This is a genomic window from Vibrio sp. 1F253 (genome assembly GCF_041439295.1).
GTDB classification, from domain to species: Bacteria; Pseudomonadota; Gammaproteobacteria; order Enterobacterales; family Vibrionaceae; genus Vibrio; species Vibrio tasmaniensis_A.
This window is the reverse complement of record NZ_JBGONU010000002.1, coordinates 86,643-144,313: the sequence shown is the minus strand read 5'-3', so window position 1 is coordinate 144,313 and position 57,671 is coordinate 86,643. Positions and strand designations below refer to the sequence as shown.

The 57,671-nt window shown below is 44.3% G+C and carries 53 protein-coding genes and 1 other annotated feature (1 of these 54 only partly in view); of the genes, 26 read left to right on the top strand and 27 right to left on the bottom strand.

What is annotated here, in order from left to right:
* The 3 genes from rluB to ACED28_RS01865 all read right to left on the bottom strand — a co-directional run.
* On the bottom strand, window positions 1–279 hold the beginning of the coding sequence (rluB, locus tag ACED28_RS01875; protein ID WP_371709157.1) for a 23S rRNA pseudouridine(2605) synthase RluB. Its footprint begins 750 nt before the window's first position; 279 of the gene's 1,029 nt are visible here — the first part of the coding sequence; it begins with the start codon at window positions 277–279; its stop codon lies off the left edge, out of view.
* A gap of 159 nt (window positions 280–438) precedes the next feature.
* Window positions 439–1,059 carry an L-threonylcarbamoyladenylate synthase gene (locus ACED28_RS01870; RefSeq protein ID WP_009848751.1) on the bottom strand — a complete coding sequence of 207 codons (621 nt, stop codon included), beginning with the start codon at window positions 1,057–1,059 and terminating at the stop codon, window positions 439–441.
* A gap of 62 nt (window positions 1,060–1,121) precedes the next feature.
* A complete protein-coding gene (locus tag ACED28_RS01865) occupies window positions 1,122–1,976 on the bottom strand; it encodes a PHP domain-containing protein (RefSeq protein WP_009848752.1) in 855 nt (284 codons plus the stop codon).
* Window positions 1,977–2,096: 120 nt separating this feature from the next.
* On the opposite strand from ACED28_RS01865, the gene ACED28_RS01860 reads away from it, so the two are divergent.
* The 7 genes from ACED28_RS01860 to trpA all read left to right on the top strand — a co-directional run bounded on the left by ACED28_RS01860 (window position 2,097) and on the right by trpA (window position 9,244).
* Complete coding sequence (locus ACED28_RS01860) at window positions 2,097–2,222, top strand: trp operon leader peptide (RefSeq protein ID WP_009848753.1); 126 nt, start codon at window positions 2,097–2,099, stop codon at window positions 2,220–2,222.
* Window positions 2,169–2,283, top strand: a sequence feature (Trp leader region). Its footprint overlaps the gene before it by 54 nt.
* Before the next feature lie 125 nt (window positions 2,284–2,408).
* On the top strand, window positions 2,409–3,998 hold the full coding sequence (locus ACED28_RS01855; protein WP_371709156.1) for an anthranilate synthase component 1: 1,590 nt from the start codon (window positions 2,409–2,411) through the stop codon (window positions 3,996–3,998).
* A 2-nt stretch (window positions 3,999–4,000) separates the two neighbouring features.
* Entirely contained in the window at window positions 4,001–4,627 is a 627-nt protein-coding gene (locus ACED28_RS01850) for an aminodeoxychorismate/anthranilate synthase component II (protein WP_004729794.1), read from the top strand.
* Window positions 4,628–4,636: 9 nt separating this feature from the next.
* A complete protein-coding gene (gene trpD / locus ACED28_RS01845) occupies window positions 4,637–5,632 on the top strand; it encodes an anthranilate phosphoribosyltransferase (RefSeq protein ID WP_371709155.1) in 996 nt (331 codons plus the stop codon).
* 25 nt (window positions 5,633–5,657) lie between these two features.
* Complete coding sequence (gene trpCF / locus ACED28_RS01840) at window positions 5,658–7,109, top strand: bifunctional indole-3-glycerol-phosphate synthase TrpC/phosphoribosylanthranilate isomerase TrpF (protein WP_371709154.1); 1,452 nt, start codon at window positions 5,658–5,660, stop codon at window positions 7,107–7,109.
* 138 nt (window positions 7,110–7,247) lie between these two features.
* On the top strand, window positions 7,248–8,438 hold the full coding sequence (trpB, locus tag ACED28_RS01835) for a tryptophan synthase subunit beta (protein WP_048607243.1): 1,191 nt from the start codon (window positions 7,248–7,250) through the stop codon (window positions 8,436–8,438).
* Window positions 8,438–9,244 (top strand): tryptophan synthase subunit alpha, encoded by an 807-nt coding sequence (gene trpA, locus ACED28_RS01830; protein ID WP_017080965.1) that lies wholly within the window; start codon window positions 8,438–8,440, stop codon window positions 9,242–9,244. Before trpB ends, trpA begins: the two co-directional genes overlap by 1 nt.
* A 101-nt stretch (window positions 9,245–9,345) precedes the next feature.
* On the opposite strand, the gene ACED28_RS01825 is transcribed toward trpA, so the two are convergent.
* A complete protein-coding gene (locus ACED28_RS01825) occupies window positions 9,346–10,143 on the bottom strand; it encodes a slipin family protein (protein WP_102295746.1) in 798 nt (265 codons plus the stop codon).
* Window positions 10,144–10,211: 68 nt separating this feature from the next.
* A complete protein-coding gene (locus ACED28_RS01820; protein WP_371709153.1) occupies window positions 10,212–11,618 on the bottom strand; it encodes a nodulation protein NfeD in 1,407 nt (468 codons plus the stop codon).
* Window positions 11,619–12,028: 410 nt separating this feature from the next.
* Between ACED28_RS01820 and ACED28_RS01815 the strand changes: the two genes are divergently transcribed.
* A complete protein-coding gene (locus tag ACED28_RS01815) occupies window positions 12,029–13,348 on the top strand; it encodes a dicarboxylate/amino acid:cation symporter (protein ID WP_371709152.1) in 1,320 nt (439 codons plus the stop codon).
* Window positions 13,349–13,439: 91 nt separating this feature from the next.
* On the opposite strand, the gene ACED28_RS01810 is transcribed toward ACED28_RS01815, so the two are convergent.
* The 4 genes from ACED28_RS01810 to ACED28_RS01795 form a co-directional block, all read right to left on the bottom strand.
* The gene (locus ACED28_RS01810) at window positions 13,440–14,384 is read right to left on the bottom strand and encodes a class I SAM-dependent methyltransferase (protein WP_032499055.1); all 945 of its coding nucleotides are present in this window, start codon (window positions 14,382–14,384) and stop codon (window positions 13,440–13,442) included.
* An 8-nt stretch (window positions 14,385–14,392) separates the two neighbouring features.
* Window positions 14,393–15,091, bottom strand: coding sequence for a TIGR01621 family pseudouridine synthase (locus ACED28_RS01805; RefSeq protein WP_371709151.1), 699 nt, complete (start codon window positions 15,089–15,091; stop codon window positions 14,393–14,395).
* A 226-nt stretch (window positions 15,092–15,317) separates the two neighbouring features.
* Window positions 15,318–16,934, bottom strand: coding sequence for a methyl-accepting chemotaxis protein (locus tag ACED28_RS01800; protein WP_009848765.1), 1,617 nt, complete (start codon window positions 16,932–16,934; stop codon window positions 15,318–15,320).
* 188 nt (window positions 16,935–17,122) lie between these two features.
* The gene (locus ACED28_RS01795; protein ID WP_012604350.1) at window positions 17,123–18,556 is read right to left on the bottom strand and encodes a sodium-dependent transporter; all 1,434 of its coding nucleotides are present in this window, start codon (window positions 18,554–18,556) and stop codon (window positions 17,123–17,125) included.
* A gap of 367 nt (window positions 18,557–18,923) precedes the next feature.
* Between ACED28_RS01795 and cls the strand changes: the two genes are divergently transcribed.
* Both cls and ACED28_RS01785 read left to right on the top strand, forming a co-directional pair.
* The gene (gene cls, locus ACED28_RS01790; protein ID WP_371709150.1) at window positions 18,924–20,378 is read left to right on the top strand and encodes a cardiolipin synthase; all 1,455 of its coding nucleotides are present in this window, start codon (window positions 18,924–18,926) and stop codon (window positions 20,376–20,378) included.
* Window positions 20,379–20,561: 183 nt separating this feature from the next.
* On the top strand, window positions 20,562–21,746 hold the full coding sequence (locus tag ACED28_RS01785; RefSeq protein ID WP_371709149.1) for a cystathionine beta-lyase: 1,185 nt from the start codon (window positions 20,562–20,564) through the stop codon (window positions 21,744–21,746).
* Window positions 21,747–21,831: 85 nt separating this feature from the next.
* Here ACED28_RS01785 and ACED28_RS01780 read toward each other — a convergent pair whose 3' ends face one another.
* The 9 genes from ACED28_RS01780 to pspA all read right to left on the bottom strand — a co-directional run bounded on the left by ACED28_RS01780 (window position 21,832) and on the right by pspA (window position 30,763).
* A complete protein-coding gene (locus tag ACED28_RS01780; protein ID WP_371709148.1) occupies window positions 21,832–22,305 on the bottom strand; it encodes a hypothetical protein in 474 nt (157 codons plus the stop codon).
* Window positions 22,296–23,318, bottom strand: coding sequence for a transcriptional regulator (locus ACED28_RS01775; protein WP_371709147.1), 1,023 nt, complete (start codon window positions 23,316–23,318; stop codon window positions 22,296–22,298). The genes ACED28_RS01780 and ACED28_RS01775 overlap by 10 nt, the downstream gene beginning before the upstream one ends.
* A 109-nt stretch (window positions 23,319–23,427) precedes the next feature.
* Entirely contained in the window at window positions 23,428–23,994 is a 567-nt protein-coding gene (locus ACED28_RS01770; RefSeq protein ID WP_371709146.1) for a DNA-3-methyladenine glycosylase I, read from the bottom strand.
* Window positions 23,995–24,072: 78 nt separating this feature from the next.
* Window positions 24,073–27,183, bottom strand: a complete 3,111-nt coding sequence (locus tag ACED28_RS01765) for an efflux RND transporter permease subunit (protein WP_371709145.1) — start codon at window positions 27,181–27,183, stop codon at window positions 24,073–24,075.
* Window positions 27,176–28,261, bottom strand: a complete 1,086-nt coding sequence (locus tag ACED28_RS01760; protein WP_009848772.1) for an efflux RND transporter periplasmic adaptor subunit — start codon at window positions 28,259–28,261, stop codon at window positions 27,176–27,178. The genes ACED28_RS01765 and ACED28_RS01760 overlap by 8 nt, the downstream gene beginning before the upstream one ends.
* A gap of 1 nt (window position 28,262) precedes the next feature.
* Window positions 28,263–29,306, bottom strand: coding sequence for an efflux RND transporter periplasmic adaptor subunit (locus tag ACED28_RS01755; RefSeq protein WP_371709144.1), 1,044 nt, complete (start codon window positions 29,304–29,306; stop codon window positions 28,263–28,265).
* A 157-nt stretch (window positions 29,307–29,463) separates the two neighbouring features.
* Entirely contained in the window at window positions 29,464–29,850 is a 387-nt protein-coding gene (gene pspC / locus ACED28_RS01750; RefSeq protein ID WP_032499058.1) for an envelope stress response membrane protein PspC, read from the bottom strand.
* Window positions 29,843–30,076 (bottom strand): envelope stress response membrane protein PspB, encoded by a 234-nt coding sequence (pspB, locus tag ACED28_RS01745; protein WP_009848775.1) that lies wholly within the window; start codon window positions 30,074–30,076, stop codon window positions 29,843–29,845. The genes pspC and pspB overlap by 8 nt, the downstream gene beginning before the upstream one ends.
* A 15-nt stretch (window positions 30,077–30,091) precedes the next feature.
* Window positions 30,092–30,763: a phage shock protein PspA gene (gene pspA / locus ACED28_RS01740; RefSeq protein WP_371709143.1), complete on the bottom strand. Its 672-nt coding sequence runs from the start codon at window positions 30,761–30,763 to the stop codon at window positions 30,092–30,094.
* A 316-nt stretch (window positions 30,764–31,079) separates the two neighbouring features.
* Here pspA and pspF point away from each other — a divergent pair, with 316 nt between their 5' ends.
* The 7 genes from pspF to ACED28_RS01705 all read left to right on the top strand — a co-directional run bounded on the left by pspF (window position 31,080) and on the right by ACED28_RS01705 (window position 38,259).
* Window positions 31,080–32,102 carry a phage shock protein operon transcriptional activator gene (gene pspF, locus ACED28_RS01735; RefSeq protein ID WP_371709142.1) on the top strand — a complete coding sequence of 341 codons (1,023 nt, stop codon included), beginning with the start codon at window positions 31,080–31,082 and terminating at the stop codon, window positions 32,100–32,102.
* 102 nt (window positions 32,103–32,204) lie between these two features.
* Window positions 32,205–33,827: an ABC transporter substrate-binding protein SapA gene (gene sapA / locus ACED28_RS01730; RefSeq protein ID WP_371700905.1), complete on the top strand. Its 1,623-nt coding sequence runs from the start codon at window positions 32,205–32,207 to the stop codon at window positions 33,825–33,827.
* Window positions 33,827–34,789: an ABC transporter permease subunit gene (locus tag ACED28_RS01725; protein ID WP_009848779.1), complete on the top strand. Its 963-nt coding sequence runs from the start codon at window positions 33,827–33,829 to the stop codon at window positions 34,787–34,789. The genes sapA and ACED28_RS01725 overlap by 1 nt, the downstream gene beginning before the upstream one ends.
* Window positions 34,776–35,663: a putrescine export ABC transporter permease SapC gene (gene sapC / locus ACED28_RS01720; protein WP_009848780.1), complete on the top strand. Its 888-nt coding sequence runs from the start codon at window positions 34,776–34,778 to the stop codon at window positions 35,661–35,663. Before ACED28_RS01725 ends, sapC begins: the two co-directional genes overlap by 14 nt.
* Complete coding sequence (locus ACED28_RS01715; RefSeq protein ID WP_371709141.1) at window positions 35,663–36,664, top strand: oligopeptide/dipeptide ABC transporter ATP-binding protein; 1,002 nt, start codon at window positions 35,663–35,665, stop codon at window positions 36,662–36,664. The genes sapC and ACED28_RS01715 overlap by 1 nt, the downstream gene beginning before the upstream one ends.
* The gene (locus ACED28_RS01710; RefSeq protein ID WP_009848782.1) at window positions 36,661–37,443 is read left to right on the top strand and encodes an ATP-binding cassette domain-containing protein; all 783 of its coding nucleotides are present in this window, start codon (window positions 36,661–36,663) and stop codon (window positions 37,441–37,443) included. Before ACED28_RS01715 ends, ACED28_RS01710 begins: the two co-directional genes overlap by 4 nt.
* Window positions 37,444–37,479: 36 nt before the next feature.
* A complete protein-coding gene (locus ACED28_RS01705; RefSeq protein ID WP_017098171.1) occupies window positions 37,480–38,259 on the top strand; it encodes a DUF2927 domain-containing protein in 780 nt (259 codons plus the stop codon).
* Between the two features lie 93 nt (window positions 38,260–38,352).
* Here the strand turns inward: ACED28_RS01705 and ACED28_RS01700 are convergent, their stop codons facing one another.
* On the bottom strand, window positions 38,353–38,742 hold the full coding sequence (locus ACED28_RS01700; protein ID WP_004734596.1) for a DUF2750 domain-containing protein: 390 nt from the start codon (window positions 38,740–38,742) through the stop codon (window positions 38,353–38,355).
* A 149-nt stretch (window positions 38,743–38,891) separates the two neighbouring features.
* Window positions 38,892–39,797 carry a manganese-dependent inorganic pyrophosphatase gene (locus tag ACED28_RS01695; RefSeq protein ID WP_009848785.1) on the bottom strand — a complete coding sequence of 302 codons (906 nt, stop codon included), beginning with the start codon at window positions 39,795–39,797 and terminating at the stop codon, window positions 38,892–38,894.
* Window positions 39,798–39,998: 201 nt separating this feature from the next.
* Between ACED28_RS01695 and ACED28_RS01690 the strand changes: the two genes are divergently transcribed.
* Window positions 39,999–41,213: a putative manganese transporter gene (locus ACED28_RS01690; RefSeq protein ID WP_012604363.1), complete on the top strand. Its 1,215-nt coding sequence runs from the start codon at window positions 39,999–40,001 to the stop codon at window positions 41,211–41,213.
* Between the two features lie 340 nt (window positions 41,214–41,553).
* Here the strand turns inward: ACED28_RS01690 and torA are convergent, their stop codons facing one another.
* The 3 genes from torA to torE are packed head-to-tail and all read right to left on the bottom strand — an operon-like array spanning window position 41,554 to window position 45,455.
* Window positions 41,554–44,016, bottom strand: coding sequence for a trimethylamine-N-oxide reductase TorA (gene torA, locus ACED28_RS01685; RefSeq protein ID WP_017100089.1), 2,463 nt, complete (start codon window positions 44,014–44,016; stop codon window positions 41,554–41,556).
* Window positions 44,017–44,040: 24 nt separating this feature from the next.
* Window positions 44,041–45,222: a pentaheme c-type cytochrome TorC gene (torC, locus tag ACED28_RS01680; RefSeq protein WP_009848788.1), complete on the bottom strand. Its 1,182-nt coding sequence runs from the start codon at window positions 45,220–45,222 to the stop codon at window positions 44,041–44,043.
* A gap of 50 nt (window positions 45,223–45,272) precedes the next feature.
* Window positions 45,273–45,455 (bottom strand): trimethylamine N-oxide reductase system protein TorE, encoded by a 183-nt coding sequence (torE, locus tag ACED28_RS01675; RefSeq protein WP_008222628.1) that lies wholly within the window; start codon window positions 45,453–45,455, stop codon window positions 45,273–45,275.
* A 436-nt stretch (window positions 45,456–45,891) separates the two neighbouring features.
* On the opposite strand from torE, the gene ACED28_RS01670 reads away from it, so the two are divergent.
* Window positions 45,892–46,686, top strand: coding sequence for an ABC transporter permease (locus ACED28_RS01670; protein WP_012604364.1), 795 nt, complete (start codon window positions 45,892–45,894; stop codon window positions 46,684–46,686).
* A gap of 403 nt (window positions 46,687–47,089) precedes the next feature.
* Here the strand turns inward: ACED28_RS01670 and focA are convergent, their stop codons facing one another.
* Window positions 47,090–47,932, bottom strand: coding sequence for a formate transporter FocA (gene focA / locus ACED28_RS01665; protein WP_009848790.1), 843 nt, complete (start codon window positions 47,930–47,932; stop codon window positions 47,090–47,092).
* Window positions 47,933–48,294: 362 nt separating this feature from the next.
* Entirely contained in the window at window positions 48,295–49,599 is a 1,305-nt protein-coding gene (locus ACED28_RS01660) for an ATPase (RefSeq protein ID WP_371709140.1), read from the bottom strand.
* Window positions 49,600–49,858: 259 nt separating this feature from the next.
* Here ACED28_RS01660 and ACED28_RS01655 point away from each other — a divergent pair, with 259 nt between their 5' ends.
* The 3 genes from ACED28_RS01655 (at window position 49,859) to ACED28_RS01645 (ending at window position 51,716) form a co-directional block, all read left to right on the top strand.
* Window positions 49,859–50,089, top strand: a complete 231-nt coding sequence (locus ACED28_RS01655) for a TIGR02647 family protein (protein WP_009848792.1) — start codon at window positions 49,859–49,861, stop codon at window positions 50,087–50,089.
* A 114-nt stretch (window positions 50,090–50,203) separates the two neighbouring features.
* Entirely contained in the window at window positions 50,204–51,058 is an 855-nt protein-coding gene (locus tag ACED28_RS01650) for an NAD(P)H-binding protein (RefSeq protein ID WP_371709139.1), read from the top strand.
* Window positions 51,051–51,716, top strand: coding sequence for a YdcF family protein (locus ACED28_RS01645; protein WP_371709138.1), 666 nt, complete (start codon window positions 51,051–51,053; stop codon window positions 51,714–51,716). Before ACED28_RS01650 ends, ACED28_RS01645 begins: the two co-directional genes overlap by 8 nt.
* A gap of 143 nt (window positions 51,717–51,859) precedes the next feature.
* On the opposite strand, the gene ACED28_RS01640 is transcribed toward ACED28_RS01645, so the two are convergent.
* The gene (locus tag ACED28_RS01640; RefSeq protein WP_371709137.1) at window positions 51,860–52,438 is read right to left on the bottom strand and encodes a thymidine kinase; all 579 of its coding nucleotides are present in this window, start codon (window positions 52,436–52,438) and stop codon (window positions 51,860–51,862) included.
* Between the two features lie 97 nt (window positions 52,439–52,535).
* Entirely contained in the window at window positions 52,536–53,921 is a 1,386-nt protein-coding gene (cysS, locus tag ACED28_RS01635) for a cysteine--tRNA ligase (protein ID WP_371709136.1), read from the bottom strand.
* A 353-nt stretch (window positions 53,922–54,274) separates the two neighbouring features.
* Between cysS and ACED28_RS01630 the strand changes: the two genes are divergently transcribed.
* The 4 genes from ACED28_RS01630 (at window position 54,275) to ACED28_RS01615 (ending at window position 57,560) form a co-directional block, all read left to right on the top strand.
* Window positions 54,275–54,769, top strand: coding sequence for a peptidylprolyl isomerase (locus tag ACED28_RS01630; protein WP_004734582.1), 495 nt, complete (start codon window positions 54,275–54,277; stop codon window positions 54,767–54,769).
* An 84-nt stretch (window positions 54,770–54,853) separates the two neighbouring features.
* A complete protein-coding gene (lpxH, locus tag ACED28_RS01625) occupies window positions 54,854–55,588 on the top strand; it encodes a UDP-2,3-diacylglucosamine diphosphatase (RefSeq protein WP_017098163.1) in 735 nt (244 codons plus the stop codon).
* A gap of 123 nt (window positions 55,589–55,711) precedes the next feature.
* Window positions 55,712–56,929, top strand: a complete 1,218-nt coding sequence (locus tag ACED28_RS01620) for an EAL and HDOD domain-containing protein (RefSeq protein WP_017098162.1) — start codon at window positions 55,712–55,714, stop codon at window positions 56,927–56,929.
* Window positions 56,930–57,047: 118 nt separating this feature from the next.
* Entirely contained in the window at window positions 57,048–57,560 is a 513-nt protein-coding gene (locus ACED28_RS01615) for a YchJ family protein (protein WP_371709135.1), read from the top strand.
* The last annotated feature ends 111 nt before the right edge of the window (window positions 57,561–57,671 follow it).

Genomic DNA, 57,671 nt, shown 5'->3' with positions numbered 1-57,671 from the left:
ACGATCGAAAACAGTACGGCGACCTTCAGGATCGTGACGAGTACAAAGCTCACCTTCAGGTTTGTAGTAAGCAAGTACACGACAAACCACTTCTTCAGAGGCTTTGCCTGTAATAGTGTGGCCATCGATACGGATCACTGAGTTCTCGTCTTCAAGACGCTCACCCAATTTCGCAACTTGACCGTTAACACTTACACGACCAGATTTGATTAAACCTTCTAGTTCACGACGAGAACCGTGACCAGCTCGCGCTAAAACCTTCTGTAATTTTTCGCTCATTTACTCTTTTCTACCTAATTGTCGTCTTCACAGACGTCGAATGAATTTTTCGCGACCAAATCGCGGTCGCGTATTATCGCAAATAACCTGCCAAAAAGCACTTGTTATTTACTCTGGCAGGTTTGCTGTTTCGTTACAGACTGTTAATCAGTAACGCTATTATTCAAACGGCGCTGGATCACCGGCACCACGACGTAAAACAACAGCGTCATCGTCACTGAAGTCAATAACCGTAGTCGGTTGCTCACCTAAGTAGCCGCCATTCAAAATGACATCAACCGCATGCTCTAGGCTGTCACGAATTTCTTCAGGATCCGATTCAGTGGTCTCGTTACCCGGAAGAATCAGAGACGTCGACATCAATGGCTCGCCCATTGCTTCTAGAAGGTCTAGGGCAATTTTGTTGTCCGGTACACGAATACCGATCGTTTTACGCTTAGCGTTCATCAAACGCTTTGGCACTTCTTTTGTTGCTTTGAAAATAAACGTGTAAGCACCTGGCGTGTGCGCCTTAAGCAGACGGAAAGCCACGTTATCTACTCGTGCATACAGTGACAACTCAGAAAGATCACGGCATAACAAAGTGAAATTGTGCTTATCATCGATTCTACGAATTTTACAGATGCGTTCGAGTGCTTGTTTATTTTCAAGCTGACAACCCAGTGCATAACCTGAATCTGTTGGATAAACCACAACGCCGCCATTGCGAATAATCGCAACCGCTTGAGTAATTAAGCGCGCTTGTGGGTTATCTGGGTGTACATAAAAAAACTGGCTCATTGTTGATCCTCGTTATCGAATCTCTCGACTCTATCATCAGAAGGAGCTGGTTCACCTAAAGACTATTCAGATGGTGAAACCGTTTGAAACTCCCAATCTTTCCATACTTCTTCGACCCCAGAAGGTAGCCAGAGATTACGTCCAAGTTCCATCCATGGGGATGGGTAATGGAAGTCGCTGCCTTGGGAGGCTAATAGTTTGTATTGTATAGCATAATCCGCAAGTGTGCGTCTTTCTTGTTGCGCTTGCTGAGGTTGAGCCACTTCCATAGCGTCACCATTTGCTTCAACAAATGCAGCTAATAGACGTTTAACCCACTTGGCGGTAAGGCCATATCGCGCAGGGTGAGCTAATACCGCTTGACCACCAGCCGCATGAATAGCCGTGACAGCATCACTCATTGAGCACCATGTTGGCGGCACATAACCTGGGTTATTGCGCGTAAGAAACTTTTTAAACACCTGCTGCATGGTTTTCGCGTAGCCATTGTCGACTAACCATTTCGCAAAGTGTGCTCGAGTAATTGGTGCATCACCTGCAATCAACTTAACCTCTTCTAACACACCTTCACGAGTCGCTTTTTCAAGACGTTGCGCAATCATCTCTGCACGTCCGACACGGTGTTGCTTCTGTTGTTCAATTAACGCTTTCAATTCTGGTGATTCAGGATCGACGTTTAACCCAACAATATGGATATCTTTGTTTTGCCAAACGGTTGAGATCTCGATGCCGTTAATCAACTGAATAGGAAGATTGTTATCAGCAATATAGCTGCGTGCTTCTGCAAGCCCATCAGTCGTATCATGATCTGTAATCGCTAACGCTTCGATGTTAAAGCCTAGCGCTCGGTCAATCAGTTCAGGTGGAGTAAGTCGGCCATCTGAGGCTGTTGTATGACTATGTAGATCAATTCTCATATATTCTTTTTCATTGTTTTCAATTTTTATCGTTATATTTGTGTCAACGCACTTGACCTGCAAGCGCAAAACTAGTTAACTAGTACACAAATACGAAGTATCACATTTGATAGGTTCACTATGTTACAAGAATTTAACCAAAACCATAAAGATAAAGTTTTAGAACTTTCTTCAGTAGAAGCAAGTTCAGAGCTTAATTGGTGGCGCACTTGGACAAGTTCTTGGTGGGCCAACGTGTACTTCTAATTAAACAGTTTGTTTATAAAAAAGTTATCACCAAGCCCGCTTTCATAGCGGGCTTTTTAATTTGTCGAACATCTCACATTCAACTGACTAACAAATCAACGAATTGACCATATTCTAGATTGGGTGAAAGGTATCTTTATGCGACTATGTACGGCAGGAAATTTAAAGAATCATAAAGGAGGTCTTGTGAACAAGGCCATTGAAATCAAAAAGCTGGGAACCATTGAGGTCATCAATTCTTCCGTTCCTTACTCGCAAGATCCAACCAGTGTTTTTCATACTCTGTGTGAAAACAAAACAGACAGTCTGTTGTTGGAATCTGCTGAGATTGAATCTAAACAGAACCTGACAAGCCTACTCCTTATCGACTCTGCTGTTCGCATCGTATGTCGCGGACATGAAGTAACCTTTCAAGCGTTGACTCAAAATGGTCAAGCGCTAATCGAACACCTAGCTCAAAACGTTAAAACAGAGATAAAATCTGACCTTACGGATAACGTATTGACGCTGACTTTTGTCGAACCAAGCAACGAATTAGACGAAGATTCACGTTTAAGAGAAGCGTCTTCATTCGATGCACTGCGTTTGGTTCAGCACAGCTTTGAGCAAGACGTGGATAACAAACACGCGCTATTCATGGCGGGTCTATTCGCTTACGACATCGTGGCAAACTTTGAGCCACTCGGTGATGCTGAAGCAACCAACAATTGTCCTGACTTTGTCTTCTACGTAGCTGAAACACTATTACGTTTCGACCACCAAGAAAACGAAGGCCTGCTTCACGCGAGCTTGTTTGCTCAAGATGAAAGCATCAAAGCGCAATTAACAGACCGCCTAGTCGACATTCAGACTCAATGTCAGTCATTGAAAGCCATCACAGAAGTTACGCCGCTCGACAATGTTGACGCTGTACCAAGCGTTTCAGATGAAGACTTCTGCCAAACGGTTCGTGATTTAAAAGAATACGTCGTTAAAGGCGATGTATTCCAAGTGGTACCTTCACGTCGCTTTACGCTACCTTGCCCTGCTCCACTGGCGGCTTACAAAGAACTCAAGCAAAGTAATCCAAGCCCTTACATGTTCTACATGCAAGACGAGCTGTTTACTCTGTTTGGTGCTTCTCCAGAAAGTGCACTGAAGTACGAAACTGAAACCAACCAAATCGAAATTTACCCAATTGCTGGTACTCGTCGTCGTGGTAAGCGCCCGAATGGTCAAATTGATTTCGACCTAGATAGCCGCATTGAACTTGAACTGCGTACCGACAAGAAAGAAAACGCTGAACACATGATGCTGGTCGACCTAGCACGTAACGATGTAGCACGTATCGCAGAAGCTGGCACTCGCCACGTAGCAGACTTGCTGAAAGTTGATCGCTACAGCCATGTAATGCACTTGGTTTCTCGTGTTGTTGGTCAGCTCCGTGAAGACTTAGATGCCCTACACGCTTACCAAGCTTGTATGAACATGGGTACGCTAACGGGTGCACCCAAAATCCGCGCAATGCAGCTTATCCGTGACGTAGAAAAAACGCGTCGTGGTAGCTACGGTGGTGCAGTCGGTTACCTAACCGGTGAAGGCACTTTAGATACTTGTATCGTAATTCGTTCTGCTTACGTTGAAGATGGCGTAGCACAAGTACAAGCGGGCGCGGGCGTGGTGTTCGACTCTGACCCACAAGCAGAAGCAGATGAAACGCGCGGCAAAGCTCAAGCGGTCATCTCTGCGATTCAAGCAGCTCATACTAAAAACCTAACAACTAAGAAGGAGTCGTAATCATGGCTGATATTGTATTCATCGATAACTTCGACTCATTCACATACAACCTTGTAGACCAGTTTCGTTCATTAGGTCACAGCGTAAAGATTTACCGTAACAACATTCCTGCAAAAGTAGTTGAAGCGGCGATCAACGAACTAGACAACCCTGTTGCACTGCTTTCACCAGGCCCTGGCGCTCCAGCGGATGCGGGCTGCATGCCTGAGCTAATTCAGCTGCTAAAAGGCAAAGTGCCAATGATTGGTATTTGCTTAGGCCACCAAGCGATTGTTGAAGCCTACGGCGGCACCGTTGCAGGCGCTGGCGAAATCATTCATGGTAAGGTGTCGATGATGGAACACCAAAACCATGCGACTTACCAAGGCTTACCTTCGCCGCTGGCTATCGCTCGCTACCACTCTTTAGTGGCAACGCATGTATCCGATAGCCTAACAGTGACCGCTGAAGTCGATGATTTGGTAATGTCTGTAGTTCAAGAACAAGACAAGGTTTGTGGATTCCAATTCCACCCTGAATCGATTATGACGACCTACGGTGCAACGCTTCTAGCGAACGCGATCGAATGGGCTCTTGAGAAACCTCTTCATCTAGAGAAAAGCTCTACTCTTGATAAAAAGACTAACTAGGAAACGATCATGGAACAGATTAATAAACTTTACGAACAACAGTCTCTTACTCAAGAAGAAAGCCAACAGTTGTTTGATGTCATCATCAAGGGCGAACTAGACCCAATCCTGATGACTTCTGCACTGACAGCACTAAAAATCAAAGGCGAGACACCAGAAGAAATCGCTGGTGCGGCGAAAGCACTGCTTGCCAATGCAAACCCGTTTCCACGCCCTGATTATGATTTCGCAGACATCGTAGGTACCGGTGGCGACGGTCATAACACCATTAATATCTCAACGACGTCTGCGTTTGTTGCAGCAGCTTGTGGCTTAAAAGTCGCAAAGCACGGTAACCGCAGTGTATCGAGCAAGTCAGGTTCTTCGGACCTACTCGACTCGTTCGGTATCAACTTAGCGATGACAGCAGAAGATACACGTACAGCTGTCGATGAGCTTGGCGTAGCATTCCTATTTGCCCCGCAATATCACGGCGGTGTACGTCACGCGATGCCAGTTCGTCAAACAATGAAAACACGTACTATCTTCAACATCCTTGGCCCACTGATTAACCCTGCTCGCCCTAACATCGAGCTAATGGGTGTTTACAGCAAAGAGCTTGTACGCCCTATCGCAGAAACCATGCTGCAAATGGGCATGAAGCGTGCGGCGGTTGTTCACGGTAGCGGCCTTGATGAAGTAGCGATTCACGGTGAAACCATGGTTGCGGAAATCAAAGATGGCGCAATTCACGAATACACAGTGACACCGGCAGACTTTGGTTTGAACACTCACCCGCTTGAAGCTATCAAGGGCGGCGAGCCAGAAGAAAACAAAGCCATCACAACAGATATCCTGACGGGTAAAGGCACTGAAGCCCAAGTTGGCGCAGTAGCCGTGAACGTTGCTCTGCTGATGCGTCTATTTGGTCACGAAGACCTAAAAGCCAACGCACAACAGGCCATTGACGCGATGAATTCTGGCAAAGCCTACGAGCTTGTACAAAAGCTTGCAGCTCACGCCTAACGAACGACGAATTGAGACAAAGAACATGACACAGACTACCGATAAACTATCGACCCACGTTTCAGTCAAAGAAGCTGAAATGGCGGAAGTATTAGCAAAAATCGTTCGTGATAAATACCAATGGGTTGAAGCGCGTAAGCAAACTCAACCATTGGAAGAGTTTAAAACAGCGTTAACCGCAACAGATCGCAGCTTTTATGATGCACTGAGCGGCGAGCAAACGGTTTTCATCACTGAATGTAAGAAGGCATCTCCGTCAAAAGGGTTGATCCGTGACGAGTTTGATTTGGACTACATTGCATCGGTGTACAACAACCACGCAAATGCAATTTCAGTTCTGACCGACGAGAAATACTTCCAAGGTGACTTTGAGTTTTTACCAAAGGTTCGCAGCATTGCTAAGCAACCGATTCTGTGTAAAGACTTCATGGTTGATACTTACCAAGTTTACCTAGCTCGTCACTACTCTGCTGATGCTATCTTGTTGATGCTATCGGTATTAGATGACGAAGAGTACCAAGCACTGGCGGAAGTCGCTCACTCACTCAACATGGGTGTACTTACCGAAGTCAGCAACGAAGAAGAGCTTCACCGCGCAGTCGCTTTAAAAGCAAAAGTGATCGGCATTAATAACCGTAACCTGCGTGACCTTTCGACTGATTTGAACCGTACCAAAGAGTTGGCTCCGCTGATTCGCGAACTGGCTCCAAACGCAGTCGTAATTTCAGAGTCTGGCATCTACACACATCAACAAGTTCGAGACCTTTCAACGTTTGCAGATGGTTTCTTAATCGGCAGCTCTCTGATGGCTGAAAAGAACCTTGAGCTTGCGGTGCGTAAAGTAACGCTGGGTGAAAACAAGGTGTGCGGTTTAACTCACTCTGATGATGCAGCGAAAGCGTATCAAGCTGGTGCGGTATTCGGTGGTCTGATTTTCGTTGAAGCGTCTAAGCGTCATGTGGATATCGAAGCGGCTCGTTTGACTATGAGCGGCGCACCTTTGAACTACGTGGGTGTGTTCCAAAACCATAGCGTTACTGACGTTGCAAAAACGGTTGCTGAGCTAGGTTTGTTTGCGGTGCAACTGCACGGTGATGAGTCTCAAGCATTTGTCGATGAGTTAAAACAATCACTACCTGAAAACGTTGAGATTTGGAAAGCCTACGGTGTGGCTTCTGGTGCTGGAAACGGCGTTGAGAGCTCGCTGCCAGAATTACTAGAAAGCAACGTGACTCGTCACCTGCTAGATACTAAAGTGGGTTCTCAAACGGGTGGTACAGGTCAAGCGTTCGACTGGAGCCTAATCAACAACCAAAGCGCAATCATGTTAGCGGGAGGCCTAAATCCAGAAAATGCTAACCAAGCCGCTAAGTTGGGTTGTTTAGGATTAGACCTAAACTCTGGCGTTGAATCAGCTCCGGGTAAAAAAGACGCAGACAAACTGCAACGCGCTTTTGCAGCGATTCGTAATTACTAGTCCAAACTCGGCGCTAGAAATCAGAAAGCAGAAAGCAGAAACTAAAAACATATTTGTGGGCTTTGCCTTTTGCGAAGCTCAAGCAAGATTAAATGACTTGGTGTGAATACACATCAGTAGAATTGAAGGAATAACACAATGGCTAAACTCGATGCCTACTTTGGTGAATACGGTGGTCAATACGTACCGCAGATCCTAGTGCCAGCACTAGACCAACTTGAACAAGCATTTATCGATGCACAAGCCGATCCTGAGTTCCGCAGCGAATTCATGACGCTTCTTCAAGAGTACGCTGGTCGTCCAACGGCGCTAACACTAGCACGCAACCTAACAAAAGGTACAAAAACAAAACTGTACCTAAAGCGTGAAGATCTACTTCACGGCGGTGCTCACAAGACAAACCAAGTACTTGGTCAAGCATTGCTAGCAAAACGTATGGGCAAGCAGGAAATCATCGCTGAAACTGGCGCAGGCCAACACGGTGTGGCAACAGCTCTAGCTTGTGCTCTATTAGGTCTTAAGTGTCGTGTTTACATGGGTGCAAAAGACGTTGAACGTCAAAGCCCGAACGTGTTCCGTATGAAGCTAATGGGCGCAGAGGTTATCCCTGTTCATTCTGGCTCTTCAACGCTAAAAGATGCGTGTAACGAAGCTCTACGCGACTGGTCTGCAACTTACGAAGACGCGCACTACCTATTGGGTACTGCAGCGGGCCCTCACCCATTCCCAACGATTGTTCGTGACTTCCAACGCATGATTGGTGAAGAAACGAAGAACCAAATTCTAGCTCGTGAAGGTCGTCTTCCTGATGCAGTTATCGCTTGTGTCGGCGGTGGTTCAAACGCTATCGGTATGTTCGCGGATTTCATTGAAGAAGAAACTGTGCGCCTAATAGGTGTAGAGCCAGCGGGTAAAGGTATTGATACCGACCAACACGGCGCGCCACTTAAACACGGTAAAACCGGTATCTTCTTTGGTATGAAAGCACCATTGATGCAAGATGAGAACGGCCAAGTAGAAGAGTCTTACTCTGTTTCTGCGGGTCTAGATTTCCCATCAGTGGGTCCTCAACACGCGCACCTAAATGCGATTGGCCGTGCTGAATACGACAACGTGACCGATGACGAAGCACTAGAAGCTTTCCAAGCTATCGCACGTAACGAAGGTATTATCGCAGCGCTAGAGTCGTCTCATGCTTTGGCTCATGCAATCAAAATGGCTCACGACGATCCAGAGAAAGAACAGCTATTAGTCGTTAACTTATCTGGCCGTGGTGACAAAGACATTTTCTCTGTACACGACATTCTTAAAGAGAAAGGAGCATTATAATGGATCGCTATCAATCACTCTTCACTCGCTTAGCTGAAAAGAATCAGGGCGCATTCGTACCATTCGTAACGGTTGGCGATCCTAACCCTGAGCAATCGCTTAAGATCATGGAAACTTTGGTTGAAGCGGGTGCAGACGCACTTGAGCTTGGTATACCATTCTCAGATCCGCTTGCAGATGGCCCAACAATCCAAGGTGCAAACATTCGTGCTTTAGATTCTAAAGTAACGCCAGATGTGTGTTTTGATCTTATTGGTCAAATTCGCGCTAAATACCCAGAGCTGCCAATCGGCCTACTGATGTACGCGAACTTGGTTTACGCACGTGGTATCGAGAACTTCTACGAACGCTGCGCAAAAGCAGGTATCGATTCAGTATTGATTGCTGATGTACCAACCAATGAAAGCGGCGAATTTGTTGCTGCTGCGAAGAAGTTTGGAGTTCACCCAATCTTTATTGCTCCGCCAACAGCAAGCGATGAAACACTTCAATCAGTTTCTGAGCTAGGTGGCGGTTACACATACCTACTTTCTCGCTCAGGCGTAACGGGTGCAGAAACCAAAGCAAACATGCCTGTGACGGCCCTACTTGATCGTTTGAACAAGTTCGATGCGCCACCAGCTCTTCTTGGTTTCGGTATCTCTGCTCCTGAACAAGTGAAAGAAGCGATTGTAGCAGGCGCTGCAGGTGCTATCTCTGGCTCAGCGGTTGTGAAAATCATTGAAAACAACGTTGAACAACCAGAAGCAATGCTTAAAGCACTTGCGGAGTTTGTTACGCCAATGAAAGCGGCTACGCAGAAGTAACGGCTAGTAATATCATTGGTCATTAAATAGAACCAGCGATTCAAATACTAAAAAGGCTCCACAACTGTGGAGCCTTTTTTATTACTCGTCATTCACGCTAACTACTCTTCAGCTTTCATCGCTTTCTTGATTGCAGCCTCATTGAGTGTTGCTTTGATCGGGTCCGTTATCTTCTCCACTAAGTCGATGGGCATTGGGAAGATGATGGTGGAGGTTCTTTCGTTGGCCACCTCGGTTAACGTTTGCATATATCGCAATTGAATGGCGTTAGGCGCTTGATTCAGCACTTCGGCTGCTTCACGTAACTTTGAAGATGCTTCAAGCTCACCTGTTGCATGTATTACCTTAGCTCGACGAGAACGCTCGGCTTCCGCTTGTTTAGCAAGGGCTCGCACCATACTGTCATCCAGATCAACATGCTTGATCTCGACATTGGCAATCTTGATCCCCCAGTTATCGGTGTGTTGATCCAGTATCGCTTGTAAGTCTCTATTGAGCTCTTCTCGCTCAGACAACAGCTCGTCCAACTCATGTTGCCCAAGCACCGAACGCAGCGTTGTTTGTGAAAGTTGGCTGGTCGCTTCAAGGTAATTCTCAACGTTGTTGATCGCCATCTTCGGATCCAGCACTCGGAAATACACCACGGCATTGACCTTAACCGACACGTTATCGCGTGTGATCAAATCTTGTGTTGGTACATCCAAAACGATAGTTCGTAGATCCACTCGCACAATTTGTTGGATAAAAGGAATGATGATAATCAAGCCCGGCCCTTTCACACCGTAAAAGCGCCCGAGGAAGAACACCACTGCACGCTCGTACTCGCGCAGCACTCTGAACATGCTGGCTATCAACAAGATAACGAGCACAATGACAATACCTATAGTGTGTATAAACATAACCGCCCCTAATGGTAACGATGGTTAAGCAATAAATAATTCAATCAAGTTTGTTCTAGCATGTCGCGCTAGCTAGATTTCGATGATGTATCATCGGGCAGCGCTTCAACATCCAAAGATAGCCCCGTCAGCTTGGTCACTCTGATGATCTGCCCCACTTGCAATTCACTCGCACATTTGGCCTGCCAGATCTCACCTTCGACTAGCACACGCCCCGCACCGGGGAAACCGCTTACAACTTTGCCAGTGTCGCCTACTACCGCTTCCATCCCCGTAGTCACTGGTTTGTTTCTCACTCGGACTAGCATTGATAGTGTTACGACGATAAAGGCAACAGAGAACAAACTAATACCGATAATTAACGGCAATGCGATTTGATAACCCGGCACTTCGGTATCCATCAGCATGATCGAGCCCAATGTAAATGCGGCAACGCCACCCAAACCGAAGATACCAAAGCTCGGGCTAAAGGCCTCTGCGACCATTAAGGCAATTCCCAATAGGATTAAAGCAAGGCCCGCGTAACTCACCGGCAGCATTTGTAAGGAGTACATCGCCAATAACAGACAGATACCGCCCAAAACACCCGGTAGCCCGACTCCAGGGTTATAGAATTCGAGTAACAAACCGTAGATACCAATCAGCATCAAAATATATGCAACGTTCGGGTTCGTGATCACCGAAAGCAAACTAAAGCGCCAGTCTTGTTCTCGCTCGACAAAAGCAACATCACTAAGTTGGACTTCCTGACTGACACCGTTGATGGTGATGATGCGGCCGTTGCTCAGTTCAACCAATTGTTGAAGGTCGCTGGCAATAAAATCAATCACGTTAAGAGTCAGTGCATTCTCAGAATCCAAACTTGCGGCCTCTCGCACCGCTTTTTCTGCCCATTCTTCGTTACGTTTGTGCAGCTTAGCCAAACTGACGATGTAAGCCGCTGCATCATTGATGACTTTCTTTTCCATCGCAGTGGTGGCTTTTACTTGGTGTGAGTTCTCTTGTTTGGTTGCGTCTTGCTCACTCGCAGAAGTGTTCTCGTCTTTATTGGTATCGTCTTGAGGAGATAACGGATTAGTCGGCGCTTTGCCACCGCCAAGAGACACTGGGGTTGCAGCACCTAGATTAGTTCCGGGCGCCATGGAAGCAACGTGGCTGGCAAGTAAAATATAGGTACCGGCGCTCGCTGCTCGTGAACCCGCAGGCCCAACCCAAGTAGCGACTGGAATCGGTGACGTGGTGATGGATCGAATAATGTCACGCATCGACGAATCTAACCCGCCAGGCGTGTTCATTTTCAAAATAATGAGCTTTGCTTGCTCATCGTGAGCTTGTTCTATTTCTCTCGTGAGGTAATCACTGGTCGCCGGACCTATCCCCCCGCTCACCTCAATCACCCAGACATCATCGGCCTGAGCGAACGCAGAGCTGAACAACAGAAGAAACGCAAACAAGTACTTTAATATAAAAGTCATAGCCCCTCTCCTTACAACTGAGATGCTAGATAGACGTTTTATTTAAAGCGCAGAGGTAACATCTTGGTAATAAATAGATACCTTAAGCATAGTTCAGGCTAAATTTCACACAACAAGTACCTGTGTATTTGCCCCAATATAAACGTTCAAAAAATACTCGCGAATGAATTAAAAATGTTAATGGAACGTTTTCAACACCAACGCTTGTAAATCATTCACAAAACCTCCAGCGAAAAAGCTTTTATAAATTCAACAAATAACATCGCTATAAAAAACCAAGGCAAACGATTGCATTGTTGTGCAAAATCAACAAATGACATTAGACCACCTGTTTTTCTGAGACTTTCACCTCTGCTCATATTGATAAATGTAAAGGATACGTGTAAAACTCGTCGCGAAATATTAATCCAATGGTACATCGTACATTGGTGAGTAGTTCTGGGATTTTTATATTTAGTAGCACAGAGGTTATGGAAGTGTTAAAAGAAAAGAGTTTACTAAGCAACATCGGCGTTCAAGTCGTTATTGCAATGATCATCGGTACTGTAGTCGGTGCGATGATGGGTGACAGCGCAACTATGTTCGCTCCACTGGGTGCTATCTTCATCAATTTGATCAAGATGCTGGTTATTCCTCTAGTCGCGGTTGCCCTAATTTCAGGTGCTGCAGGTCTAGGTAATAGCTCATCGGCTGGTAAAGTCGGTGTAACAACACTGGGTTACTTTGCACTAACGTCTGCACTTGCTGTAGCACTAGCGCTTGTAATGGGTGAAGTGTTCGAACCCGGTCGTGGTATCGATGTTTCTGGCGTTGAAGGCATGTTCTCTTCAGAATACGCTGCGAAAGGCGAACTTCCAACGTTCTGGGCAACCATCACTGGCATGATCCCTACCAACGTTTTCCAATCACTGAATGAAGCAAACATTCTGCAAATTCTCGTTTTCTGCTTATTCTTTGGTATTGCGATTTCTAAACAAGCAAAAGAGAAACGTGACCCTATCATCAACGGTGTAAATGCTATCGTTGACGCTATGGTATGGATGATCAACAAAGTTATGATCATTGCACCACTTGGCGTATTCGGCCTAATGGCAGAAGCAGTAGGTACGTTTGGCTTTGGCGCGCTTATGGTCGTGTTCAAGCTGTTCATTGTTTACATCGCTGCGATTCTTATCTTCGGCTTTGTTGCTTACCCACTGATGATTCAAATCTTCACTAAGACTTCAGCTAAGAAGTTCCTAGTGGCAATGAAGAAGCCTCAAGCGGTTGCACTATCAACAGCCTCTTCAATGGCGACACTACCAGTAACAATGGAAACGGTAGAGAAAGAACTTGGCGTTCGCAACTCTACGGCTTCATTCGTTCTGCCACTTGGTGCGACGATCAACATGTCTGGTAACGCAATTTACTATGGCCTAGTTGCTATCTTCTTCGCACAGCTGTTCAACATCGACCTGTCTATGGGTGCTTACGTTGCTATCATCGTAACCTCTACGCTAGGCGCAGTTGGTCAAGCAGGTGTTCCAGGTCCTTCTTTCCTAGTGGTTGCGGTTCTTCTAGCAGCTGGTATCCCTATCGAAGGTCTACCTCTATTATTCGCTCTAGACCGTATCTTCGACATGATTCGTACTGCTCTTAACATCACAGGTGATGCAGCATGTGCGGTAATCGTTGATTCTCTAATCAAAGACGAAGTGAAAGAAGCTGAGCTAGAGAAACAACAAGCTTAAACTTCTTCGTAACCTAAAGACCAAAAAGCCACTCATTGAGTGGCTTTTTTACTTTCAAACGTTGATATTTGTTAACTCTAAATTAAGCGTCTTAAGAAACGTTAATTTTAAATCTCAGGACTTTCAAACTTGAATCGGGGTCAACATCGACAAACTCAGGTGGGTTATCTAGACGCTCGATAAACTCAACACTTGGCGCTTCTTCTACCATCGTCTCAATCAAGAAGTTTGGTGACACTGCTGGTGAGTTAACACAAGCAATCACTTCACCACCTTCGGTTAGAAGCTCAGGCAAACGACGTAAGATCTTTTTGTAGTCTTTAGTAAGTGCAAAGCTGCCTTTTTGGAACGAAGGCGGATCGATAATAACCAGCTCATATGGGCCACCCTTCTTGATTTTTCCCCACGACTTAAAGATGTCGTAGCCAAGGAAGTTCACCGAGCGCATGTCATGCTCATTCAAGCGGTGGTTATCACGGCCTTTGTTTAGCGATCCGCGTGACATGTCTACGTTCATGCATTGTCGAGCGCCACCCGCAATCGCCGCCACAGAGAAACCACAAGTGTATGCGAACAGGTTAAGAACGTTCTTATCCTTAGCATTATCTTGTACCCACTGACGGCCATTACGCATGTCTAGGAACAGACCGAAGTTCTGATTGCGGCCAATGTCTAGTTGGTACTTAAGCCCATGTTCAACCACGACTGGTGAGTCGTTCAATTGACCCCACAACACTTCAGAGGGCGCGCCATCAGCATAACGGTGTTGCAGCACAATGCTTGTGCCCTGTTTTACTTGCCAGATATCTTTGTTAGTGAGGTCGACCAATCCAGTCTTTAGAGATGATAAGAACGCTTGGTCCACTTCTTTAAACACGTTAACCAATAACTGTCCATCAACCCAATCACAAGTGAGTTGATCTAGGCCGGGCCAAAACTTGCCACGCCCGTGAAAAATACGACGTAGTTCATTCGGCACTTCATTCAATTGCTGTTCAATATGACTAAAAAACAGAGGTAAAGCTGATGCTTCCATTATTTCACTCACTTAGTGTTTAGCTTTGGCCACGTTAATGACCAAGGTTCAAGCCAACTGTCTAAACCATTAGACACGATCTCTTGATGCCATTTCTCACCCAAAGAGTCGAGGTTTCTTGGATCGCAGACACATTCGTAGGCTTGTGATTGATAGGTAAATCGAATCGCGAAGGCATGCAGATAGCCTCTGTCAGCCTCCTTCGATGGATTGTAAATAGGATCACCAACAATAGCCGAGCCAATGGACTTCATCGCGACACGGATCTGATGAGTTCGCCCCGTATAGGGTTTACATAAAAGTAGACGCTCACCGGGTTCAGCCGTTGCAGATAAAAATTGGGTAATCGCTGGGTTTTCTTTGGTTGTCAGCAGCTTCCAGCTTGAGCGTCGTGAACGCTCCATATCTCCTGAGATCAGCCCCTGCTTTTTCTTCGGCTTCTTGGAGCCTATCGCAAGGTAGTACTTCTCTACTTCACGCTTTGCAAACAACTGTGAAAGCTCACTCGCTGCCGGGGCATTTTTTGCCAGCAGTAGAATTCCTGACGTCATTTTATCGAGACGATGGACTAAATATAGCTTCGGCTCATTGATTGCCTTAGCAACTTCTTGCAATAACATCGTGTCACCATCGTCTTTATGGACGCTGACGCCTGGATGTTTGTTTATAAGTAAAAAATCAGAGTGATTCAGAAGAATGTCGAACATGTAAAGGCTAGCTCCATTGTAGAACGTGGAGTATACCGTGTCTGAATCCAGATTCCAGCTACGAAAAAGCCCAACGAGTTCAATAAACATTGAATCGTTGGGCTTATGTTTCAATAGGCAACTTTCACTGGGAAGTCTTTAATCAATTCGCTCTAAGCTTATGTTCTAGACTTATGATCCTGCTCTAAGCTCTAAGCTCTAAGCTCTAAGCTCTAAGCTCTAAGCTCTAAGCAAGTTTGAACTTACCTACTAAGCCTTCAAGTTCGGCAACTTTAGCATTCAAACCTGATGTGTTCTCAGAGCTGCGAGTCGCTAACTGTAATGACTGTTCAGAGATATCACTGATTGCCGTAATATCCGCTGCGATTTCTTTTGTCACCGCTGTCTGTTCTTCTGCCGCAGTCGCAATTGAGTTAACCATGCTTTGTACGTTGCCCGCACCGCTAACAATTGCTTCTAGAGCCGATACCGCCCCTGTACTTTGCTCTACACCAATTTCAACTAAACGACAGTTGTCTTGAGTGTAAGTAACCGCTTCTTGAGTACCAGATTGAATAGATTGGATGATACCAGACACTTCTTGTGTTGCTTTAGTCGTTCTCTCCGCTAGCGCTCGTACTTCATCAGCTACCACGGCAAAACCACGACCGAACTCACCAGCACGCGCAGCTTCAATAGCCGCGTTCAGAGCCAAGAGGTTGGTTTGTTCTGCGATATCTTCGATTACCTTGATAACACTGCCAATCTGCTCACCATGTGAACCCAGCGTGTTCATTTGTAACGACATGTCGCTCATTTGAGTAGACACTTGTTGGATGCTCGCAACCATCTCCACGATCACTTTACGACCGTCTTCTGCAGACGTTTCTGAGCGGCGCGCTTCTTCATAAGTAGAAGTACCTTGTTGCGCTACTTCAGAAATGGTTAAGCTTAGTTCTTCTGCCGCAGTCGCAATCAATGTCGCTTTATCTGCTTGAGCAGAGGCGCCAGATACGATGTCGTGGCTGATTGATGATAGCTCACCAGTAACGGATTGAACTTGGGTAGTCACTGATGAGATAGAACCGAGGAGATCGACCAATGACTTTTGCATCTGGTTGATCGATTGAGCAAGGTCAGCCAACTCATCACCAGAATCATCAACAATGTCACCTGCCGTTAGATCACCATTTGCTACGCGTCGTGCAACTTGCTCTACACGAGTTAAGCGATTAGTAATAGAGCTAGACAATACAAACGCAATTACACAGCCAAACACAATCGCAACCGCAGTCAACACCATAATCGTGCGTTCGATTGTAATAAACGAATCCGTTAGTGTTAGCAGAGCTCGCTCCGTATCAGCAATCTCACTTTCAGATGCTTGATCAAGCAAGTTTTCAATCGGGATAAGATTACTCTCATACAAAGAGCGAAGCTGCTGGATATTTGATAACAATGCAGTTTCATCATTAAGCATAGGTACGAGCTTCGATTCAAACTCTTGAGTAAAGCGCCCCATTAGCTCTTCAATTCGCTGAACACGACGATGGTCCTCTGAGCCTTTACTCTCTAAACGCTTTGCTTCTTCAATTGCTTGAGAAAATTGAGTCTTATTAGCTCGATAATCATTGAGCGCATTACCGCCCTGAACAACCGCGCCCAAAGCATCACGGTAAACATCACCAGCTTCATCGATCAATATAAGGTAGGTAACAGTTCCTGGAACATCATCCAGTCTAATTTCATCAGAGCTCTCGTGAGCCCCAATCACTTCTATCGATACAATCCCTACTAACGTGACAAGCACCGCCAATATAGATCCAAAACCCAAATATAGTTTTTTTCTCACTGACAATTTCACAGAACACCTACCTAAAATAAATACAGGCCGATATAGCCTAACCGAAAGATATATCGGCCACCACACGGATAACTTTAGGGGACGATGTTTTTATTTCTCGAAAAACAATAAGTACGTCGCATAAAAAACGGGAGCCAATGGCTCCCGCTTATCAATTAATTTTAGTTTGCGATTAGAGTTTCTAAGAATTATAGCTTCTTAGAAATAAGCGCAGAGCCGGCAATGATACCAATACCTAGTAGCATGATTGCACCTTTACCGCTGTCGAAGCCAGAAGAGATACCCATGAACGCTACGATAGCGATAGCTACTGGGATGATGTACTTAACAAGTGTGTACCATAGACCGAATAGTGGGAAAGATACTTCACCGTCGTTAGTGATTTCTTTCTCTAGGTCAGCACGGTTTAGTCTCCAACCAGCGAAGATACATACCAACATACCGCCAACTGCTAGGAAGATTTTATCCGTTAGTAAGTCGAAGATATCAAATGCACCAGTACCAAACAGTGTTGGACCGAAACCGCCAAGTGATAGAGAAGCGAAGATACATAGAATCGCCATTACGACACTTGCAGACAGTACTGCAGTCACACGCTTCATGCCTTTTTCATCGATTAGGTACGAAACCACAACTTCAAGTAGAGATACTGAAGAAGTTAGTGCCGCAACACTTAGACCAACGAAGAACATTAGAGCAAATAGAAGACCAACTACGCCGCCCATTTCAGCGAATAGCTGAGGAACAACAACGAATACTAGACCAGGACCCGCTGCAGGCTCCATGCCGAATGCGAACATTGCAGGGAACATAGCTACACCAGCTAGGATAGCAACGCCTGTATCCATCGCCGTAACCATAGCTGTAGTTTGAACTAGGTTCTCTTTCTTCTTAAGGTAAGAACCGTAAGTCAACATACAACCCATACCAAGAGATAGTGAGAAGAATGCTTGACCTAGTGCAGCTAGGATTACACCGCTGTCTACTTTAGAGAAGTCAGGGCTGAATAGGAATTCAAGACCAGCCATCGCGCCCGGAAGCATTAGGCCTTTGATTGATACCACGATTAGGATGATGAAAAGAAGTGGCATCAGAATCTTACCCGCTTTCTCAATACCGCCAGAAATACCCTTCATAACGATGACAACGTTAAGTAGTAAGTATAGGCCCATCCACATTAGTGGCTGAACTGGGTTTGAGATAAAGCCACCAAAGCTGTCGCCAATTGCTTCAGGTGCGTCTAGTAGACCACCAGCAATTTTACCGATGTATGCGATAGACCAGCCACCTACTACAGGGTAGAAACCCATGATAAGTAAACCACTGACTACGCCAATAACACCAGCGAACGTCCAGCGACGGTCAGTTGATTTAAATGCACCTACTGCTGATTTTTGCGTATGACGGCCTATCGCAAATTCAGTCAGCATCACACTGAAACCGATGAAGATTACAAAAAACAGATAAATTGCAACGAATGCACCGCCGCCACTTTCACCTGCTGTGTATGGGAATTTCCAGATGTTACCTAAGCCAACAGCAGAACCTGCTGCAGCCATTACGAATCCTAATTTCGAACCCCAGGTATCGCGGGGTGTAGTGGTTGTATTACTAGTAGCCACGTTTACTCCAAACTTTTGTGTTATGTGATGTTGTATTTTGCTTTGTGTGGCGTCATTAAAAGATAAGGTGTATAGAATAATTTACACCATTAAAAGATTTGATTGACGCTCGTTATCTAGCAAGTAAACCAGTTTAAGAATACAATTGGAAGCCCGGACCGTATATATTTCGTTATCAATGTAAATCTTTATGGTTAAATGCCGATTTTTCATACAAAACAATTGCATTCGTCTTAAGTTAACTAAAACTTAACAACTTTAACCTGTTTACAGCTTTTGCTCTATTTTGTAAATAGTTGATTCCTTAAATTCCTATATCCGTAAAATAGCATTACTATCTAAGTGTCTCTTTTTTCGAGTATTCAATGTGGAAAAGCTCTACCATTTTTTAACTTTAGCTTCTGTCGCTTTATACTGGGTCCTTGTCGCCGGTGTGACTTTTCGTGTCGTACTAAAACGACGCTCTGTCAGCGTTTCTCTCGCATGGTTGATGGTTATCTACATTATCCCTATTGTTGGCGTCGCTTGTTACTTCCTTTTCGGAGAGCTAAATCTCGGTAGAAAGAGGGCTGAGCGGGCACATCGCATGTTTACGCCTTTTGGTGATTGGTTCCGCCAATTAAATGATTGCCAAGTCCACCTTCCAGGTAAAGTCGGCTCTCCTATCCACAAAATTGATGAGCTTTGTAACAATCGGATGGGCATTCCAGCTCTCAGCGGAAACACACTTTCACTGCAAGCTTCTCCTAATGAAATCCTACACGCAATTATCGAAGATATAGAAAACGCCCAGACTAGTATCAAAATGGTTTTCTATATTTGGCACCCCGGCGGCTTAACTGATTCCGTTGCTTCCGCACTTATTCGAGCTGCAAAACGTGGTGTCGATGTTAAAGTTTTACTCGATTCTGCAGGTAGCCCGCGTTTTTTCAAAAGTCACTGGCGTTCAATGATGAAAGACGCTGGCATTCACGTTGTCCAAGCATTAGAGGTTAGTCCTTGGCGTATTTTCTTACGCCGTTTAGATCTAAGGCAGCACCGGAAGATCATCGTGATTGATGAGTCCATCGCCTATACCGGGTCAATGAATATGGTAGATCCAGCCCATTTCAAACAGAGCTCAGGTGTCGGCCAATGGATTGATGTCATGGTTCGCGTCACTGGGCCAACCGTTAACGTGTTGTCAGCAATTCATGGTTGGGATTGGGAAGTGGAAACAGGTGAACGCATTCTTCCTGATTTACCAGAGTGTCCGGTTGAAGAAATAATGACGCATCATCCAGTTCAAGTAGTGCCATCTGGGCCGGGCATGCCGGAGTATTTGATTCTGCAAGTTCTTACTATTGCGATTAATCAAGCAAACCATTCAGTTCGTATTACAACACCCTACTTTGTACCGAGTGCCGACTTATTAGAAACACTCAAAATGACGGCACAACGTGGTGTCAGCGTAGAATTAATCATTCCACATAACAACGATTCATTAATGGTTAAATGGGCTTCTCGCGCCTTCTATACCGAACTGCTTGAAGCCGGAGTGAAGATATATGAGTTTTACGGCGGGCTTCTTCACACCAAATCGGTAGTGATTGATGAAGAGTTTTGCTTAATCGGAACGGTCAATATCGACATGCGCAGCCTATGGCTTAACTTCGAAGTAACGCTAGCCGTTGATGATGTGCACTTCACTCAGCAATTATCTGAGCTTCAGCAATCTTACATCGAATTATCACACCCCGTTGAATTGGAGCAGTGGGAGCAGAGAAACCTACGCAACCGCTTCTTCGAAAGGTTGTTTTACTTATTCAACCCGCTGCTTTAATTCCATCAATGCGTCCACCGTGGCTCATCACTCGCCGACTATCGGATTTTAAACCTTTCACGATAAACGATGTGGAAGGTTAAAAAGCGAAAGAAAAGCGCAAAAACTCCCGCTCTCCTCTTGCTTTGAAGGCTATTGGCATGTTTTAAATAGGACATAACCGATTGATAAGGAATTCACAGCATGTCCGAGAACAAAACCACTAAACTGATCACTGCAGGTCGTGATAAGAAGTGGACTAATGGTGTCGTTAACCCACCAGTACAACGCGCTTCAACTGTCGTGTTCAACACAGTAGAAGAGAAACGCAAAGCGACCATTAACCGCGCTAACAAGACACTTTTCTACGGACGCCGTGGCACCACGACTCATTTCGCATTTCAAGATGCAATGGTTGAAGTTGAAGGTGGTGCAGGCTGCGCACTCTACCCTTGTGGTACGGCAGCCATCTCTAATGCCATCCTCTCTTTTGTTGAAACAGGTGACCATATTCTGATGGTCGATACCTGTTACGAACCCACTCGTGATTTCTGTGACACCATAATGAAAAAGATGGGTGTAGAGACCACTTACTACGAGCCAACGATCGGTCAAGGTATCCAAGACCTTATTAAGCCAAATACTAAGGTTCTATTTACTGAGTCTCCGGGTTCAGTCACCATGGAAGTTCAAGACATTCCAACACTCGCACGTATTGCCCATGAACATGACATCATTGTAATGCTCGATAACACGTGGGCGGCTGGTGTTAACTTCTCACCGTTCGATTTTGGCGTCGACATCTCAATTCAAGCGGCGACTAAATACATTGTTGGTCACTCTGATGTGATGCTAGGAACGGCGGTAGCCAACGAAAAATGTTGGGATCAACTGAGAGAGCAGAGTTACTTGATGGGACAGTGCGTATCTCCAGATGACGCTTATCTTGGTCTTCGCGGTATTCGCACTCTTGACGTTCGACTTCGCCAACATGCTGAAAGCAGCCTAAAAGTAGCAAAGTGGTTAGAAACACGCCCTGAGGTTGACCATGTTCGTCACCCTGCCCTTGAGTCTTGTCCCGGTCATGAATTCTTCAAACGAGACTTCACTGGCGGTAATGGTTTGTTCTCTTTCGTTCTTAAGAACTCAAACACAAAAGCAACGACTGCTCTGCTTGATGGTATGACGCACTTTAGTATGGGTTACTCATGGGGTGGATTTGAAAGTTTGATTCTAGCGAACGAACCGAGCAGCTTTAATAGCTTGAGAACGGTAGCGAACCCTAACTTCGAAGGAACCTTGATACGCGTTCATATCGGCTTAGAAGACGTCGATGACCTGATTGCGGATCTAGATGCTGGACTAGATCGTTACAACGCTCTGGTTTAAGTAAAACAATAAACAAGTTTCCACAAAAGGCAGGGACAACCTGCCTTTTTTAGTTCGGTAAGCTCTTGGTGTAGAAGTTATATGACTACTTCTGAACCTTAAAACATACCCAATTAAAAATTTCGAAACGATTTTTATTAAATAAATAGAGTGAGTCATCGGTGACAACAACTGAGTAATCAATATTCAGCCCCTTATACGAGCTATACTCTCGATTAATCACAGGGTCATCAGTTTCAGTTGTCGGCGAATAATCAATGATAGAGATAGACAACTCGCCATCTTCTAACGAATAACGACCTGAGGAGTGGTGCTCCAATTTACTCACCTGACCATCCTTCTCTTCAATCTTTACCGCCTCTGCAATCATAAACGTATTGTCTGATTGGAAGGTAAAAGTCATACGTTCATACAACGATTGATAAGGTTGAAATGCCTGCGTCATAAAGCCCGCTTTGATGGTTTTACAGTGCCAACGAGTGCCCGCGAGTACGTTTCTATCAATCATGAAACTTGCAGCTGTGAGTGCTAATACTAATAGCAAACCAATTATTCGCAAAAGTAACTCCTTTGAGCCATGTAATTCACAAACGAATCAAAAGATGACTCAACTTCAAAAATAGATGACAAGTAATTAAGAGCTTCGCCATCCTTTCTCTCAATTAGCATATACAAAGCATCATTTTCAGGTTGGTTGACAGATGGATAAATGCGAACAAAAACATCAACATTACAGTGGCTAGGTATAACTTGTATCAGTCTCTCAGTGATCGCAGGCAACGAGTAGGCTTCATTGCGAACAATATGGAAAAAGTAGTGATTAGTTTCATCTACGAAGCTGTCGTGATACTCACTTTTATCAACAAAGTATGGCAATGGCTGATAGTAAGCCTGAAATATATTAAACAAAGAGATTAACACACAGGTAAAGGCCAAAAAGTAGCCCACGCAGGCTAAATGGCGACGTACAAAAGGCTTAAAGCTAGGTGGTACCGCGTTGACTGAACCACTCGGGCTAACTGTGGACAATGGCATTTCCATGTCGCCTTCAACGCTTTGTGTTACTGATACAGGCATAACATGAGCCTGCTCATCTTGCGGCTTTTTCTCAGGTGACTCGCCTGAGGTTTGTGTTTGATTTGTCGTTATTGATGATGGGTTAAGTTCGGCTTGCGATAATCCTATCGTTTGAGGAGACTCTGATACTAAATCCGCCTCAGGGACTGTCGCTTTAGGCTCTGTATTTTGAGGTTGAGATGATTCCTCTATCTCCAGAGAATACCCCATTTTACTGACGGTACGAATCGTGGCGCAACCACAAGTCACTCTGTTCAGTGTTTTTCTAAGCTTAGATATCACGTTGGTCAACGCTTGCTCAGAGACAATCACATCCCCCCAACATCTATCAAAGATCAGGCCTCGCTCAATGCATTCGCCTGTATTTTCAAGCAAGAATAGGAACACTTTACCTTCTAGCGGCGCGATAGTTTCTACGTGGCCATCCTCACGCATAAACTGCCTAAGCAAGGGATCATAGTTAGCATCACATATTTGGTAGTTTTGTTGATTCACTATCGTTGTCTACATTTGAATTTGGTCGCATATAATATTGAAAAGTTTATAAATGACCAGTGAATTTTTCAATTTCCACACAATTATTTCGCGCCGAGAAATAACACCTTTATTTATGTGGGCAACCTTCTAAATGGTCATTAACCATACCTGTCGCTTGCATAAACGCGTAACAGATTGTTTCCCCAACAAACTTAAAGCCTCTCTTCTTCAAAAACTTACTCATCGCTTTGGATTGCTCGGTAGAAGCGGGAACTTGAGTCATCTCAATCCAGTGGTTTTCGATCACCTTGTTATCGACAAATTGCCATAAGGCGTTTGAAAGAGAACCAAACTCTTTCTGCAGTTCAAGCGTTGCTCGAGCGTTGTTATACACAGAGGCAATCTTGCCTTTATGCTTAACCACATCAAAGTTCTCTATGACGTGTGGCACATTGTCTTCATTCAATTCGGCTAACTTGTTTAGATCGTAATTATCAAAGGCAGCACGATAGCCTTCGCGCTTTTTAAGGATCGTAATCCAACTCAGGCCCGCCTGAGCGCCTTCTAAAGTAATGAACTCAAACAGAACTTGGTCATCATAAACCGGTACGCCCCACTCTGCGTCGTGGTACTCCCTTTCCAGTTCGTGCTTCAGTGCCCATGCACACGTTCTACCTTCAGTGTTTGTTTCCATGTTATTGCTACCTATTTTAAATCACTCAGAAATGATAATGCCCCTAAACAGGGGCATTAATTCAAAGACTCACTCGTCTTACGAGACTTCAATTTTATGGAATAGACGATACAGCACAGGTACCACGATTAGCGTCAGTACGGTGGCGAAGCCTAAACCAAACATGATGGTTACCGCCATTGGCTTGAAGAAGATATCCGGTAACAATGGAATCATACCGAGAATCGTTGTGATAGCCGCCATACATACAGGACGTACACGACTCAATGCCGCATCAACAACCGCTATATATGGGTCTTTACCTGACTTCATCTCAATCTCAATTTGATCAAGCAGTACGATACCGTTCTTCAGAAGCATTCCAGACAAACTCAAGAAGCCCAGAAGCGCCATAAAACCGAACGGTGTATTCAAGGCTAGCAAGCCTGTCGTTACCCCTATCAAGGCGAGTGGTACCGTTAACCAAACAATCAGAGGCTCTTTCACCGAATTAAACAAGAACACCGTGATTAAGAACATGAACAAGTAGCCTAACGGCATAGTTGTGAACAGTGACGCTTGAGCGTCAGCTGACGACTCGTATTCACCACCCCATTCCAATGAATAACCCGGTGGCATCTCAATCGCTTCTATTTGTGGCTGTAAGCGTTTCTGTAAAGTTGATGCTGTCTCTTCACCCAGTAGGTCAGGATCCGCCATTACCGTCAGCATACGCTTACGGTTCTTACGGATGATCAGTGGATCTTCCCATTCCAATTCGTAGCCTAGTGTTACTTGTTGTAGTGGGATGTATTCACTTAATGCCGGGCTCCAAATCTTCATACCTTCGATGTTGCGAATATCAATTCGCTCATCTTCAGGTAAACGAGCCACAATAGGCATCAGCGTAGTACCATCACGATACACACCAATCGACTTACCAGAGAAAGACATCGCTAGGAAATCATCAACGTCAGATTTGGTAATACCATAACGACGCGCTTGGCTTTCGTTGAACTGAGGTTCCAGTACCTTAGTTCTTTCACGCCAATCGTGACGAACGTTAAACGATCCATTGTCAGCACGCATGATATCCATAACTTGAGCTGCGATTGAACGTAAAACCGTTGGATCAGAACCCACAATTCGCGCTTCAATTTTAGCACCGCCACCAGGACCTAATTCGATCTGCTTAAGTTTGTAATTAATTTCAGGGAACTGGCCGTTTACATGCTCACGAAAGCGTAACATCAAACCTTCAAGTACTTCATAACCCTTCACACGAACCGTTATCTCACCGTATGCGCTATAACTTTTCTCTGGCGCATAAGTCAGCATGAAACGTTGTAGGCCTTTACCTGCCGTTGTCGTGATGTGCTCAACTTCGTCCTGCTCTGCTAACCAACCTTCAAGCACTTTAAGCTTAGTGTTGGTCGCACGAATATCGGTACCTTCCGGCATCCAAACATCCACTTGGAACATTGGCGTAGTCGAAGATGGGAAGAAGGCTTGTTTTACAAAACCAAAGCCGTAAACACTCGCACCCAAACCAATAATCAGAACGAACATCGTGAGCCACGCACGCTTCATACAGAACTCAAGGAAGTTTTTATAGATAACAAAAACCATCCCGTTGTATGGGTCTTTACCTTCACTATCTGGATCAACCTTCTGGCCTTTGAAGAACATATCGGCAAAGAATGGCGTGAGTGAGATGGCCGTAAACCAACTCAGCATCAAGGAGATAAGTAGAACCGTGAACAAGGTGCCACAATATTCGCCCGTTGAGTCTTCAGACAAACCGATTGGGGCAAAAGCGGTGACCGCAATAACCGTTGCACCAAGCAGTGGCCATTTGGTTTGGGTCACAATATCTGTAGCGGCCTGCATTCGGGTTCGCCCCTTCTGCGTGCCGATCAATATCCCTTCCACCACCACAATGGCATTATCCACCAGCATCCCCAGCGCGATAACCAACGCGCCCAATGAAATACGTTGAAGATCGATTTTGAAGTACTGCATGAAAATGAAGGTACCGAAAACGGTCAATAGCAGTATCAAACCAATCAACAAACCCGATCGTAATCCCATGAAGAACAGCAACACTACGATTACGATCGCAACCGCTTGTCCTAAACTCACTACAAATCCACTAACTGACTTATCGACTTCTTTGGGTTGGTTATAAACCTCAGATATGTCAATACCTACGGGCTGTTGGTATTTCAGCTCGGCGAGCCTTCGGTCAAAGGCTTCACCCACTGCGACCACGTTCACGCCTTGTGCAAAAGAAACACCAAGGTTAAGTGCGAGCTTCCCGTTATAGCCAATGATGTTAGTAGGCACTTCAACATAACCACGAGTTACATTCGCCACATCTTTTAGATAGATAAGCCCTTGAGCGCCACCTTCCGTAAGAATCAAATCACCGAGCTGTTCAACATTCTGGAACTCTCCTGTTGGATGGATTCGAATGTACTCGTCACCAATCCTTACAGCACCTGCACTTGAAACAATATTTTGAGTGGATAAAAGGTTAAATACAGTATTTGGAGACAAACCCAGAGAGCTGATCCGTTTCATCGATATCTCAATGAACACTTGCTCTTGCTGTTGGCCGGATACCGAGACTTTACTGACCCCATCAACAAGTTCTAGCTCTCGCCTTAGGTAATCAATGTAATCAAGTAACTCTTTGTAACTGTAACCGTCCCCCGTTACGGCAAGCAAAATACCGTAAACATCACCAAAGTCGTCTATGACTTGAGGGTCATTTACCCCGGGTGGAAGTTGACCTTTCAAATCATTCACTTTACGTCGAAGTTCATCCCAAATTTGTGGAAGATCATCAGGGCCGTAATTATTCTTCATCGTTACCGTAACCTGAGACAGGCCACGACTAGAGATAGAGTTAACTTCATCAACATAGGTAAGCTGTTGAATCGCTTTCTCTAATGGGTAAGTCACTTCCTCTTCCACTTGCTGAGGCGTCGCTCCCGGATAAGAGGTCACTACCATGGCATCTTTGATGGTAAAGGCAGGATCTTCTAAACGGCCCAAACCAAAGAATGCAGACACACCACCAATAAGAAAGATCAGTGATAGCATCCAGCTAATGACCTTATTTCGTATAAAATAAGCCGCCACTCCAGTGATTTGGTCATCACCCTGTTGATCGTCACTTTGGGGCTTGTTATTGACTTCACTCATTGTTCGTCTCCTGAGACAATACTTCCACTGTCATCCCATCTCGCAATCGCGATACGCCTGCAACAACGACATGCTGCCCCATTTCTAATCCTTTGATTATCTGCAATGTTTTCTGATTCGCTTTGCCTAATACGACTTGCTGTTTAGATACTGTATTGTCGTCATTAAGAATCCACACGTAAGAGTTTTGACGAGTTAACTCATCCCCATCGGCATTGAACACAGCCTCAATAGGAATAAGTACGCCGGCTTTTAATTTCAACCCGATATCACGCCCATTTGACGTGACCTCAACGGCCATACCGTCTAGAATCAAATCATCTTCTGGCATAGGTAAAGCAAGCGTGACGGTAAATGTACCTGTGTTTGGATCGGGTTCAGTCGTAAACTCTTTTATCCCCGCACTGTATTCATTCCCACTTGGAACTCTAACTACTGCCTCAATATTCGAGATAGTCGCTTCATTTGGTTGATTTACATAGATTTGGTCAGGCAATTGGATAACAACTTCAACATCCTCAACACTGTGAATATTCACAATCTGTTGGCCAACCTGAATATTTTCGTATTGGTCAACACTGACACGAGAGATAATTCCATCAACCGGTGCGCGAAGCTTAGTAAATGACAAACGCAGTTTTGCCAATTCTAACTCGGCATAAGCGATTTGACGCTGAGCGGCAATCTCATCGAATTGAGACTTAGCCAATAACCCCTTTTTGACCAACGGACTTGAACGTCTGTATTGGCTGTTAATCACTGTGTATCGAGCTTGAGCGTTATCAACGTCCAACTGATAATCTGTTGGATCTAACTCGGCAAGAACATCACCCTTTTTAACTTGTTCACCTTCTTTGACATCAAGTTTAAAAATCTCACCAGCGACACGGAAACTTAGGTGCGCTTTCTCAGCAGCATTAGCCACTGCTGGAAAATAGAGCTTATCGTTAAAGTCTAAGACGGAGATTTCAATGGCTTTAACAAGAGGAAGCTTTTCGACTTCAGTGACACCTTTGTCTTTACAGGCTGTCAACAACGCCAAACATGATAGGCCGATGGCTTTTGATACTGTCTTCATGTTAGAGCCCCCTTTCCTTGATCCACTCACGAACTTTGACGCCAGTTTCTAATCCATTAACGCCCGAGGTCACAACGCGATCTCCGTCGTTAAGACCCGAAATAATATGACGTTTTTCATCAATGACTATCGCGACTTCTTCGACGATACCATCGTTGTTAACGCGCCATACTGAGACATCATCTCCATTGGTCATCATTGCTGAGGTTGGAATTTTTGTCGCCGCTGCTTGTGAAGAAACAAGGTTAACCGTGCCAGACATACCCGGCAGGATGCCGATATCAGTCGGTCTCTCCATTACCATGGTGACCTTGTATGAACCGGTTTTAGGATCGGCTTCGGTATCGACTTCTTGAAAGGTGAGGACATAAGAATGTTCAGGGAAGGCATCGAATACCATAGTTGCGTCTGTCTCAAACCCTGCAGAAAAGCGTGCAATTAATTGATCAGGCAATAAGAAGACAACTTTGAGGATCTGATTCGTTTGGATATTCATTACACCTTGCTTAGCCGCGATGTATTCGTGGTTTTCAGCAGGAATAATAGAAATGGTACCATCATAAGGCGCAACGAGTGTGGTGTAGCGAAGATTAGCTTTTGCTTGATTTAAAACCGCTCTCGCAGAGTTATGATTTGCTTTCGCTTGGTCAAAATCTTGCTCAGAAACCACTCTATCCTTACGTAGCTTGATGGAACGTTGGTATTGCACATCGGCAAGTTTGAAGTTAGCTCTTGCCTGCTTTTCTAGCAACTGATACTCATCAGGATTAAGCGTTGCCAATGCATCACCTTTGGAGACCTGTTGCCCCGCAGTGACATCGATCGTTTTTAGTAAACCGGGGACTCGAAATGCCAATACGGCTTTATCGCCCGCTTCAGTAGTCGCAGGAAAATTTCGTTCGAAGGCATTGTTACCGACCGAGACGGTGAAGAGTTTGGCTGGTCGTGATTCGGGTTCTGGAACCGGAGGGAGCTCCTTACCACACCCAGATAACCCGGATAACCCGGATAAGGTCACCAATAGGACTAGGGAGGCTTTGTACATTGCGATCATCCATATCTATAAATATTTTATTAACATAGATTAATCACATGTAACTTACCAGTTATCGTAAGATTTATTTAGACAAAATTATTAAAAAAAATAACGGCTTGGGATAAATTTTCCTAAACCGTTATCTAATCTTTTTAAGGCTTAACCACTACATGTTCTTAAATGCACGGTCGACTTTAAAAGTGTCCGAAGTCACATAAGCTTCCATATTGCGTACACTGGTCTCTAACGTCTGGAAATCCCCCTCTAAAGTGCCCAACAAAGACTCTGCTGTTTGCCCTTTTTCCCAGGGTTTTTGCTTGAGTGTGTGCTCTTGTTTGGCTTTCATCTGATCGACATATTGAGGTGGTTGTTTTTCAAGCATAAATGTCAAAGCTAAATACGCTAATAACACCAAAAAGCTACCACCTAGCAGTGCGGCTGAGATCACTAAGATACGAACCAACCAAACTTCAAGACCAAAATAGTTCGCTAATCCGGCACACACGCCAGACAATTTACCGTTAATCGGATCGCGATACAGTTCTCTACTCATAGTTTCGTCTCCAGTTAGGTGACTCCGCATCCAGTATTTTTTCTAACGTTTTCACTCGGTCTTGCATCGACTCAGCTTGCTCAGAAAGCTTATGCAGACGCTGAAGATCCGTTTCTGAAAGACCATTGCTGGATTTCTTCTTGCTGCGGTAGTGTAAGAATAACCATAGCGGTGCCACGAAGATCAAAAAGACAATCAGTGGACCTGCAATTAGAAATGTTGACATAGACAACTCCTAAAATTATTTATCGCGGTTTTCAACTTGTTGCTTCAGTTTCGCCAGCTCTTTTTCAATCTCGTCTTGAGCTTGTAGCTCTGCAAACTCTTGGTCTAAAGATTTTGCGTTACCGGTTTTTGCGTAAACGTCAGCTTCAGCTTCTAATTCATCCACTTTACGTGAGAATTGCTCAAACTTCGCCATTGCTTCGTTGGTTTTGCTTGAATGCAGATGTTTTTGAACATCGCGACGATTGCTTGCTGCGTTATTACGAATCATTAGTGCTTGCTGTTTTGCACGTGTCTCGGCGATTTTGGTTTCAAGCTTACCGATCTCACTGGTTAGTTTTTCGATGGTTTCATGAACCAAGGTTTGCTCGGTATGAAGACTCTTGATGATATCTTCAAGTTTTTGCTTTTCGATTAGTGCCGCTCTAGCCAGATCTTCACGTTGTTTAGTCAGGGCTAATGTCGCTTTATTCTGCCAATCTAGAATCTGAGCTTCGATAGCTTCAACTTTACGTGCTAGCTCTTTCTTGTCTGCAATGGCTTTTGCTGAGTTAGTACGAACCTCAACCAGCGTGTCTTCCATTTCTTGAATAATGAGGCGAATCATCTTTTCAGGATCTTCAGCCTTATCTAATAGTGCACTGATGTTTGAATTTACAATGTCTGCAAAGCGAGAAAAAATACCCATAAGAAACTCCTTAATTGCAATAATGGCAAATAGGTTTTAAATCGTTTTCGATTTCTCAATCCACTTGCTCAAAAATCTACGTCTGTTGTTAAACCTACCATAAGTAATCCAAGTAGCGTGCCAACTTTTAAGCCATTGTTTATCAAATACTTACAATAAAATGTTGATTAATCCGAACCATGCTATGATGAATTTAGCCAAGTGTTGGTATTTTTCACCACTACAACTTTGTGATTAATGCTATTTACATCAAGTGATGTAAATAAAGCTCTCTATATCATGCCCATTGGAAATCAGACCATACAAGGACCCATTTATGCAGCAGAATCTCATTGGTGAATCCCCTACTTTTCTCTCTGTTTTGGATAAAGTGTCTCAACTCGCACCAATCGAAAGACCGATTCTGATCATCGGGGAGCGTGGTACAGGTAAAGAGTTAATCGCCCAAAGGCTGCATTACCTTTCAAGGCGCTGGGACCAGCCATTGATCTCACTGAACTGCTCAACCCTTAGCGAAGGGTTGATTGATTCAGAGTTGTTTGGTCATGAATCAGGTTCTTTTACCGGTTCAAAAGGTCGTCATCAAGGTCGTTTTGAAAGGGCTGAAGGTGGAACTCTGTTCTTAGACGAACTAGCGACCACCCCCCTTGCCGTTCAAGAGAAGCTATTGCGTGTTATTGAATACGGGCAATATGAGCGTGTCGGCGGACAAAAGGCGCTGAGTGCCAATGTAAGACTGGTGTGTGCGACCAATGCTGACTTACCAGACATGGCGTTAAAAGGCGAATTCAGACCCGATTTATTAGATAGACTAGCGTTTGATGTCATTACTATCCCACCTCTTCGCGAACGAAAAGAAGACATCACGCTGCTAGCAGAATACTACGCCATTAAGATGTGTCGAGAGTTAGAATTGGAGCTGTTTGTCGGTTTTGCTCCATCTGCTGTTGAGGCACTATCGGATTATTCTTGGCCGGGAAATGTGAGAGAACTCAAAAACGTCGTTGAACGAGCTATCTACCAGCACGGTAAAGATCCATATCCTATTGAATCTTTGGTGTTTAACCCATTTAAACCAACATGGCAAATAGATCAAGATTCCACGCACGAAACTGGCAATGATCTGTCCAACAGCCATACTCCATTAGAGCACTCATTTTCTTTGCCGCTTGATTACAAAGCATGGCAAGAACAGCAAGACATTAAATTACTCAATCAAGCACTAAAACAGAGCAAGTATAACCAGAAGCAAGCAGCAGAATTACTTGGGTTAACCTATAACCAATTACGTGGAATGGTGAGGAAGTACGCGATTGTAGGGCAAGCTAACGATAAATAGCTGTCCACACTTGATTATTATTTGGAGCCGAATAAATAAAATGTTAAATTGTCGGGATCTTGAGGCTCCTCTAACGCCTCGTTTCGAAAAGTATTTCTTTTTATGAAAGCACTAATAAGACTATCACTTAGCATCTGCACGCTTGGCTTTTTAGCTGGATGTGGTGAAAGTGTCACTCACGAGCAAATCCGTGAAAAAGGCTTCATTTATTGCGGCCAAGGTAATCCTAGTACCTTCAATCCACAATTGGTTGATAGTGGCATTACCTCAGAATCGCTGAGCCCTCAAATTTTCGATACCCTGCTCACTCTTGATCCTATGACTTACCGACCAAAACAGAACTTGGCAACAAGCTGGTCTGTCGATAAATCAGGTACAGAGTACACTTTCAAGCTGCGCCCAAATGTTGCGTTTCAAACCACAGATTGGTTTACCCCAACCCGCAGCATGAATGCACAGGATGTGGTCTTTAGTTTTGAACGTATCATTGATAGTTCAAACCCATTTCATTATGTGGGTGGCGGTTTATATCCATGGTTCGCTGGCATCGACTTTCAAAACCTGATTGTTGAAATCACAGCGGTGGATGACCTAACGGTGAAGTTCCAGTTAAGTCGCCCAGATAATTCATTTCTTAACAATATCGCCACCAGCTATGCGGTCATTCACTCCAAAGAGTATGCCAACAAGCTGATTACCACAGATGAAAAAAATGAAATAGACTCCAAGCCCGTAGGCACAGGCCCTTTCTACTTGGATGAATATCAAATTAATGATCTTGTACGCTTGAAAAAGAACAAGCATTACTGGAAGGGTGAAGTACAAATGGACCAAGTTGTATTTGATACTTCACAACGCGGGACAGGCACACTTGCCAAGCTTCTCCGCAGTGAGTGTGACGTGTTGAACTCACCAATTTCTAGCCAGATCCCTATTATTCAAGCTCATGAAGAGTTGAAGATTTCTGCCACACCTGCCGTAAATGTCTCTTTCATCGCGCTAAACACAGAACATCCTGCATTGCGTGACTCACGAGTACGTAAAGCATTGAACTTGGCTATTAACCGTCAGAACATTCTTGATTCTGTGTACTACGGTACAGGTACAAAAGCCTACACGTTACTTCCCCCTACTTCTTGGGCTTATCAAAAAGACAGCGTTCAAGTTCGCTATGATCGAAACTATGCGATCGCACTTCTTAGAGAGGCCGGTGTAGAACCAGGGTTAGAGCTTTCAATGTGGGTGCCACTAGAGCCACGCGCATACAATCCAAGTCCAAGAAAAACGGCAGAACTGATCCAAGCAAACTTGGCTGATATTGGTATTGAATTGAAACTCTATACCGACGACCGATTTGACCGAACACAGCTGTCTTCAATTTCCTCAACAGATTTGTTACTCACAGGTTGGATTGGCAGTACGGGCGACCCAGACAACTTCTTACGTCCACTTCTATCATGTAGTTCGGAACGCGCGGGATTAAACGTCTCTATGTGGTGCAACTCAGACTTTGATTTCCTTCTCGACTTGGCATTAGAGATTAATCAACAAAGGCATCGCGTGAACTTGTATCGACAAGCCCAAAACATTCTTAATGAAGAAGTTCCTGTGATACCTCTCGCTCACGGCGTGCAATTCCGTGTGCACGATCGTTCGCTAACAGGTTTTAAACGCAGTCCTTTTAATGCTCAACCTTTTGATCAAGTCAGAAGGGAGGTGAACTGATGTTTTGGTATACATTAAGACGTGTAAACTTATTCATTATTACACTTGGAATTCTGACTTTAGTGGGCTTTGCTCTACTTCGATTAGACCAAACCTCACCTTGGGCAATTCAAGATTTTTGGCCCGGCTGGCTTAGCTACGTCACCGAATTATCGACGCTGAATTTCGGCCTGAGCAAACACGGTGTTCCTATCATCGAAGAGCTTGTCGTGGTATTCCCTGCGACGTTAGAATTGTGCTTCTTTGCTTTTTTACTCGCACTGTTTATCGGCATCCCTTTCGGCACAATAGCCGGTATGAGACAAGGAAAATTTGTTGATACCACCATATCGTTTACTTCAATGGCAGGCTACTCAGCACCTATTTTTTGGGTCGCATTGCTAATGATCATGGTGTTTTCACTGCACTTCGAGATGTTCCCTGTTGGGGGGCGATACGATCTACTTTACGAAATTGAACACGTGACTGGCTTTGCAATGATTGATGCCTTCTTTGCCGAAGGTAACTATCGAGCACACGCCCTACAGAGCGTAATAGACCATATGGCGTTACCTTGTCTTGTTTTGGCGCTCGCTCCAACAACCCAGGTTATCCGACTAATGAGAGCGTCAGTGGCTGAAGTGATGGCTCAAAACTACATCCGTGCCGCACGAATCAAAGGTCTTTCAACAAGAGAGATCGTCACTCAACACGTATTAAGAAATGCAATACCACCGATTATTCCTAAGGTCGGCGTTCAACTCTCCAGTATGTTAACGCTCGCTATCATCACCGAGTCTATCTTTAACTGGCCGGGTATTGGCCGCTGGTTGCTGGATGCATTATCCAATCAAGATTACGTTTCAATTCAAGCTGGTGTAATTGTGGTAGCAACCTTGGTTTTGACCGCGAATATACTGTCCGATCTACTGGGCGCGATGGTCAATCCTCTGGTAAGGAAGGAATGGTATGCTAACAAATAACGTCTACCAAGAAGAACAGATTCCAACCCAATTCGAGCGTTTCTGGCGCAGCTTCCGTGGCAATAATCTCGCAATGTTTGGACTATGGTGTTTGGTCTTGATCATTTTGATCACCATCACTTCACCATGGCTAGCACCACATGATGCTCAAGAGCAGACGGGGCACCTACTAACACCTCCTTCTTGGGATCCGGCTGGAACAGTTGAGTATTTTCTAGGCACTGATGATTTAGGGCGAGATATTCTATCCCGTCTGATTATTGGCTCTCAGCTGACATTTGGTGCCGCAGTAGTGATTACCTTTATCGCAGCAGTCATCGGTTGTCTGATTGGCGTACTTGCAGGTATGACTCGTGGGTTGCTATCAAGCACGCTAAACCACTTGCTTGACACGGTAATGTCTATTCCGTCGTTGCTACTTGCGATTATCTTCGTGGCATTTCTTGGCTTTGGCGAGTTTAATATCTTGCTAGCCTTATGTTTGGCATTGATTCCACGCTTTATTCGTTCGGTATACATTGCCGTGCATGCAGAAGTAGAAAAAGACTATATTTTGGCTTCTCGCCTTGATGGTGCGAATGACTTCTACCTGTTATGGAATTCAATCCTTCCTAATATTCTTACTGTAGTGGCACTTGAAATTACACTGGCATTGTCAGTCGCCATTCTTGATATCACGGCCTTGGGTTTCTTAGGGCTTGGCGCTCAAGCACCAAGTACCGAATGGGGCTCAATTTTGGGTGATTCTGTAGAGCTGATTTACCTTGCGCCATGGACAGTAACTCTACCCGGCTTAGCCATTATGTTTACAGTGATCGTGATTAACCTTGTCGGTGAAGGTGTTCGCCAAGCGCTAAATGCAGGAATCGAATAATGCCGTTACTTGATATTCGACATCTAACCATAGAGATTGAGACCCCTCAAGGGATGGTTAAAGCAGTAGATCGAATGAGTATTACCCTCAATGAGGGAGAAATTCGTGGCTTAGTAGGTGAATCAGGTTCTGGTAAGAGCTTGGTTGCAAAAGCGATCGTTGGTGTTTGCAAAGAAAACTGGAAAGTGTCTGCCGACCGAATGCGCCTTGGCAATATCGACCTGCTACAACTAACGCCCAAAGAACGACGCCGTGTGATCGCTCGCGATATCGCGATGATCTTCCAAGAACCATCGACATGTCTTGACCCTTCCGAAAAAGTGGGACGCCAGCTAATAGAGGCGATTCCTTCGCGTTCATTTGAAGGTCGATGGTGGCAACGGTTTAAGTGGCGAAAAAAGCAAGCAATAGCATTACTGCATAAAGTGGGGATCAAAAATCACTCTAACCTAATGGACAGTTATTCTTATGAGTTGACCGATGGTGAGTGTCAAAAAGTCATGATCGCCATGGCGATCGCTGCCAAGCCAAAAGTGCTAATTGCCGATGAGCCAACCAACGATTTAGACCCGATTACGCAGTCTCAAATATTGCGCTTATTGAGCCGAATGAATCAACTTCATAACACGACAATTCTCCTCATTGGGCACGATTTAACGACTATCACTCAATGGGCGACACGAATAACCGTGATGTACTGCGGTCAGTCCGTTGAGTCTGCAGATACGACAAAACTGTTGGATGTACCAAAGCATCCTTACACCGTTGCACTGCTAAAAGCGATGCCCGATTTTAACGACTGGATTCCCCATAAAGAAAAACTGCAATCTTTACCAGGGTCAATTCCGCCGCTGCAGCACCTTCCGATTGGTTGTCGACTTGGACCACGTTGTCCATACGCGCAAAGACAGTGTGTCGAGATCCCGCATACTAAACGTATAAAGACCCACAAATTTAACTGTCATTTCCCTCTGAATATGGAGAAGAAAAAGAAATCATGAGTGCATTATTAGAGGTCAGTGATTTATCTAAAGACTTTACGACTCGCTCTGGTCTTTTCCGCAAAAAGATTCATCAGGCAGTGAAGCCAGTCAGCTTTTCCCTTGAAGCGGGACAGACTATTGGTTTTATCGGTCAGAATGGGTCGGGGAAATCGACATTAGCAAGAATGCTAGCGGGTATGGTGGAACCAACAGCAGGTGAGATCCGAGTGAACGGTGAAAAGCTAGAGCACAAAGACTACTCAACTCGCTGCAAACTGATTCGAATGATCTTCCAAGATCCGAACACCTCGCTAAACCCACGCATCCAGATTGGTCGAATCCTTGAAGGACCATTGAAGCGAAATACCAACATGCCACCAGAAGCCCGCATGCGCCGCGTAAAGGACACATTATTACGTGTTGGGCTTCTACCAGAACATGCTTACTTCTATCCTCAGATGCTTGCTGCAGGCCAGAAGCAGAGGGTTTGTTTGGCTCGCGCTTTGATACTTCAGCCTTCCATCATTGTTGCTGATGAAGCGTTGAATGGTTTGGATATGGCGATGCGTTCGCAAATCATCAATCTGTTCCTAGAACTTCAAGAAGAGATGGGCGTATCGTTCGTTTATGTTTCTCAACACATCGGCATTGTTAAACACATCACAGATAAGATCATCGTCATGCACGAAGGCAATGTGGTTGAAAGTGGCGAAACACATGAAGTACTGACTAACCCAACTCACCAAATCACACAAAGGTTAGTTGAGAGCCACTTCTATAAAGCACCAAGCCATTAATCGGTGATCGCGCTATATTCCGCAAAGGGGAAAGATATGTTACCAAGAGCTTCAATGCTTTCCCTCTTGTTGGCGCTGCTGTCCTTTAATGCAGCAAGCACACCACTCACATGGCTAGATAGAACCTTCGTCGAAACTGCCTTTTATCACGTCGCACTTCAACACGAATATTCACAAGGCGACAAGCTCCTCGCTAAATGGAAACAACCTATTAAGATATGGATCGATCACCGAGTCGGCGACGAAGAGCTTCATCAAGAACTCACCGAATTACACGTCCAGCACCTATCGCAAGTCACCCAACATCCGATTAAAATCGTCACACGAGAATCGGATGCAAACGTTAAATGGATATACACAAGGCAGAGTCAGTGGATAGCTGAAGCCAAAACTGTACTCAAACTGAAATCGACACAGCATCTAAACAGCGCTATCTGCACTGCAGGTTATCGAACTAATTCCAAAGGGGAGATTGTATATGCAGGAATTGTGATCCCAGTAGATCAAGCGAGAGCAAGAGGAAAGCTGGTCGCATGTATTGTTGAAGAGATCACACAGGTACTTGGGTTACCCAATGACTCAGATAAAGCCTACCCTTCTATTTTCAATGATCACACGCCAGAAGACTTGTTATCCCCCTTAGATGTAGTGCTGCTAAAGCTACTGTATGAGCCTCAATTGAAAGTGGGAATGACAAAAGAACAGGCAAAACCAGTTGTGCGAAAAATACTGAAAAGATACAGCAAAACAGGTGTACTTCAGCAAGCTTCTAAAGCAGCACAGCAAGCGCCTTTGTATCAACTTATTGGGTATTGACGAAAATACGTTGGAAAGTAGCTTAGAAGGGAAGAATAGAACAACAGCGTTGCCCGAGGTAAGACAACGCTGGCTTACAATTTGACGAGAGAATTAGCGCTTAGCAGCCTGCTTCTTCAGCTCGAAGTCGAACTCATCCGGGAACAAGATAACACCTTCTTCCTGTTCGTTCGGGAACACAACAACTGCAAGCTCGTCGTCTTCTAGACCGTTAGTCCAACGGCTATGCCATTTGTTTAGTGAAATAGACTCAGCTTTACACTCAGACCAATCACCCGTCGCCCAAGACTCCGCAAACTCTTGATTTGGCCATACAGGAACACAGTCTTCATCTTCTGTGTTCAGCATTACACAACCGTGTTCATCGGTTAAGATCCATACTTCACGGTTCGCTACGATTTCTTTCACACAGTACTTCAGGCGTTGCTCACCCGTATACTTATTGATTTCAGCGATTTTTTTATCGTCTAGCTGTGTAGTCATCTCAATTTCCTACTTTAGTCAGTAACTATGTTCTTAAAGCTATTTTATGCCGAGTGTTTTTAACTTCAAACACTATCGATGAAGAAGAAAGCCTACTTCAAAGAAAAACGCCTGCTAAATTAGCAGGCGTTTATAATTAAGCGACTTGGTTAAACAAGCTCGCCTTGAAGCCAAGGCCAACCTTGCTTCTTACGGCTCAATGTATTTTCCATCATCAATACACCGTCTTTCTCGAATTTAACCAGCTTATCAGCCCACTCACCTTTGTATAGAAGACGAGTTTGAGCTGTAGTGATATCTGTCAGCATTACTGCCGCGAACGCTAGACCATCTTTCTCACAACGCGCTTCAAGATCAGCTTCTAGAGCTTCGATCATGCCGTCTACTTGCTCAAGAGTCGCAAGCTCAACTTGACCAACAACAACATCACGACCGTTGAATGGGTAGCCTTTAAGGTCTTTTTCTACTAACTGTGCAGCAGATAGGCCTTCGATGTTTGTCTTAGCGATTAGAAGCGCTTTGATAAATGCATCAACGTCTGTTACGCCAGCGATTTCAGCAAGCTCAGCAACCGCGTCTTTGTCTTTTTGAGTACATGTTGGAGAAGCAAAACCAACTGTGTCTGAAAGAATTGCAGACATCATCAGTTTAGCGATTTGTTGAGAGATAGCGTGACCTTCAATCTTAAACATGTTGAAAAGTACTGTATTTGTACAGCCAACAGGCCAGATCCAAGCTTCCATAGGGTTAACTGTCATCACGTCACCTAGACGGTGGTGATCGACAATGCCTACGATCTCAGCATCAGCTACATCGTCTGGTGCTTGTGCAAGATCTGAGTAGTCTACTAGCCAGATTTTCTCACCAGCAACAGAAGTACGAAGTTCTGGCTTTTCAGCACCAGCGACTTCTAGAATGTGTTGAGTTTCGCGGTTGATCTCGCCTTGGCGAATTGGTGTCGCTTCCTCGCCACGAGCTTTAAGAAGCTCAGTTGCAACTAACGCACTACAAATACTGTCACTATCAGGGTTTTTGTGACCAACAACTAAAATCATGTTTCTTCCTATTACACTAACAATTATGACTCTACCTTTAGAGTCTCTCTTTATTAGGCATACTTTACCTCATTTTTTTAGATTGGTCATGTTTCGTGGGTTTGGCCAATGGTAACAAAAGATAAAAAAACAACGAATGCAATTGATAATTATTATCATTCGTATATGATTATCTTAATACACAAATTTTGAGTGACACTTATGGATCGACTAATCTCTTTTTTGCCAAGCAGCAGCGCTGCGAAAACAACTCAGTTTTCACTGTCTTTTAAGCGCCTGCTTTTACCTATTTCACTTGCGGCGTTAGTTGCAGCTCCTGCTACGCGAGAATTGACGGTCACTACCTTGTCTGACGCCTTCTGGGCAGTGTCATGTTACGTTGCGCTAACCCTAGCGATTTACCACTGGTTAAGTCTATACATCAACAAAGATAACGTCTTCAATAAGCTCGTCCATCAATCTCGTTCAAACCAAGTTGTATTCGCCGCGCTAATGGGCGCATTGCCAGGCTGTGGGGGAGCGATTGTGGTCACCACACAATTTATTTCAGGCAAACTCGGATTTGGTGCGGTTGTGGCTGTACTCGTCTCAACCATGGGTGACGCGGCCTTCCTGTTAATTGCTAGCGAACCCAAAACAGGTTTAGCCATGATGGCGATGGGTGTAATCGTGGGTACCGCCTCAGGACGAATCATAAACTTGTTTCACGCAGACGACTTTTTACGCCCGAAACAGGCAGAGAGAAATGAAGCGGAAAACAGCTGTACCTCACAACCTCAAGGTCAAAGCCCTGTCTCTAAAAAAGCGATAAACCTTCAGGGTTACCTATGGTCTGTGCTTATTATTCCGGGAGCCGCTGTTGCCCTGCTTGGCTCTTTTCAAATCGATGTAAACCAGTTGCTGACACTGCCTGAGATGTCTATGGAATGGACGGGAACGATTTTACTGATCAGCTCGATGTTTTTGTGGGGGCTTACTCGTGAAATTGAGGATTACAAATCGGCCGTAAGTGAAGATGAAAAATGTATAGGTTCTCACCCACTACAAAAAACAGCTCAAGATACAAACTTTGTCACTGCATGGGTGGTGGTGGCTTTTCTTTTCTTCGAGTTTGGCTCTGTGCTTGCAAATGTCGATTTTGCGACGCTATTCTCAAGCTGGGGGATGATGCTCCCCCTGGCGGGTGTGTTGATGGGCTTACTGCCGGGGTGTGGTCCACAATTGTTGGTCACTAGCCTTTACCTTTCAGGTGCACTGCCACTTTCAGCTCAGGTCGGTAACGCAATTTCAAATGATGGTGATGCTTTATTCCCTGCTATCGCAATGGCACCGAAAGCGGCTCTTGTGGCCACATTATATTCAGGCATACCCGCATTAATCTGTGCATACGGTTATTGGTTTATGTTCGAAATTTAACTCAAGCTGATTCAATTCCATAGGTCTCTATTAGGTCGATACTTTGTATCGGCCTTTTTGTTTCCGTCTGCCTAAGTCCTTACAACAGATTCTTTTTACACTCCCTTCCTGCTTCATAGTTCATTGTTCATTGTTCATAGTTCATTGTTCATAGTTCATAGTTCTACAGCCTATCTCAAACGGCACGTCGTTATAGCCGGTCTCAAAAACGCCCCCTGTTGGCGCTATGACAATGCTTAATTACAAATCCCGCACACAGGCTAGAAAAACAAAAAGCCCCTGTAAGAGTGCTTACAGGGGCTTTAATTCAAGCTTTAATCTTGGTTCTTAAGTACAAGACTTAAGAAACTTCGATTGGACCACCGAATGAAGTTACTGGAGGCAGTTTGCCTTGGAACTTCTCGAAGTTAACCAAACATGTGTTTGCTGACGTTGCTTGAGCAAGTTCAGACGTACCGATGTCTTGAGTTAGTGTGTTTGGATCGCCGTATGTATCTAGCGCCCCCACTTTCTCGTTGATCGGGCCATACCAAGCTCCTTCTTCGATACGAACAACACCAGGTGCGTAGCTATCCATTAGAACAGCACCTGCTAGTAGTTGACCACGGTCATTGAACACACGTACTACGTCGCCATCTTTGATGCCTTTCTTCTTAGCATCGATTGGGTTGATGTAGATTGGCTCACGGCCTTGTACCGCGTAAGTCGCACGCCACTCTTCAGATTCACACATCTGAGAGTGAAGACGCTTGTCTGGGTGACAAGATTGTAGCCAGTACGGGTGTTTGTCAGAGCCTGGACCACCGTGTGAACGTTCAGATTTCTCAAACCACATTGGGTGTTCTTGACAGTGCTCGTAACCCATGTTGCCAACAGTACGGCTTGTGATTTCGATGAAACCAGAAGGCGTACCTAGTGCGTTGATCTCTGGATCTTCACGGAATGAAGCGTGACGAGTCCATGGCTTACCTTTACCGAAGTCTAGGAAACCTTTCTCCCAGAACTCAGCAAACTCAGGCATTTCGAAACTGCCTTCGTTTGATGCACGACATTCGTCATACAGAGATTTAACCCACTGCATTTCGTCCATACCACGCGTATAATCGTCGTAACGACCCCAACGCTTAGTTAGGCTAGACATAATCTCGAAGTCAGTTTTAGACTGGAACAGAGGATCGACTAGTTTGTGCATCGCGATCAAACCACGACCAGAGTACGCGCCGTAACCATCAATATCGTTACGTTCCCACTGAGTACATGCAGGAAGCACGATATCAGAGTGACGACAAGTTGCAGTCCAAGCGAAATCAACAGCCACTACAGTTTGTAGGCTCTTGAATGCTTTACGCATCTTGTTGCGATCTTGGTGGTGGTGCCACGGGTTATTACCACTGAATACCATCATCTTGATATCCGGTAGTGTAACCGTTGAACCGTTCGCTTTGATCTTCTTACCTGGCTCTAGCAAGCTATCTACCCAACGAGCAACAGGGATTACACGGCTGTAACCGTTGTAATCAGTGTTAGTGTGCTTAGGCGATTGACCTTGGTCGATGTTCAACGGGAATGAACCCGGAGCAGCGAAGCCAGTTGAAGAAACACCGATACCAGAGTAATGGTGACCGTAAGAGATACCACCGCCAGGTAGACCGATTTGGCCAACCATTGCTGCGATAACGGCACACATCCAGTAAGGCTGCTCACCGTGTTGTTGACGTTGGATACTCCAACCGACAAGAATCTGCGTACGACCGTTAACCAGCATCTTAGCGAATTCACGGATAGAGTCCGCGCTTGCACCACAGATAGCCGAAGCCCACTCAGGTGTCTTCTCAACTTTATCTTTCGTTTCACCTTGAACGTACTTGATAAAGTCTTCAAAACCTAGACAGTAAGTTTCGATGAACTTCTTGTCGTATAGATCTTCGTTGTAAAGAACGTGAGCAACACCAAGCATGAACGCCACATCAGTTTGTGGGTTGATGTACATTTGCTCGTTTTCTAGGTAACGGCCTGTTTTGTTTTTAACAGGGTCAACAGAAACAACGTTGATCTCTTTCTTAGCAACTTTTTCTTTCAGCTGTTCTAAGTATGCGAATGACTCGTGAGTCTCACATGTCCAACCTACTTGCAGGTTTTTAACTGGATCGTTACCCCAAAGAACAATGTTGTCACTGTTTTCTAGGATAAGTTCCCAAGATGTACCTTGTGCGTAAACTTCAGTAGAACCTAGCACGTAAGGCATGATCGTTTGACCAGCACCTGTTGAGTAGTCACCGATTTTCTTCACAGAGTAACCGTGAAGTGCCATTGCACGTTGCATATGGTTAGTACAGCTGTGGAACTGACCCGTTTGTCTCCAACCAGTTTGACCTGTGTGAAGCGCCCATGGACCGTAATCTTTCTGTACGCGCTCTAGTTCGCGGTAAACAAGGTCTAGTGCCTCATCCCAAGTCACACGAATAAAACGGTTGTTACCACGCGTGTCTGCGCTGTATTTATGCTTCTTCAACCAATCTAGGCGAACCATTGGGTAACGCACACGTGATGGGCTGTAGATAATACCTTTAATACCTTTCAACATCTCAGTTGGGTGTTGATCGATTTCTAGAGGTTTAATCTCTTGTACTTTACCCGCATAAACGCGAGCTCGGAATGCACCCCAGTGAGAACCAGAGACTTTCCACGCGCCGTCTGTTTCTGCTGCAGACACTGATGCCGACGCCAATAAGCTTGGACCGATAACCGATGCCGCACTTGTAGTCGCGACACCTTTCAGAAAACTTCTTCTTGTAATTGCCATTGTGTTACTCCAATTGACGTCTTATTAGTGATGGCCTTCAGAAAAATCTGATGAGTGCTTCTGTAGATACTTAAGAACAAGTGCTTCTGTATCTGTATCGAAGTTAACGAATGCAATCATACCATCTAACATGCCTACCCAACCGTTAGCGCTGAAGTGAGCTTCATCTGGCTGTGAGTGACACGTTGAACAGTTAGATTGGTACGCTTGACCCGCTGCGTTCCAGATTGGATCGAAGTTATCAACCATAGACTCTTTCTTCATCCAAAGTGCTAGGTTAACTTCTTCCCATGGAAGGCCAGTAAGCTCATCTTCTTTCTTCTCACCAACAGTGATAACGTCACTTTGAGATACTTCTTTGGTCAAGATTGCAGTTGAGATATTCATACCGAAGTCTTCTTGGATTACACGTCCGAAGCCTTTCGCTTTACGCCAACCATCGATTTGAATCTTGATCATGTCGCCTTTTTCGTCGATAACCGCAACTTTACTTGCAGGGCTGAGTAGACCCGCTTCAACTGTTGCTGTTTCATCCGTGTACATTGGGAGGTGACGAATAGAGATCACGTCAGAACCATTTGCGTAAGATGTGCTGCTTGCTACATTTTCTAGCTCGCCAACAATACCACTTGCTGATGCCATATCCATTGGAAGGTTGTGAGCAATACCTTTGTGACAGTCAACACAGCTTTGATCACGTTCTGCTGCATTCTTCATCTGGATACGCGCTGTTGGGCGCATGTTCTCGAAGTCCATTGAATCGTAGTTGTGACAGTTTTTACACTCTAGAGATTTGTTCGAAGAGAAACGATCCCATTCGTGTTTAGCCAGTTCGATACGACGAGCTTCGAATTTCTCAGGTGTATCTAGGTCACCAAATACTTGAGCGAATACTTCTTTAGATGCTTGCATCTTACGAGCGATTTTTGCTGTCCATTCATGTGGAACGTGACAGTCAGGACAAGTAGCACGTACACCAGAAGTGTTTTTCCAGTGAACCGTTTCTTGTAGTTCTACGTACACGTTGTCACGCATGGTGTGACAACTTACACAGAACTCTTCTGTATTTGTGTGCTCTAGAGCTGTGTTAAAACCGCCCCAGAAAATAACACCGGCGATAAAGCCACCCATAGTTAGTACACCAAGACTGATGTGTACTGCAGGGCGAGTCATTGTGCGCCATAATTTAACTAAAAATGATTTCATGTTTAGCTCTCTTAAATATTGATTTTAAAAAATGTTGTTACTAGAGGGCATTACATGCCGCCGTGAGCACCAGGAGGTCCGAATACAAACACTTGCAGTGCCCAAACTAGGAAGCCGTAACCGCCTACAAAAGCCACACTTAATATTGGAAAGAGAACCACCGCGATGAAGAGGAAAGACTTCCACTCCAACGAGCGTTTTTCGCCAGTTTCAATTTTATTAACATCACTCATACATTTTGCCTATTTTGTATTTAGTAATTTCGAGTAACCCATTCTATGGGGCTAAAGTTCTTGAGTATCTAACAACAAATTTTAGACCATACACAAAGTAGGGTTCAATCAAATCCCCCGTTATAACCCTTGCTAATCAATACTTTTTTGAGGTCATCCAAACTTGTTTTCAGTTAAACAAAGTTATTAAAAAGTATTAACAAATGTGAAGAATTAAGTATATTTCACAAATGTTAAAAACCAACATATACGCAACCATATGACAACCAATTTTAACTTTTTACCTACTAAGTAGTAGCTAAAAAAGCCTCAAACAACCACTATTTTGTGTTTTGTTTGTTAAATGATTGATCATTTTTAGAATTGGTGACTTTACAGTTGAAATGCATCATTTGGCACTTTCAGATATGATGGAGACCACTTAAAAGGAATCATTATGCAAGACGTTATTGATATATCTTGGTGGCAGTTATTGTTCTTCAGCTCACTTCTCTTGCTACCCATTACCATCAACTACAAGTTAAAACTCGGCCTTGGCAAAGAGGCTTCTGTCAGCATAATCCGTATGGTTGTTCAGCTATTTCTAGTGGGACTTTACCTAGAATACTTGTTCACCTTAAATAGCTTATGGGTCAATTTACTGTGGCTATTTGCAATGATCATCGTTGGGGCAAGCTCAATTGTTGAAAAATCTAGGCTCTCCAAAAACCTACTTTTAGGTCCTATAGCCGTTAGCCTTGCTGTAACTTGTGTACCTATTGTCTTGTTTATCTGCTTTTTCATCATTAAACCGACACCTGTTTTTAACGCACAGTACCTTATCCCTATTGCAGGGATGCTGTTAGGTAATAGCTTAAGCAGTAATATCGTGGCATTGCAGAACTTGTTTGGGGCTTTTGAAACGCAGAAATCAGAGTACGAAGCGGCTATCGCTTTGGGCGCATCTCCTTCCTATGCAGCCGCGCCTTTTGTTCGTAATGCGATACAGAAGGCGATGTCACCAATTATGGCCTCTATGGCAACTACAGGCTTAGTCACGCTACCGGGAATGATGACAGGACAGATCTTAGGAGGTGCATCACCGATGATTGCGATTAAGTATCAGTTGATGATCATGTTAGCTATCTTCGTGATGATGAGCTGCTCTTTAGCACTTGCACTTCACCTCTCATTGAAGACATCTCTAACTAAAGAAGGCCGAGTTCTCGTGCAAATACAGCCTTCGAAATAGCCACCCCACTCCACTTAGATCTGGTTACTCACTCCACTTAGATCTGGTTACTCACTGAATTTGAGACAGGTTATCCACAGAAATTGTGGATAACCAAATCAATATAGATCCTTTTTTGTCCATTCCCACCTAGGGAAAGATCATTACCTTTGATCTTTGGTCGTTTTCAAAGACATATACACACACGGTGAGCATCGCTATTGAGCGTTCACATGATAATTTAAGACATGAATAAGTAGGTTTTCCACAAATAAAAACGGCTTGCAATGCAGGCCGTCTTGTAAATGTCATAAGTCAGTTCAGTGTTTTCACTGAGTCCAAGTTACCCTGTTAACTCGTAAACTGGATTAACCGCGTAATCGGAATTAATCACGAAACCGCTTGGTGGATCACGCTACCTTTATTAGTCACGTAGGTAGATCAACCAGTACCACATACCAACAAAGATACCACCGCCAATGATGTTACCAATGGTAACGGGCAGCAAGTTGTTCATCAAAAAGTCCATCATGTTCAGATCAACATAGTCCGCAGGGTTAGCGCCTGTCATTGTCCAAAATTCTGCGGGAGCAAATGTTTTGATACCGATAGCTAAAGGGACTTGGAACATGTTGGCAATACAGTGCTCAAAACCGGCTGATACGAACATCGCAACAGGTAAAATCATAACTGCGATTTTGTCAGTCAGTGTACGTCCACTAAACGTCATCCATACCGCGATACAAACCAACACATTACACATGATGCCAAGCGCGATAGCTTGGATAAAATCATGGTGCATTTTGTGTTGGGAAATCGCCATGGCATTCAAACCCACTTGCCCATGATCGAACATGTACTGTTTAGTCAGAAGCATACAGGCCACCAGCAGCAATGCACCAATTAAGTTACCGACATAAACCGTGGTCCAGTTCTTAACTAATGTACGCCAGGTAATCTTGCCACTTGCGCGAGCAACAAGCGTCAACACCGAGCTGGTAAACAGTTCACCACCAGTAACAACAACAAGGATTAATCCTAAGCTAAAAGCTAGACCACCCAATAAGCGAGTAATACCCCACGGTAAATCACCAGCGCCGGTAGTCACGATTGTGTAGAACACAAACGCGATACCAATATGTATGCCAGCAGAAATCGCTAGGAGAAAAGATTTGATTGGATCTTTGGTTGCTTTACCTACGCCAATATCTGCAGCGCGCTCAGCCATTTGTGGCGGTAATAATGAGTCGAATTGGTTTAGATTCATGATGATTTACATTTTGAAACATGTCGTCGGGAGCGCGATAATCCTCTCTTTCATTTCTGAATTCAAGAGCTATTTTAAGCTCGAAATGCCTCTCACAATCCTGTTGAAAGAAATTAGTCCAAGTTATTCCAAATTCATACGACTTTAGTAGTAAAAATAAAACTCTGCTGAATGATTAGTTATCAGCATAGAAAGCAACACATTTATAAATATCAACAAGTTACGTTAAAACTCAAAGAATAACGTACACTATAATGACTCAATGGACAGTTTTGTTTCCAGATTTTGACATAGATCAACAGAACGTAAAAAAGCGCCCTTAGGCGCTTTTAACTCAATCACAAATAAAGAAATTAGTCTTACTAAACCGAAGGTTCAACCATTTCTTCTAATGATTGTTCGTTAGATGCATCCTCTAGGCTAGATTCAATACTAGGAAGAATCACATCAGAGCCACTTTCGCTGGCAACTTTACCACCTAAGCTTTTCAAACTATCCACTAACTCTTCTAGGCTCTTTATATGAGCATCACTCTTGGCAACCTGATCATCTAACAATTGGTTGTGCTTGGTCGCTTCAACCAATTTCTGTGTTTGTTTCTGATTCTCACTTTCTAACTTAGCGAGTCGCTCAGTCAAAGTTTTAATCTCTGACTTTAATGACGCCGTCATGTCTGAGCCTTTCAGCGCTTTAACACTCGCTACAATTTTTTGAGACTGAAGACGCAATACAACATCACGGTGATCTTCATCATTAACCACTCGTGAAATGCTCAATAACTGGTTCTCGGCATTTAAAACCGATTGTTCAAATTTGTCACCTTTAATACTTGCGAGCACTTTAACTTCATGAGCAACACTGCGCACGTGGTTTAATTCGAACTCTGCAGCGTGAACTGCGTCTTCAATGATCGACTTTTCACGGGGACTGGCTTTCACTTGGCTTTCTGCCAAAGCAATTTGAGATGCCGCTTTAGCAAACGTCAGTGGAACAACGTCGTCGAAATCTTCATCTTCCAAGAACTCCAACTCATCCTTCAAAGGTTCGATGTACTTCTTGTGGGCCACTTTAACTTCTAACAAACTCGCGTTATTAAGAAACTCTACCTGTGCTTCCTGAGCATCTTCAAGTTCGTCAACCAGCACATACTCAAACAGCTCGCTGTATTCTGAATACAAGCGCTTGTAGCTCGATGCAAACATAGTGTCGGCACCAAGAAACTTTAAGTAATCCATTTGCACTATCGAGTCGGCTAATACTCTGTCAGCCTTTTCCTTTAGCACTAAGATCGAGTCATAATTTGATCGAATCAACGCAATTTTTTCATCAAAGGCTTCAGCGTAAGTTAGTGTAGAAAAAATCGAGTAACTCTTGGTTAACCGTGTTTGATCTTTCACTAAGTCCGCATAAATGCTTTCAGCATCATCCCAAGCGTCTAGTAGTTCATTGTAATTCTCTGGAGCATAGAGAGACAATTGAGCGTGTTCTTCAAGCTTAGCCTCCCACTCGGAGTAAACACTTTGGACAGACTGAAATGAACGGACCTCTACTGTTGATTCATTGTCATTTGTGGTTTGGTTCGCGCCTGTCTGCTCTGAGGGTGTACTTTGACAACCTGAGATAGCAAATAGCATACTGATCGTTAATGCTACTTTGTTCACTCTCACTGATGCGTTTCCTTTTTATACAATATTAGCTGGATGCAATATATTTCTAGTAACACAATATATTACAACCACTTCCCAATAAACATCGTTCAGAATTTAAGTGGCTGCAAATCACGCAATCTAACTAAAATAAACCCACCATACGACGATTAATCATTCAATTTGGTATCACTTATCAATTCTATTTATTTGCTATTGCTTGAGCCGTGAATGCGCACTAAGGTGAAGGTAGAGAACGTTATGAATATATAGGTTAATTATGAAGTACAACGCTGAACATATTGCTGATTTAAACCTCCTTCTTCAATTTGATGTAAGTAGCGCCGCTACTGGAATTAAAGTTCATCAAGAGGCTGCTCAAGAAACTCAAGACGCTGTTAAGCGCCTATTCGAAAAGAATCTTTGCACTCAGCCAGACGGTGGTTACCTAACAGATGAAGGTATCCAGATGGCAGAGCGCGCAGACAAGTTACTTCGCGTACTGAACTAAAACTCCACGGTTCTAGTAAAAACTCCACTCGCTTCGGCCGTGGAGTTTTTTCATTTTTGGCCAAAGGTTTGTTAGGCTTATTGTAAATTCGTCATTTGCAGTTGTGAGGAACACATGGCTTCTATATTTATTGTTGGTGCAGGATGGGTCGGTGCACCTTTATCTGAACATTTAGAAAAACATGGTAACCAAGTTGTGGTCACGAAAACGACCCAAGCAGGTGCAGACGCTGTTGGGAACAAACGAGTTCCATGTGAAGTGTTTAGTTTTGACTCATCAAAGCCAGATGAGACAATCGGTGAACTCTATTCGTTGTTACTCGAAAACAACACTGAGATAGTGATTGGTAGCTTCCCTCCAGGCTTTAGAAAGGGAGCAAGACAAGAGTACGCCGACTACTGGCAGCAAGTCACCAATGCGTGTCAAAAGGCCAACGTTAAGAAGCTCATCATGGTCAGTTCAACAACCGTATACCCAACTAAACCTGGCGTATTGAACGAACTGGATGCTTCACTCCCCCTTTCAACCTCAGGCAACGAGCTCGCGTCTTCATTCACCGATAGCGCGAGAGTGATGCTGCGAGCGGAACAATCAGTGATTGATTCAGGCATCGACTACACCATTCTTCGCTTCAGTGGATTAATTGGCCCGAACCGTCACCCATCGAGGTTTGCAAGTAAATTGAAGCAGGTTAGTACTCAAGCTCCTGCCAACATGCTTCACCTTAACGACGCGATTGGCGCAGTCGATTTCGCTATCAGTCAACTGCACAACGAAGTGGTCAACGTCACCACACCGAATACTGTGAGCAAAGCAGAGTTCTATGCCGCAGCACTAAAAAGTACCAATAGCAGCGAACCACTTCCCCCTCTTGTCGATACGCCAGACAAACTGATCTCTTCGAAAAAGATTCTCGACTTAGGTTACTCGTTTAAATTCGAATCCACACTGGACGCACTTCATGACTGAGCAATCTACAGCTAAGAGAAATCCCAATATAAAACTGCATCGCTCAGTCGACACCCTTTGGAACTTTATGTCTATGGGCCACAAGGTTACGCCTTCAGACTGTATTTTTGTATTGTGTAGCAACGATACTCGCGTCGCTGAATATGCAGCCGAGCTTTATCACCAAAAGATAGCGCCATACATCGTTTTTTCTGGTGGTATGGGACGTTTTACAGAAGGAAGCTTTGAGCGTTCAGAAGCAGAAACGTTCGCTTCTATCGCACGAGACTGTGGTGTGCCTGACTTAGACATTATCATTGAGAAGCACGCGACAAACACTGGGGAAAATGTACGGTTTACCTACGAGCTACTGGCTCAGCGAGGATTATCACCTAAACGGCTGACCCTAGTTCAGAAGCCCTTTATGGAGAAACGCACTTACGCCACGTTTGCTAAACAGTGGCCTGACGAAGTTACCGAGATTCAAGTCACTTCACAATGGCAAGACTGGATTGATTACTTTAACGAAGAGTTACCATTAGACATGGTGTTAGGTGCATTGATTGCTGATTATGAGCGAATCAAATCCTACCCCGCTCAGGGCTTTCAAATTGAGATGCCCATCCCTGACGACGTTGACCATGCCTATCAAGCATTAAAGAGGCTCGGTTTCGAATAAAGCAAAAGATCGACTAAGAATAAAATAGAAGCTCGGCTTGGAATAAAACAAAAGCTCGGCTCAATAAACAAAAACGGTGACACTAGGTCACCGTTTTCTAATTTGAACGCTATTGGTTTTAGCAATGCCGACTTGTAGGCTGCTTATTTACCTAACGCTTCTTTATAATGTAAACGGCAAGCCGAAACATATTGGTCATTGCCACCAATAGCGACTTGGTCACCTTCAGCAATTGCCACACCGTGCTCATCTGTACGAATTACCATATTGGCCTTACGGCCACAGTGGCAAATTGTTTTAAGTTCTACTAATTTGTCAGCCCAAGACAACAAGTAGCGGCTACCTTCAAACAGTTCACCCAAGAAGTCAGTGCGCAAACCGTAGCAAAGTACAGGGATGTACAGCTTATCAACCACTTCTGTTAGTTGGTAAACCTGCTCTTTCGACAAAAACTGACACTCATCGATCAATACACAATGACGCTTTTCTTCTTCGTTGAGTTTTTGAATTGCCTCAAACATATTGGTGTCGTTTTTAAACAATTGAGCTTCAGATTGAAGACCAATTCGTGAACTCACTTTACCGATACCATAGCGATCATCTAATGCAGCCGTAAAGATCACTGGTGTCATACCACGTTCTTGGTAGTTGAATGAAGATTGAAGAAGCGTTGTTGATTTACCCGCGTTCATTGCCGAGTAATAAAAATACATCTGAGCCACAGAAATATTCCTGTTAATTAAAAGTTGAAGATAAAAAGGTGAAATTAGAGAATTTTTGCTAGAAAAAAGGGCTGAAAATCAGCCCTTTTTATAAGATTTACTTACGACGCCAAGTCGTACCTTCTGGACCATCTTCCAGAACAATACCTAGCTCGTTCAGCTTATCACGTGCAAGATCGGCATTTGCCCAATCCTTCGAAGCGCGAGAGTCATTACGTAGCTTAATTAGGCCTTCGATTTCAGCGACTTCGTCATCGTTACCTGCTGCATCGCCTTGCAAGAAAGCTTCTGGATCTTGGTGAAGAATACCGATGATGTCTGCCAGTTCACGCATCAACGCACCTAGTGCACTTGCTTTTTCTATGCCTTCAGTCTTGATACGGTTGATTTCACGAGCCATTTCAAACAGCACTGAATAAGCTTCAGGTGTGTTGAAATCATCGTTCATCGCTGTAGAGAAACGAGTCACATACTCTTCACCACCAGCAGGGGCTGCGGTAACGTCTAGACCACGAAGTGATGTATAGAGACGTTCAAGTGATGCACGAGCCTGATTTAGGTTATCTTCGCTGTAGTTTAGTTGGCTACGGTAGTGACCAGACATTAGGAAGTAACGAACTGTCTCTGCATCGTAATGCTGAAGTACGTCACGGATAGTGAAAAAGTTACCCAGTGACTTAGACATTTTTTCTCTGTCTACCATCACCATGCCACTGTGCATCCAAGTATTCACATACTGGGTGCCATGTGCACAGCAAGATTGTGCGATTTCGTTCTCGTGGTGAGGGAACTGTAGATCCGAACCACCACCATGAATATCGAAGTGATTGCCAAGAATAGACGAGTTCATTGCTGAACATTCGATGTGCCAACCTGGACGACCTGGCCCCCATGGCGATTCCCACGTCGGCTCACCAGGCTTAGACATCTTCCAAAGAACAAAGTCTAACGGGCTACGTTTTGCAGAATCGATGTCAACACGGGCGCCAGCTTGAAGCTGGTCAAGATCTTGCTTAGAAAGCTTACCGTATTCGTCAAACTTCTTAACTTCGAACATCACGTCACCGTTGCTTGCAACGTAAGCAAAGCCACGTTGAATTAGCTTTTCTACTAACTCAATGATCTCTGTGATGAATTCAGTCGCACGAGGCTCGACATCTGGGCGTTTCATGTTCAATGCATCGAAGTCCGCGTGCATTTCACCGATCAGACGCTCAGTCAGAGAGTCACAAGACTCGCCGTTTTCATTAGCGCGCTTGATGATTTTGTCATCGATATCAGTGATATTACGAACGAAATTCAAATCGTAACCAAGGTAACGCAGGTAACGAGTTACCACGTCAAATGAAACGAACGTACGGCCATGACCAATATGACAGAGATCGTATATGGTTACCCCACAGACATACATACCGACTTTGCCAGCTGTAATTGGTTTGAATTCCTCTTTCTGTCTTGTGAGCGTGTTATATATCTTCAGCATGATCTCTATCTATTTTATGGATTAATCAAAAATAAGATCGCAGTATAACAAGTCATACCTTAATAGGTAATCCCCCAAAGCAGGAATTATACCAATCACAGTAAGTAGATGGTCATAAATAGCGCAGAAAAAATGCTTGAGAACAAGGAAGAAATTTTCGATAAGTAGTTATTCTACATTCAAAATTTCTAACGACGTTATCAAGTGTTTTAACAAGCTAGGATGGCCAGTTATTTACTACGATTGGAATTACCTCAAACATCCGAGTTAAGTTAATGATTTGGTGATTTGAAAGTCCGCCAACATGCGCTAGAATTCGAACTTCATATTAAAAAGACAGTAAGGTAACAATCATGATCATCCTTCACACAAATTTTGGTGACATCAAAGTTCAACTTAACGAAGAAAAAGCACCAGAAACAAGCGCAAACTTCCTACAGTATTGCCGTGACGGTTTTTACGACAACACGCTATTCCACCGTGTTATCGATGGTTTCATGGTTCAAGGCGGCGGCATGACTTCTGGCCTTAAAGAAAAAACAACTCGCGCGACTATCAAGAACGAAGCAAACAACGGCCTAGCGAACAAAGTGGGTACGCTAGCAATGGCTCGTACTATGGAACCGCATTCAGCGAGCTCTCAGTTCTTCATCAACGTTAACGACAACTCTTTCCTAAACTTCCGTAGCGAAAGCCTAGACGGTTGGGGCTACTGTGTATTCGCAGAAGTTGTTGAAGGCATGGACATCGTAAACAAGATCAAAGGTGTTAGCACTGGTTCTATGGGTATGCACCAAGACGTACCTCTAGAAGAAGTGATCATCACTGGTACTACAATCGAAGCTTAATCACTTGCTTTCGGTTAGTATTAATAATTGATGAGCCGATAAAATCAGGATATAGGGAGCGCATCGCTCCCTTTTTTTAGACCTATGAAAACATATTTTATATCAGATCTACACCTTGCTCCGTCGCGACAAGACATCACAGACTGCTTCTTAACCTTCATGAAGAACGAGGCCGTAGAAGCGGATGCACTCTACGTGTTGGGTGATCTTTTCGAATTCTGGATTGGTGACGACGATACAAGCGAGTTCGCGAATTCAATTCGCCAAACGTTTATAGACTTAGTTAACACTGGCGTACCTTGTTATTTCACACAAGGCAATCGCGACTTTTTAGTTGGCAAAAAATTTGCGAAACAAACAGGCGTACAGCTTCTAGATGAAGTTTCTACTATCGATATCTACGGACAAAAAGCAGTGGTATTGCATGGTGATACTCTGTGTACCGAAGATATAAAGTACCTCGCCTTTCGTGAAAAAGTTCATCAGCCCTGGTTACAATGGGTCTTTAATAGAATTCCATTTTTTATCAAAAAGAAAATTGTCTCCAAGGTTCAGTCTGATATCAAAGATGATAAGCAGACAAAGTCACTCGACATCATGGATGTAACACAGCAAGAAGTCGAAAATGTGATGAAACAACACAACGTCGATTTGATGATCCACGGTCATACTCACCGTCCAGACATACACTCCTTCAGTGCTAACAATTGCACTAAAACCCGTATCGTATTGGGTGATTGGTATACCCAAGGATCAGTTCTGGTGTTCACTCCGCAAAGTTTTGAACTACAGAATCGCGAGTTTAGCAATCGCTTTTAGCATCACGCTTAAACTTTCACTTTTATTATTATCATCGGTCAGATTTTCTTCACTTGTATATGGTAATTTCTCCTGAATTAGCTATTATTTGTCTATCAAAAATAAACCGAACACAGTACCAAGTTGAAATATTCATACGTAGCGCGTCAACCAATACTCGATGCAGACAAGAAGACCATAGGTTACGAGTTGCTATTTAGGGATGGTCCTAAGAACACTTTCCCTGAAGTAGAGCCGGAGCTCGCTACTAGCCGTTTGCTTTCCGACCACTTCTTATCTACCCACTATAATACATTGGGCGATAAGCTTGGATTCGTTAATTTTCCATATGCAAGCTTGGTTAACCTAGTCCCGACTCTATTTCCGAAAGAGAGCTTAGTTGTCGAGGTACTGGAAGACTGTGAGCCAACAGACGAACTGCTAGAAGCCATCATCACAATTTATGATGCGGGTTACACGATCGCGTTAGATGACTTTGTGCCTAGCAAAGCATGGAAACGCTTCTTACCTTACGTATCAATTATCAAATTCGACATACGTTTGATCTCAATCGCTAAAGCTGCGATGTTCATGAACACTCTGAAAGACTTGAATATCGAGTTTCTAGCGGAGAAAGTAGAAACTCACGAAGAATACCAAGAAGCAATCCAAGCCGGGTTTAACTATTTTCAAGGCTACTTTTTCAGTAAGCCGGAGATGATCCAAACTCGCGCATTAAACCCTGCTTTTTTAACCATTGTTCAACTGTTGAAAGAGATTGCCAACGATCCTATCAACTTTGCCGAAGTAGAGCGTTTGATTACCCTTGATATGACTATGTCGTATAAGCTGCTCTCTTACGTAAACTCCGCTGGTGGCTCATCAACACCGATTCGTTCATTCCACCAAGCGCTTGTTTATCTTGGTGAACAAAAACTACGTAAGCTAGTGTCACTGGTTGCTATCGCATCCGCGAAAGAAGATAAACCAGACTCACTTTATGGTTTAGCCGTGATACGCGCGCGCCAATGTGAACTGTTGGTCGAGAAAATGAACGTTAAGGTTGAGCCTGGGCAAGCCTTTTTAACTGGCATGTTCTCGCTGCTCGACTCCCTATTCGATCTGCCGTTAGTAAAAGTACTGGACTCGGTGCCGATCGATGATGAGATTAAACAAGCCTTGATTCAACGTAAAGGCGTATTAGGTGCCATTTTGGCGATGGTCATAGCTTATGAACAAGCTCGCTGGGATGAAGCAACGCGCATTCGTAAACTGCTCAAACTCAACGAAGCAGAGCTAGGTCAAGCTTATGACGAAGCAACTTCTTGGGCCCAAGACCTGCTGTCTCCTACTTTGAAATAGTTCACATCACACAGCTACTTCAATCGAAAATCAGCTTTGGTGAGCAGTCGTTTCTTGATAAACTCCAACACATTCATTTATGGCCTCTTAACAGAGGCCATTTTTACAGGATTTAACCATGTCTTTATGCCCATGCGGTAGCAAAAATACTTACCAACAGTGCTGTAAATCAGCACACCTTAACCACAGTGCCGTTGAAACACCCGAGCAATTGATGCGCTCTCGTTATTCAGCGCACGTGTTGGGTTTGGTTGACTATATTGTTGCGACTTACCACCCTAGCTGCAACGCAGAAGCGCAAAGAGACGGTATTGCCGAATCTATCGACAGTGATTGGGCAGGACTAGAAGTCATCGATACTGCGGTAGGCTCGCACCAAGACGAAGGCTTTGTTGAGTTTAAAGCTTACTTCAATGAAGAAGGCGCACAATACTGCATGCAAGAACGCTCTCGCTTTATACGTGAAGACGGTCTTTGGTACTACATTGATGGTACCTTCCCAGAGCAGGAACAAACTACACAACCAGAAATTGACCCACGCTTAAATCAAACCGTTGAGAGCTTTAAAATCGGCCGTAATGATCCGTGTATTTGTGGCAGTGGTAAGAAATACAAGAAGTGCTGCGGGTAACTCGTTCGACTAAGAAGTCAGATTAAGAGAAGAGATTCCTGATGTCGCTTAGGCTCCTCGGAATGACGCAAAGTCAGAGGTTAGAAAAGTGACGTAGGGCTTAGAAATCTT

Coding starts and splice junctions, on each gene's coding strand:
- ACED28_RS01785 (WP_371709149.1), top strand. CDS start 20,562: ATGTCCGAGAACAAAACCACTAAACTGATCACTGCAGGTCGTGATAAG.
- ACED28_RS01815 (WP_371709152.1), top strand. CDS start 12,029: ATGGTACATCGTACATTGGTGAGTAGTTCTGGGATTTTTATATTTAGT.
- ACED28_RS01760 (WP_009848772.1), bottom strand. CDS start 28,261: ATGAAGACAGTATCAAAAGCCATCGGCCTATCATGTTTGGCGTTGTTG.
- ACED28_RS01755 (WP_371709144.1), bottom strand. CDS start 29,306: ATGTACAAAGCCTCCCTAGTCCTATTGGTGACCTTATCCGGGTTATCC.
- pspA (WP_371709143.1), bottom strand. CDS start 30,763: ATGGGTATTTTTTCTCGCTTTGCAGACATTGTAAATTCAAACATCAGT.
- trpB (WP_048607243.1), top strand. CDS start 7,248: ATGGCTAAACTCGATGCCTACTTTGGTGAATACGGTGGTCAATACGTA.
- ACED28_RS01725 (WP_009848779.1), top strand. CDS start 33,827: ATGTTTTGGTATACATTAAGACGTGTAAACTTATTCATTATTACACTT.
- ACED28_RS01715 (WP_371709141.1), top strand. CDS start 35,663: ATGCCGTTACTTGATATTCGACATCTAACCATAGAGATTGAGACCCCT.
- sapA (WP_371700905.1), top strand. CDS start 32,205: ATGAAAGCACTAATAAGACTATCACTTAGCATCTGCACGCTTGGCTTT.
- torE (WP_008222628.1), bottom strand. CDS start 45,455: ATGAGTGATGTTAATAAAATTGAAACTGGCGAAAAACGCTCGTTGGAG.
- focA (WP_009848790.1), bottom strand. CDS start 47,932: ATGAATCTAAACCAATTCGACTCATTATTACCGCCACAAATGGCTGAG.
- ACED28_RS01805 (WP_371709151.1), bottom strand. CDS start 15,091: ATGTTCGACATTCTTCTGAATCACTCTGATTTTTTACTTATAAACAAA.
- ACED28_RS01650 (WP_371709139.1), top strand. CDS start 50,204: ATGGCTTCTATATTTATTGTTGGTGCAGGATGGGTCGGTGCACCTTTA.
- ACED28_RS01765 (WP_371709145.1), bottom strand. CDS start 27,183: ATGAGTGAAGTCAATAACAAGCCCCAAAGTGACGATCAACAGGGTGAT.
- trpD (WP_371709155.1), top strand. CDS start 4,637: ATGGAACAGATTAATAAACTTTACGAACAACAGTCTCTTACTCAAGAA.
- ACED28_RS01700 (WP_004734596.1), bottom strand. CDS start 38,742: ATGACTACACAGCTAGACGATAAAAAAATCGCTGAAATCAATAAGTAT.
- ACED28_RS01810 (WP_032499055.1), bottom strand. CDS start 14,384: ATGGAAGCATCAGCTTTACCTCTGTTTTTTAGTCATATTGAACAGCAA.
- ACED28_RS01695 (WP_009848785.1), bottom strand. CDS start 39,797: ATGATTTTAGTTGTTGGTCACAAAAACCCTGATAGTGACAGTATTTGT.
- sapC (WP_009848780.1), top strand. CDS start 34,776: ATGCTAACAAATAACGTCTACCAAGAAGAACAGATTCCAACCCAATTC.
- cysS (WP_371709136.1), bottom strand. CDS start 53,921: ATGCTGAAGATATATAACACGCTCACAAGACAGAAAGAGGAATTCAAA.
- ACED28_RS01865 (WP_009848752.1), bottom strand. CDS start 1,976: ATGAGAATTGATCTACATAGTCATACAACAGCCTCAGATGGCCGACTT.
- ACED28_RS01630 (WP_004734582.1), top strand. CDS start 54,275: ATGATCATCCTTCACACAAATTTTGGTGACATCAAAGTTCAACTTAAC.
- ACED28_RS01670 (WP_012604364.1), top strand. CDS start 45,892: ATGCAAGACGTTATTGATATATCTTGGTGGCAGTTATTGTTCTTCAGC.
- ACED28_RS01615 (WP_371709135.1), top strand. CDS start 57,048: ATGTCTTTATGCCCATGCGGTAGCAAAAATACTTACCAACAGTGCTGT.
- ACED28_RS01860 (WP_009848753.1), top strand. CDS start 2,097: ATGTTACAAGAATTTAACCAAAACCATAAAGATAAAGTTTTAGAACTT.
- trpA (WP_017080965.1), top strand. CDS start 8,438: ATGGATCGCTATCAATCACTCTTCACTCGCTTAGCTGAAAAGAATCAG.
- torC (WP_009848788.1), bottom strand. CDS start 45,222: ATGAAATCATTTTTAGTTAAATTATGGCGCACAATGACTCGCCCTGCA.
- lpxH (WP_017098163.1), top strand. CDS start 54,854: ATGAAAACATATTTTATATCAGATCTACACCTTGCTCCGTCGCGACAA.
- ACED28_RS01770 (WP_371709146.1), bottom strand. CDS start 23,994: ATGGAAACAAACACTGAAGGTAGAACGTGTGCATGGGCACTGAAGCAC.
- ACED28_RS01705 (WP_017098171.1), top strand. CDS start 37,480: ATGTTACCAAGAGCTTCAATGCTTTCCCTCTTGTTGGCGCTGCTGTCC.
- ACED28_RS01820 (WP_371709153.1), bottom strand. CDS start 11,618: ATGACTTTTATATTAAAGTACTTGTTTGCGTTTCTTCTGTTGTTCAGC.
- ACED28_RS01690 (WP_012604363.1), top strand. CDS start 39,999: ATGGATCGACTAATCTCTTTTTTGCCAAGCAGCAGCGCTGCGAAAACA.
- pspC (WP_032499058.1), bottom strand. CDS start 29,850: ATGAGTAGAGAACTGTATCGCGATCCGATTAACGGTAAATTGTCTGGC.
- pspF (WP_371709142.1), top strand. CDS start 31,080: ATGCAGCAGAATCTCATTGGTGAATCCCCTACTTTTCTCTCTGTTTTG.
- trpCF (WP_371709154.1), top strand. CDS start 5,658: ATGACACAGACTACCGATAAACTATCGACCCACGTTTCAGTCAAAGAA.
- ACED28_RS01825 (WP_102295746.1), bottom strand. CDS start 10,143: ATGTTTATACACACTATAGGTATTGTCATTGTGCTCGTTATCTTGTTG.
- ACED28_RS01655 (WP_009848792.1), top strand. CDS start 49,859: ATGAAGTACAACGCTGAACATATTGCTGATTTAAACCTCCTTCTTCAA.
- ACED28_RS01870 (WP_009848751.1), bottom strand. CDS start 1,059: ATGAGCCAGTTTTTTTATGTACACCCAGATAACCCACAAGCGCGCTTA.
- torA (WP_017100089.1), bottom strand. CDS start 44,016: ATGGCAATTACAAGAAGAAGTTTTCTGAAAGGTGTCGCGACTACAAGT.
- pspB (WP_009848775.1), bottom strand. CDS start 30,076: ATGTCAACATTTCTAATTGCAGGTCCACTGATTGTCTTTTTGATCTTC.
- ACED28_RS01645 (WP_371709138.1), top strand. CDS start 51,051: ATGACTGAGCAATCTACAGCTAAGAGAAATCCCAATATAAAACTGCAT.
- ACED28_RS01710 (WP_009848782.1), top strand. CDS start 36,661: ATGAGTGCATTATTAGAGGTCAGTGATTTATCTAAAGACTTTACGACT.
- ACED28_RS01850 (WP_004729794.1), top strand. CDS start 4,001: ATGGCTGATATTGTATTCATCGATAACTTCGACTCATTCACATACAAC.